At 62.2% G+C, this 55,758-nt stretch carries 57 protein-coding genes and 1 riboswitch (1 of these 58 only partly in view); of the genes, 24 read left to right on the top strand and 33 right to left on the bottom strand.

Features of this window, described 5'->3' with window-relative positions; genetic code table 11:
- Together ACOJSI_RS10655 and ACOJSI_RS10650 are read right to left on the bottom strand one after the other, a co-directional pair.
- Positions 1-38, bottom strand: the beginning of a protein-coding gene (locus tag ACOJSI_RS10655; RefSeq protein WP_420138262.1) for a threonine ammonia-lyase. Its footprint begins 934 nt before the window's first position; the window shows 38 of its 972 coding nt (coding positions 1-38); the start codon lies at positions 36-38; its stop codon lies off the left edge, out of view.
- A gap of 153 nt (positions 39-191) precedes the next feature.
- The gene (locus tag ACOJSI_RS10650; protein ID WP_420138261.1) at positions 192-956 is read right to left on the bottom strand and encodes a MipA/OmpV family protein; all 765 of its coding nucleotides are present in this window, start codon (positions 954-956) and stop codon (positions 192-194) included.
- 213 nt (positions 957-1,169) lie between these two features.
- Between ACOJSI_RS10650 and ACOJSI_RS10645 the strand changes: the two genes are divergently transcribed.
- From ACOJSI_RS10645 to ACOJSI_RS10625, 5 genes are all read left to right on the top strand, one after another.
- Positions 1,170-1,799, top strand: a complete 630-nt coding sequence (locus tag ACOJSI_RS10645) for a TetR/AcrR family transcriptional regulator (RefSeq protein ID WP_420138273.1) — start codon at positions 1,170-1,172, stop codon at positions 1,797-1,799.
- 253 nt (positions 1,800-2,052) lie between these two features.
- Positions 2,053-2,814, top strand: a complete 762-nt coding sequence (locus ACOJSI_RS10640; protein WP_420138260.1) for an alpha/beta fold hydrolase — start codon at positions 2,053-2,055, stop codon at positions 2,812-2,814.
- 360 nt (positions 2,815-3,174) lie between these two features.
- On the top strand, positions 3,175-3,999 hold the full coding sequence (locus tag ACOJSI_RS10635; protein WP_420138259.1) for an oxidoreductase: 825 nt from the start codon (positions 3,175-3,177) through the stop codon (positions 3,997-3,999).
- Positions 4,000-4,053: 54 nt separating this feature from the next.
- Complete coding sequence (locus ACOJSI_RS10630; RefSeq protein ID WP_420138258.1) at positions 4,054-4,896, top strand: alpha/beta fold hydrolase; 843 nt, start codon at positions 4,054-4,056, stop codon at positions 4,894-4,896.
- A 102-nt stretch (positions 4,897-4,998) separates the two neighbouring features.
- The gene (locus ACOJSI_RS10625) at positions 4,999-5,529 is read left to right on the top strand and encodes a VOC family protein (protein ID WP_420138257.1); all 531 of its coding nucleotides are present in this window, start codon (positions 4,999-5,001) and stop codon (positions 5,527-5,529) included.
- Between the two features lie 175 nt (positions 5,530-5,704).
- On the opposite strand, the gene ACOJSI_RS10620 is transcribed toward ACOJSI_RS10625, so the two are convergent.
- Positions 5,705-6,130 (bottom strand): EF-hand domain-containing protein, encoded by a 426-nt coding sequence (locus ACOJSI_RS10620; protein WP_420138256.1) that lies wholly within the window; start codon positions 6,128-6,130, stop codon positions 5,705-5,707.
- A gap of 63 nt (positions 6,131-6,193) precedes the next feature.
- Entirely contained in the window at positions 6,194-6,679 is a 486-nt protein-coding gene (locus ACOJSI_RS10615; protein WP_420138255.1) for a hypothetical protein, read from the bottom strand.
- A gap of 168 nt (positions 6,680-6,847) precedes the next feature.
- Here ACOJSI_RS10615 and ACOJSI_RS10610 point away from each other — a divergent pair, with 168 nt between their 5' ends.
- Positions 6,848-7,564: a response regulator gene (locus ACOJSI_RS10610; RefSeq protein WP_420138254.1), complete on the top strand. Its 717-nt coding sequence runs from the start codon at positions 6,848-6,850 to the stop codon at positions 7,562-7,564.
- The gene (locus tag ACOJSI_RS10605) at positions 7,561-8,967 is read left to right on the top strand and encodes an ATP-binding protein (protein ID WP_420138253.1); all 1,407 of its coding nucleotides are present in this window, start codon (positions 7,561-7,563) and stop codon (positions 8,965-8,967) included. Before ACOJSI_RS10610 ends, ACOJSI_RS10605 begins: the two co-directional genes overlap by 4 nt.
- A 66-nt stretch (positions 8,968-9,033) precedes the next feature.
- Here the strand turns inward: ACOJSI_RS10605 and ACOJSI_RS10600 are convergent, their stop codons facing one another.
- Entirely contained in the window at positions 9,034-9,519 is a 486-nt protein-coding gene (locus ACOJSI_RS10600) for a hypothetical protein (protein WP_420138252.1), read from the bottom strand.
- A 262-nt stretch (positions 9,520-9,781) separates the two neighbouring features.
- Here ACOJSI_RS10600 and ACOJSI_RS10595 point away from each other — a divergent pair, with 262 nt between their 5' ends.
- From ACOJSI_RS10595 to ACOJSI_RS10570, 6 genes are all read left to right on the top strand, one after another.
- Positions 9,782-10,654, top strand: a complete 873-nt coding sequence (locus ACOJSI_RS10595) for a LysR substrate-binding domain-containing protein (protein ID WP_420138251.1) — start codon at positions 9,782-9,784, stop codon at positions 10,652-10,654.
- A gap of 83 nt (positions 10,655-10,737) precedes the next feature.
- The gene (locus ACOJSI_RS10590) at positions 10,738-11,973 is read left to right on the top strand and encodes a molybdopterin-dependent oxidoreductase (protein ID WP_420138250.1); all 1,236 of its coding nucleotides are present in this window, start codon (positions 10,738-10,740) and stop codon (positions 11,971-11,973) included.
- Between the two features lie 11 nt (positions 11,974-11,984).
- Positions 11,985-12,473 carry a hypothetical protein gene (locus ACOJSI_RS10585; RefSeq protein ID WP_420138249.1) on the top strand — a complete coding sequence of 163 codons (489 nt, stop codon included), beginning with the start codon at positions 11,985-11,987 and terminating at the stop codon, positions 12,471-12,473.
- Between the two features lie 477 nt (positions 12,474-12,950).
- The gene (locus tag ACOJSI_RS10580) at positions 12,951-15,431 is read left to right on the top strand and encodes a M1 family metallopeptidase (protein WP_420138248.1); all 2,481 of its coding nucleotides are present in this window, start codon (positions 12,951-12,953) and stop codon (positions 15,429-15,431) included.
- A 471-nt stretch (positions 15,432-15,902) separates the two neighbouring features.
- A complete protein-coding gene (locus tag ACOJSI_RS10575) occupies positions 15,903-16,409 on the top strand; it encodes a cupin domain-containing protein (protein WP_420138247.1) in 507 nt (168 codons plus the stop codon).
- Between the two features lie 419 nt (positions 16,410-16,828).
- Complete coding sequence (locus tag ACOJSI_RS10570) at positions 16,829-18,679, top strand: M1 family metallopeptidase (protein ID WP_420138246.1); 1,851 nt, start codon at positions 16,829-16,831, stop codon at positions 18,677-18,679.
- 60 nt (positions 18,680-18,739) lie between these two features.
- Here the strand turns inward: ACOJSI_RS10570 and ACOJSI_RS10565 are convergent, their stop codons facing one another.
- From ACOJSI_RS10565 to ACOJSI_RS10540, 6 genes are all read right to left on the bottom strand, one after another.
- Positions 18,740-19,285, bottom strand: coding sequence for a GNAT family N-acetyltransferase (locus ACOJSI_RS10565; protein WP_420138245.1), 546 nt, complete (start codon positions 19,283-19,285; stop codon positions 18,740-18,742).
- A gap of 6 nt (positions 19,286-19,291) precedes the next feature.
- A complete protein-coding gene (ggt, locus tag ACOJSI_RS10560) occupies positions 19,292-21,007 on the bottom strand; it encodes a gamma-glutamyltransferase (protein WP_420138244.1) in 1,716 nt (571 codons plus the stop codon).
- Between the two features lie 64 nt (positions 21,008-21,071).
- Positions 21,072-23,768, bottom strand: a complete 2,697-nt coding sequence (locus tag ACOJSI_RS10555; protein WP_420138243.1) for a TonB-dependent receptor plug domain-containing protein — start codon at positions 23,766-23,768, stop codon at positions 21,072-21,074.
- 569 nt (positions 23,769-24,337) lie between these two features.
- Positions 24,338-24,835: a flavin reductase family protein gene (locus ACOJSI_RS10550; protein WP_420138242.1), complete on the bottom strand. Its 498-nt coding sequence runs from the start codon at positions 24,833-24,835 to the stop codon at positions 24,338-24,340.
- 207 nt (positions 24,836-25,042) lie between these two features.
- Positions 25,043-26,071, bottom strand: a complete 1,029-nt coding sequence (locus ACOJSI_RS10545) for a methionine synthase (RefSeq protein ID WP_420138241.1) — start codon at positions 26,069-26,071, stop codon at positions 25,043-25,045.
- 29 nt (positions 26,072-26,100) lie between these two features.
- Positions 26,101-27,087 (bottom strand): DUF1852 domain-containing protein, encoded by a 987-nt coding sequence (locus ACOJSI_RS10540; RefSeq protein WP_420138240.1) that lies wholly within the window; start codon positions 27,085-27,087, stop codon positions 26,101-26,103.
- A 120-nt stretch (positions 27,088-27,207) separates the two neighbouring features.
- A riboswitch (cobalamin riboswitch) is annotated at positions 27,208-27,425 on the bottom strand.
- Between the two features lie 394 nt (positions 27,426-27,819).
- On the opposite strand from ACOJSI_RS10540, the gene ACOJSI_RS10535 reads away from it, so the two are divergent.
- A complete protein-coding gene (locus ACOJSI_RS10535) occupies positions 27,820-28,986 on the top strand; it encodes an alpha/beta hydrolase (protein ID WP_420138239.1) in 1,167 nt (388 codons plus the stop codon).
- Here the strand turns inward: ACOJSI_RS10535 and ACOJSI_RS10530 are convergent.
- The gene (locus tag ACOJSI_RS10530; protein WP_420138238.1) at positions 28,948-29,352 is read right to left on the bottom strand and encodes a teicoplanin resistance protein VanZ; all 405 of its coding nucleotides are present in this window, start codon (positions 29,350-29,352) and stop codon (positions 28,948-28,950) included. The two genes, ACOJSI_RS10535 and ACOJSI_RS10530, sit on opposite strands and share 39 nt — an antisense overlap.
- Before the next feature lie 79 nt (positions 29,353-29,431).
- Here ACOJSI_RS10530 and ACOJSI_RS10525 point away from each other — a divergent pair, with 79 nt between their 5' ends.
- Positions 29,432-30,358 (top strand): XdhC family protein, encoded by a 927-nt coding sequence (locus tag ACOJSI_RS10525; RefSeq protein ID WP_420138237.1) that lies wholly within the window; start codon positions 29,432-29,434, stop codon positions 30,356-30,358.
- 18 nt (positions 30,359-30,376) lie between these two features.
- Here ACOJSI_RS10525 and rpmE read toward each other — a convergent pair whose 3' ends face one another.
- From rpmE to rpsB, 12 genes are all read right to left on the bottom strand, one after another.
- Positions 30,377-30,607: a 50S ribosomal protein L31 gene (rpmE, locus tag ACOJSI_RS10520; protein WP_420138236.1), complete on the bottom strand. Its 231-nt coding sequence runs from the start codon at positions 30,605-30,607 to the stop codon at positions 30,377-30,379.
- A gap of 81 nt (positions 30,608-30,688) precedes the next feature.
- The gene (gene fabZ / locus ACOJSI_RS10515; protein ID WP_420138235.1) at positions 30,689-31,162 is read right to left on the bottom strand and encodes a 3-hydroxyacyl-ACP dehydratase FabZ; all 474 of its coding nucleotides are present in this window, start codon (positions 31,160-31,162) and stop codon (positions 30,689-30,691) included.
- Entirely contained in the window at positions 31,162-31,749 is a 588-nt protein-coding gene (locus tag ACOJSI_RS10510) for an OmpH family outer membrane protein (RefSeq protein WP_420138234.1), read from the bottom strand. Before ACOJSI_RS10510 ends, fabZ begins: the two co-directional genes overlap by 1 nt.
- Positions 31,749-34,433, bottom strand: coding sequence for an outer membrane protein assembly factor BamA (gene bamA, locus ACOJSI_RS10505; protein WP_420138272.1), 2,685 nt, complete (start codon positions 34,431-34,433; stop codon positions 31,749-31,751). The genes ACOJSI_RS10510 and bamA overlap by 1 nt, the downstream gene beginning before the upstream one ends.
- A 91-nt stretch (positions 34,434-34,524) precedes the next feature.
- Entirely contained in the window at positions 34,525-35,658 is a 1,134-nt protein-coding gene (gene rseP, locus ACOJSI_RS10500) for an RIP metalloprotease RseP (RefSeq protein ID WP_420138233.1), read from the bottom strand.
- On the bottom strand, positions 35,655-36,815 hold the full coding sequence (locus ACOJSI_RS10495; protein WP_420138232.1) for a 1-deoxy-D-xylulose-5-phosphate reductoisomerase: 1,161 nt from the start codon (positions 36,813-36,815) through the stop codon (positions 35,655-35,657). Before ACOJSI_RS10495 ends, rseP begins: the two co-directional genes overlap by 4 nt.
- Entirely contained in the window at positions 36,812-37,600 is a 789-nt protein-coding gene (locus ACOJSI_RS10490) for a phosphatidate cytidylyltransferase (protein WP_420138231.1), read from the bottom strand. Before ACOJSI_RS10490 ends, ACOJSI_RS10495 begins: the two co-directional genes overlap by 4 nt.
- Positions 37,587-38,330, bottom strand: a complete 744-nt coding sequence (locus tag ACOJSI_RS10485) for an isoprenyl transferase (RefSeq protein WP_420138230.1) — start codon at positions 38,328-38,330, stop codon at positions 37,587-37,589. The genes ACOJSI_RS10490 and ACOJSI_RS10485 overlap by 14 nt, the downstream gene beginning before the upstream one ends.
- Entirely contained in the window at positions 38,327-38,884 is a 558-nt protein-coding gene (frr, locus tag ACOJSI_RS10480; RefSeq protein ID WP_420138229.1) for a ribosome recycling factor, read from the bottom strand. The genes ACOJSI_RS10485 and frr overlap by 4 nt, the downstream gene beginning before the upstream one ends.
- A 2-nt stretch (positions 38,885-38,886) precedes the next feature.
- The gene (gene pyrH / locus ACOJSI_RS10475; RefSeq protein WP_420138228.1) at positions 38,887-39,612 is read right to left on the bottom strand and encodes a UMP kinase; all 726 of its coding nucleotides are present in this window, start codon (positions 39,610-39,612) and stop codon (positions 38,887-38,889) included.
- Between the two features lie 96 nt (positions 39,613-39,708).
- The gene (gene tsf, locus ACOJSI_RS10470) at positions 39,709-40,632 is read right to left on the bottom strand and encodes a translation elongation factor Ts (protein ID WP_420138227.1); all 924 of its coding nucleotides are present in this window, start codon (positions 40,630-40,632) and stop codon (positions 39,709-39,711) included.
- A gap of 115 nt (positions 40,633-40,747) precedes the next feature.
- Positions 40,748-41,500: a 30S ribosomal protein S2 gene (rpsB, locus tag ACOJSI_RS10465; protein ID WP_420138226.1), complete on the bottom strand. Its 753-nt coding sequence runs from the start codon at positions 41,498-41,500 to the stop codon at positions 40,748-40,750.
- 78 nt (positions 41,501-41,578) lie between these two features.
- Between rpsB and ACOJSI_RS10460 the strand changes: the two genes are divergently transcribed.
- Positions 41,579-42,046, top strand: a complete 468-nt coding sequence (locus tag ACOJSI_RS10460; protein ID WP_420138225.1) for a hypothetical protein — start codon at positions 41,579-41,581, stop codon at positions 42,044-42,046.
- Here the strand turns inward: ACOJSI_RS10460 and ACOJSI_RS10455 are convergent.
- Together ACOJSI_RS10455 and ACOJSI_RS10450 are read right to left on the bottom strand one after the other, a co-directional pair.
- Positions 42,009-42,752, bottom strand: a complete 744-nt coding sequence (locus ACOJSI_RS10455) for a CDP-alcohol phosphatidyltransferase family protein (RefSeq protein ID WP_420138271.1) — start codon at positions 42,750-42,752, stop codon at positions 42,009-42,011. The two genes, ACOJSI_RS10460 and ACOJSI_RS10455, sit on opposite strands and share 38 nt — an antisense overlap.
- Positions 42,753-42,810: 58 nt before the next feature.
- Positions 42,811-43,545 carry a phosphatidylserine decarboxylase gene (locus tag ACOJSI_RS10450; protein WP_420138224.1) on the bottom strand — a complete coding sequence of 245 codons (735 nt, stop codon included), beginning with the start codon at positions 43,543-43,545 and terminating at the stop codon, positions 42,811-42,813.
- 101 nt (positions 43,546-43,646) lie between these two features.
- Here ACOJSI_RS10450 and ACOJSI_RS10445 point away from each other — a divergent pair, with 101 nt between their 5' ends.
- Complete coding sequence (locus tag ACOJSI_RS10445; protein ID WP_420138223.1) at positions 43,647-44,867, top strand: NADP-dependent isocitrate dehydrogenase; 1,221 nt, start codon at positions 43,647-43,649, stop codon at positions 44,865-44,867.
- A 171-nt stretch (positions 44,868-45,038) separates the two neighbouring features.
- Positions 45,039-46,814 (top strand): cation:proton antiporter, encoded by a 1,776-nt coding sequence (locus tag ACOJSI_RS10440; protein ID WP_420138222.1) that lies wholly within the window; start codon positions 45,039-45,041, stop codon positions 46,812-46,814.
- On the opposite strand, the gene ACOJSI_RS10435 is transcribed toward ACOJSI_RS10440, so the two are convergent.
- Together ACOJSI_RS10435 and ACOJSI_RS10430 are read right to left on the bottom strand one after the other, a co-directional pair.
- Positions 46,811-47,332, bottom strand: coding sequence for a carboxymuconolactone decarboxylase family protein (locus tag ACOJSI_RS10435; RefSeq protein WP_420138221.1), 522 nt, complete (start codon positions 47,330-47,332; stop codon positions 46,811-46,813). The genes ACOJSI_RS10440 and ACOJSI_RS10435 overlap by 4 nt on opposite strands.
- 75 nt (positions 47,333-47,407) lie before the next feature.
- On the bottom strand, positions 47,408-47,950 hold the full coding sequence (locus ACOJSI_RS10430; RefSeq protein ID WP_420138220.1) for a peroxiredoxin: 543 nt from the start codon (positions 47,948-47,950) through the stop codon (positions 47,408-47,410).
- 104 nt (positions 47,951-48,054) lie between these two features.
- Between ACOJSI_RS10430 and ACOJSI_RS10425 the strand changes: the two genes are divergently transcribed.
- Genes ACOJSI_RS10425 through ACOJSI_RS10410 form a run of 4 tightly spaced genes read left to right on the top strand, consistent with a single transcriptional unit; the run spans position 48,055 to position 51,222 of the window.
- Positions 48,055-48,963 (top strand): hydrogen peroxide-inducible genes activator, encoded by a 909-nt coding sequence (locus tag ACOJSI_RS10425; RefSeq protein ID WP_420138219.1) that lies wholly within the window; start codon positions 48,055-48,057, stop codon positions 48,961-48,963.
- A 48-nt stretch (positions 48,964-49,011) separates the two neighbouring features.
- On the top strand, positions 49,012-50,166 hold the full coding sequence (locus tag ACOJSI_RS10420) for a bifunctional 2-C-methyl-D-erythritol 4-phosphate cytidylyltransferase/2-C-methyl-D-erythritol 2,4-cyclodiphosphate synthase (RefSeq protein WP_420138218.1): 1,155 nt from the start codon (positions 49,012-49,014) through the stop codon (positions 50,164-50,166).
- The gene (locus ACOJSI_RS10415; RefSeq protein ID WP_420138217.1) at positions 50,163-50,711 is read left to right on the top strand and encodes a hypothetical protein; all 549 of its coding nucleotides are present in this window, start codon (positions 50,163-50,165) and stop codon (positions 50,709-50,711) included. The genes ACOJSI_RS10420 and ACOJSI_RS10415 overlap by 4 nt, the downstream gene beginning before the upstream one ends.
- Positions 50,701-51,222: a CinA family protein gene (locus tag ACOJSI_RS10410; RefSeq protein ID WP_420138216.1), complete on the top strand. Its 522-nt coding sequence runs from the start codon at positions 50,701-50,703 to the stop codon at positions 51,220-51,222. Before ACOJSI_RS10415 ends, ACOJSI_RS10410 begins: the two co-directional genes overlap by 11 nt.
- On the opposite strand, the gene ACOJSI_RS10405 is transcribed toward ACOJSI_RS10410, so the two are convergent.
- Together ACOJSI_RS10405 and lipA are read right to left on the bottom strand one after the other, a co-directional pair.
- A complete protein-coding gene (locus ACOJSI_RS10405; RefSeq protein WP_420138215.1) occupies positions 51,165-51,644 on the bottom strand; it encodes a type II toxin-antitoxin system RatA family toxin in 480 nt (159 codons plus the stop codon). The genes ACOJSI_RS10410 and ACOJSI_RS10405 overlap by 58 nt on opposite strands.
- The gene (gene lipA, locus ACOJSI_RS10400) at positions 51,631-52,560 is read right to left on the bottom strand and encodes a lipoyl synthase (RefSeq protein WP_420138214.1); all 930 of its coding nucleotides are present in this window, start codon (positions 52,558-52,560) and stop codon (positions 51,631-51,633) included. The genes ACOJSI_RS10405 and lipA overlap by 14 nt, the downstream gene beginning before the upstream one ends.
- Before the next feature lie 64 nt (positions 52,561-52,624).
- On the opposite strand from lipA, the gene ACOJSI_RS10395 reads away from it, so the two are divergent.
- Together ACOJSI_RS10395 and ACOJSI_RS10390 are read left to right on the top strand one after the other, a co-directional pair.
- Positions 52,625-53,263, top strand: a complete 639-nt coding sequence (locus ACOJSI_RS10395) for a carbonic anhydrase (RefSeq protein ID WP_420138213.1) — start codon at positions 52,625-52,627, stop codon at positions 53,261-53,263.
- Positions 53,264-53,338: 75 nt separating this feature from the next.
- On the top strand, positions 53,339-53,791 hold the full coding sequence (locus ACOJSI_RS10390) for a hypothetical protein (protein ID WP_420138212.1): 453 nt from the start codon (positions 53,339-53,341) through the stop codon (positions 53,789-53,791).
- A gap of 32 nt (positions 53,792-53,823) precedes the next feature.
- Here the strand turns inward: ACOJSI_RS10390 and ACOJSI_RS10385 are convergent, their stop codons facing one another.
- The 3 genes from ACOJSI_RS10385 to ACOJSI_RS10375 form a co-directional block, all read right to left on the bottom strand.
- Complete coding sequence (locus ACOJSI_RS10385) at positions 53,824-54,078, bottom strand: hypothetical protein (protein WP_420138211.1); 255 nt, start codon at positions 54,076-54,078, stop codon at positions 53,824-53,826.
- Between the two features lie 66 nt (positions 54,079-54,144).
- Positions 54,145-55,341 (bottom strand): class I SAM-dependent RNA methyltransferase, encoded by a 1,197-nt coding sequence (locus tag ACOJSI_RS10380; RefSeq protein ID WP_420138270.1) that lies wholly within the window; start codon positions 55,339-55,341, stop codon positions 54,145-54,147.
- A 2-nt stretch (positions 55,342-55,343) separates the two neighbouring features.
- Positions 55,344-55,758, bottom strand: a 415-nt coding sequence (locus ACOJSI_RS10375; protein ID WP_420138210.1) for an ADP-dependent NAD(P)H-hydrate dehydratase, incomplete at its 5' end; no start/stop codon positions are given.

The raw sequence follows: 55,758 nt of genomic DNA, 5'->3' as shown, positions 1-55,758 counted from the left end.
AGTTCAATCGGCCGCACGGCTTCCAAGCTATTGTTCACGCGACACCTCCTGTTCGTGTTTGATCTTTGAATGGGGGGAGCGGGGCATGCCCTCATGCTCGCGAGCTGGGATTGCAGCGGGCTGAGCAAGGACCGGCAAAGCTGCTTCGAGCTGCACGCGCACAGCACTTGCTTGAGGGCGGCCAATGCGGGCTAGAAACGATAGCTGACTGCAAATAACCCGGTCGGACGTGTCTTGTGATCGATCAGGGGACTGCGTTGCGCATCGCCGACAAGCATGACCGCGCTGCCGGTCGCGCTGACCATGAGCCGCTCGGTGAGTTGGTGGCTGGCGGTCAGGAACCCGCTCACGTCCTTGAAGCCGGAACCCGGACGGAATTGGCGCAGACCCGACGCTGTCGCTTCCCCGGCATCGATCCCGAAATACCTGCTATTATATTTGCGGTTCACCCAGGTCGTGCCTACGCTTGGCGTGAGGGTCAGCCGAGCGCCGACTGGGATCGGATAGGCGATCGTTGCATCGGCAATGAAGCCTCTGGTTTGACCCGATACGCCGTTCACCACGCCAATTGTCGTGGCAAGGTCTGCTACACGAAGTTTGGCGAAGGCCCGAGCACCGACACCATCGCTCAGCCGCCGCACACCTGATGGCACGTCCTTGCGGCGATAGCCCTGCATCAGGACGGCGCTGACACCGACCGTGAATTGCTCGGTGTTGATCGGTGCGATTCCGGCGCCGTTGCGCAGGTTCGCGAACAGCCAACCATGTTTGACATCGATCGCGGGCACCAAATTCACTCGCGACTTCTTGGAGCCTTGGAAGGCGGGTGCAACGTAGACGCCGGCTCCCAGAATGACATGGTTCTGTTCCTGCGCGCTGGCGGGTGCCGCCGCCCCCAACAGCGCGATCAACGTCGCCCACAAAGCATAGCCCGCGTTCCCATCAGCTTTTCGCATACCTGCTCCGGTGCATGCGGAGGCGCCTTGTGCGCCGGCATCGAGAAATGCCTACCTTCCAGTAGGTCGGCTGTCAATTTGTGTCGGGCGAGGTGGCGGCTAATGCCTCCGGTTTCGATTATATTATATCTCTCAGCAGCTTAGGAATGTTCCGTCCCGAACGCGCCGATGGAGCGCCTTGAATGAAGGCGCAATCCTCGTATCTTGACGGGCGTGGAAGGTAGTTGGGGAATGGTCATAAGCGGCGGTACGGCGAGCAAGCTGATTGAAGAGGCCAGTCAGCTCATCACCAACGTCGGCTATAACGGCTTCAGCTACGCCGATCTGGCCGAGCGACTGGGGATCCGCAAACCCAGTATCCATCACCATTTCCCGACGAAGGTTGATCTCGTCGTGGCGGTCGTAGAGCAGCAGCGCGCGCAGATTCGCGCGCAGCTTGCAGCATTGGAAGACGGCAACCCGGACGCAATGGCGCAACTGACCGCTTACGTTGATTATTGGAAGCGCTGCATCGAGGACGAATCCGCGACTTTCTGTCTCGCGGGCGTGCTAGCGGCCGAGCTGCCTGGTCTGCCGAAAGAGGTCAGCGCCTCGGTACAGGGACATTTTAACGATCTCGGAACCTGGATTGAGCGCGTGCTGACGCTCGGCACCGAACAGGGCGCTATAAAGCTTGAACTGGAACCGCAAATGTCGTCGCAATTCTTCCAGACCGCTGTCTACGGCGCGATGGTGATGGCGCGCGCCTACAAGGATCCCGGCAAGTTCAGCCTGGTGGTGGATGCGTTTCTTGCGCGCATGCGCACCGGATCCGCACGCCAACCGGAACAGCCCACTCCCTGAAGCCGGCTAGGCGAGACCGGCGCTCGTCCGTCGCACCTCCGCCGACACGAAAGCTCGCCACTGGAGCTTCCCTCGCGTGCGGCGATTGCAGCCCGCCGTCGGCAATAATTAAGAGCGCGTCATCGAAGGTAATCACGAATTTCTTCGTGTGTGACCGAACGCGTGTCCGACGCGAATGAAGCACCATGCCCTCCCATCTTCTCTTTAGGTTGATGTGAATGGCGTTTTTGCTTTGAGATAAAGGAATATTCCCATGTTCAGCCGCTTGGGCAAAAGCCTGATCATTGGCACCGCCTTTCTGTCAGCCGCCCTCACTGCGTCCGCTGTTTATTCCCAGCCCGCCCGTAACGTGATCCTGGTGCATGGCGCGCAGGCCGATGGATCCGGCTGGAGGAGCGTTTATGATCGCCTCAGAGCCAAGGGTTTCAAGGTCCAGGTCGTGCAGGAGCCGCAGACCAGCGAGGAAGCCGACGTGCAGGCCGTCAAACGCGCCGTCGCCTTGGCGGATGGGCCTGTGGTTCTGGTCGGTCACAGCTATGGCGGGCAGCTCATCACCGAAGCCGGGGAGGATCCCAAGGTCACCGCACTGGTGTATGTTTCGGCTGCCATTCCCGAAGTCGGCGAAAGCCTCGCCGACCTCTTCAAGGCCGTGCCCTCGCCCAGCGGCGATGCCATCCGGCCCGCCCCCGGCGGCTTTCTCATGATCGATCCTGCGCGCTTCCATGATGCATTCGCCGCCGACCTCCCCAAAGCCCAGACCGATTTCATGGCCGATTCCCAGGTGATGATCTCCAAAGAGGCGTTCGGCACCAAAACGAAGGTCGCCGCCTGGAAGGACAAGCCGAGCTACGGCATCCTCGGGACACGCGACCACACGATCAGTCCGACGCTGCTGCACTTCATGTACAAGCGCGCCAACGCGAAAGTTACCGAGGTCACCGGGGCCAGCCATGTCGTCTTCATTTCGCACCCGGCCGAGGTCGCGGCGGTGATCGAAAAGGCTGCGGCGAACTAACTGCCGTCAGCCTTACCGCGTTGTCTCGGCGCCCGAAACCGCGGGATTAAACCTATCAGCATCGTCGGGATGATCGCCCGCTCAAGTGGACTGGGCGCCCGCCGAACTAAATTGCCTGTCAGAAAAGGTCGCGTGGCACCGCCAATCGGCCATACTTCGCGATGTCCAGAAATATCCTTGGCTAGCTGATTTGACCAAGGCCCACACAAAACTGAACACGAATTGTTCAATCATGTCAGTGAACGAACACGTTCAATCATACTAGATACTTTATCGAGTTTCGACTGCACTCCTTCTAGCTTTCAGAGGATGCGGCAACCCGACAGATGCCCGCAAATCGATGTCGTTGGAGAAGAATCAATGAAGACTTGGCTCATTACTGGCTGCTCAAGCGGTTTCGGCAAACGGCTGGCGTTCGCGGCGGCACAGCGCGGAGATCGGGTCATCGCGACCGCGCGCGACGTCAAGACGATCGAGACGATGGCCGAGCCTTTCGATGGTCGGATGATCACACTGCCGTTGGACGTGGCCGACGCGACGGCCGCCGAGGCTGTGGTCGCAAAGGCGGTGAAGGCATTCGGTGGCTTTGACGTACTGGTAAACAATGCTGGTTACGGGCTGTTCGGCGCGATCGAGGAAGGCACGCCTGACGAATATCGGCCGATGTTTGAAGTCAACGTCTTCGGTCTGATCGAAACCACCAGAGCCGCCCTCCCCGTGTTGCGACGCTTTGGCGGGACGATCGTCAACATGTCCTCCAGCGCCGGCATCGGCGGCGGCGCGGGTGGCGGCTATTACAATGCCGCCAAGTTCGCTGTGGAAGGGATTTCCGAAGCGCTTGCCGCCGAGCTCAAGCCGTTCGGCATTCGCGTCCTCATCGTCGAGCCTGGTCCATTCCGCACCGACTTCCTTGGCCGTTCGATCGCAATAGCGGCCAAAGAGATGCCGGAATATTCCGCGGTATCACGCCGACAATATCGCGAGACCAACAACGGCCATCAGCCCGGCGATCCCGACAAAGCGATTGCGGTGATCCTGCAGGCCGTCGACGCCGCGGATGCTCCGCTCCATCTACCGCTTGGCCCGATTGCGCACGCGATCGCCGAGCGAAAGCTGACGGCCTTCCGCAACGATATCGACGCCTGGCGAGACGTCACGATCGCGACCGATTTCCATCAGCCCTGAGCGCCAGCCGCCCTTCCCGCTTGAACGTCACAGAAATTTGATTGGATCACGATCATGATTGCAGCCTTGAAGGGCTTTACGCAGCAGATGGTGCGGGCGAACGGCATCAAGATCAACGCCGTCACGGGTGGCTCTGGGCCGCCGATCCTGCTGCTGCATGGCTGGCCGGAAACATGGTGGGAATGGCACACTATCATGCCGCTGCTGGCCAACCATTTCAGCGTCGTGGCCATCGATCTGCGCGGCGCGGGCTTCTCCGACTGTCCGCAGGGCGGCTATGACAAGGCGACCATGGCGCGCGACGCGCATGACGTCATGACGGCCCTCGGCCATGAGCGCTACGCCGTGTGCGGGCATGATATCGGTGGCATGGTCGCCCTGCCCCAGGCCGCTATCTATCGGCAAGCTGTCACGCACCTAGCCGTTCTCGACGTTCCGCTTCCCGGCTGGAGCGGATGGGAGGAGGCGACTGCGCGGTTGTGGCACTTCAGCTTCCATAGCAATCGCGATCTACCCGAACGCCTGATCCAAGGCCGGGAATATGATTATATCTCTGCTTTCATGGCGGAGCGGTTCTACGATCACAGTAGCTTTAATCCGTCGACCATCGAGATTTACGCGAGAGCCATGGCGCTTCCTGGCCGCACCCGCGGCAGCATGGAATGGTATCGCACCCTGAGCGCCGATCATGCGGCTGCGCTCGAATATAAGAAGCACCCGCTCGAGATTCCGGTGCTGGGCCTCGGTGGGGATCAGCGCTTTGGCCCTCAGATGGTGCCGATGCTCAGGGAGTTTGCCGGCAATGTGACGGGTGGCTCCATCCCGCGCTGTAGCCACTATGTCGCGGACGAGCGGCCGGAGGACGTCGCGGCCGCGCTGATCGATTTCGTCAAGTAAACTGCGGCCGCGCCGTGGTGGGCCGGCCGGATCGCGACACCGCAGCGAAGCTGTGAACGCTGCCTCTTCCTTCGACTCATTAACACAGAAAGGACCATTGTCATGACCGCACCTGTCATCCGCGGCGTCAATCATATCGGCATCACCGTTCCCGACATCGAAGCCGCAAAATCATTCCTGGTGGAGGCCTTTGGCGGCCAGGTGATCTATCAATCCTTCGGCCCCCAGGATCCGCCGCGGCAAGGACCCGAATTCGAGCGGGCTGTTGACGCCTTTCCAGGAACGGTCGTTCGTGCGCAGGCAATGGTCAAGATCGGCACCGGACCCGATATCGAGCTGTTCGAGATGCACGGCCCCGAACAAGCCCGCCCGATCCGCGCGAGCGACTTCGGCATCACCCATTTCGCCCTCTACACCGACGATATCGACGCATCGATCGAGCGCTTCGAAAAGGCCGGAGGCGCTCTGCTCACGGCACCTCGTCCAATTCCCTATGCGACCGAGAAAGGTCCAAGAAACAAGGTCTGCTACTGCCGCATGCCCTGGGGCACGACAATGGAATTCATCACCACGCCGGACCGCATGCCCTACCACGATCAAACCGATCTACGCAGATGGCAGGACGAGGATTGAGCCGGGCAAGACGGGGCTCGTAAAGGGCGCCCGTGAAAGATCGGCGAAACAGTCGCCGCGGCTGTCGGCGGCGCCAGCACCAACGGGGAAGCCGCGCGCGCAGATCATGGCTTCTCCTGCTTTGAGATGGCGGCCAACCTGCCTGCTGCCCGCGGTGCTGGCACCGCGACTCACGTTAACGCTGCCTGCGCAGCTCGCCAGCTTTTGCCTCGAAGGCGGCAAGCTCGCTTTTGTCGACATTGCCGTCGTGATTGATATCAGCCCGATCGAATAGCGGCATCGGTGCCTTGGCGAGTTCGTCGCGCGTGACGCGGCCATCACCATTGGCATCTGCCTCGCTAATGAGCGCGTTGAGCCGATCAGCTGCATCAGGCCGAAAGCGGGCCAACCGCTTGAAGTCATCGCGGCTAATAGTGCCGTCATGGTTGCGATCGGCCTTGTCGAAACGGGCGCCTCGCGAAGCCTGGAACTCGGCGCGCGTGATTATGCCGTCGCCGTTCGTATCGGCATTGGCAAACGCGGCCCCGGGGGCCTGCGGCAGCTGAGACAAGGCGGGGCTGGCGGCGAGCAACGCTAACGGCAGCGTCAGAAACATCTTCATGGATAATGTCTCCAAAAGAGGGATCAGGCGTACGGGATCAAAGACAGCCTTCTGGGCAGCGGGCTAGGGGCGACGGGGAACGGTCCCGCTGACGGTGCGCGTCCCACCTTGAGGCCCGCTACGTGTGCTCGAGTAAGTCGCGGTACCGTCACCATTATTGGTGGCACTGAGCGTCCGGGCGAAGATGTTGCCATTGTTGAACGTGGTAGTACGACTACCATTGAACTGCCCAGCGCCCCAGCGCGCGTCGCGTGTGGTGGTCGCGCCGCGCCCATTGTTGAACTGCGTGCTTCGATCTGCCGAATAAAAGCCCGGGCCATATTCGCGACTGCGCTCGTGCCGGTAGCCGCGGCCGTCCGCTGTCTGCAAACCGCGCCGGATCGTCGCAGATCCCGCCTCGCGGGACGCCGTGCGCCACTGAGCGAAGCCACGTCCGCTGATATCCCTGGCCGTTACGACATGGCCGCGGCGAACCCCCGCCTCGGCTGGAACCGCCGCAACGCACAGACCGGCAGCGATCGCTCCTAGGCGCAGAACATGCTTGTACATCTCAGGCTCCTTGTACAGGCGACTTCGCGTCGCCGCTGACGCAGCTAATGGAGGCGGGGTGTAATTCCTCTGCGACCAAGCAGTGACAAAGTGTAACAGAGTGTAACAGAGTGTAACGCGGTTTCAGGACGCGTTTCCGTCGCGGACAGGCCGCGCTATCGGTGCTTCATGGAACGCAGCTGCATCGCCGTGGTCGAGGATGATCGTGAGATCCGCGCGCTCGTTGTCGATCTGCTCAATCGCGAGGGCTTCGAAGCCGTGGGCTGTCGTACCACGGCTGAGTTTGATCAGCTCAAGGATCGCCGGCGCATCGACCTCGCTGTGCTCGACGTGATGTTGCCTGGCGAAGACGGTCTCTCTTTGTGTCGGCGATTGCGCGCGACCGGTGACCTTCCAATTTTGATGGTCACCGCCAAGGCCGACGACATCGACCGGATTGTCGGGCTTGAGATCGGAGCCGATGACTATCTACCCAAGCCCTTCAATCCGCGGGAGCTCATTGCCCGCGTTCGCGCAATCCTTCGCCGGACGCGGGGGCAACACCGTATATCACCGCCACTCGGAAACGAGCGTTATGGCTTTGACGGTTGGACATTGGACGTGGGCGCGCGCGGCGTAACCGCTCCGGACGGTAGCGGCGTAGAACTGACGGCCGGCGAATTCGATCTGCTACACTGCTTTGTCAAGCACCCCCAGCGCGTGCTGAACCGCGACCAGCTGTTGGATTGGACGCGCGGCCGCAGCGCTGTCCCCTTCGACCGCGCAATTGACGTTCAGCTCAGCCGGCTACGCCGCAAGCTCGCGCTGGCCCCGGGCGGCGACATGGTCATCAAGACAGTGCGTGGCGGCGGTTATCAATTTACCGCGGTCGTGGCGCAGGCGTGACCATCGGCTCTAACCTTTCGCTACGGCTGGCGGCAATCCTGCTGATCAGCTTCATTCTCGTCCAATTGTCGATCGCGGCCGTGATCCTCAGACCATCCGGCGACGCCGGCAAATCATACGGCCTACCGAGGCCAAATGAGGTCGCAGCCATCGCCGGTTCGATCGAGCGCGCGCCATCGGGACAGCGCGAGGCTTTGCTGGAAGCGCTCGACAGCGGCCTCTATTCGCTTAGGCTTGAAAAGAGGCTTCCGGCGCGTTGGCGTTCCTCAAACGAGCTTGGGGATCTGGCCCGCCTCTATCAATCGGCCTCGCAGGGGCGGCCCGTCAGCGTTGACGGTCGGCGGCCCCGGCTGAGCCGATGGATCGGAGACGCCGCGCGGCCGGCACGCTTCCTCGCCCCGATTCGTGTCGCGATCCGGCTCCGGAACGGCGACATCCTCGTCCTGACGAGCCAGCCGTCGGACGATCTGCGGACCTATCTTCAGAGCCGTGCCATAATCGGCGCGCTCGGTGCTCTGACCCTCCTCGGCGTGCTGATGCTGGCCGTGCGCCAGACGACAGGGCCGCTCCGCGCGCTCGCACGCGGCGTCCGTCAGTTCGCCGACGATCTCGATGCGCCTGATCTGCCTGTCGCGGGGCCGCGCGAGGTTCATCAAGTCGCGACCGCCTTCAACGACATGAAAGCGCAGATCCGCACTCTCCTCGCAGAGCGGACACGGCTCCTCGGCGCCATCGCGCACGATCTGCGTACCTATCTGACGCGCCTTCGCCTACGCGCGGAATTTATCGAGGACGCGGCGCATCGCGAGCGCGCGATACGCGATCTCAGCGAGATGACGGCGCTCGTCAACGACACGCTGTTCCTGGCCGATCGCGAGAGCGCTCCGCCAGCCCGCCCCGAACATGTCTTGCTGGGTCCTGCTCTCCGCGAAATCGCTGACGCTCATGCAGAACTGGGTGACCAGGTGTTGTTGGTGCTGCCACCCGAAGATCTCACGATATCGGCCACTCCGCTTGCAATGCGACGCGTGCTCGACAACTTGATTGCAAACGGGCTGCGACATGGGACCTGCGTGACAGTGGCGGCTCATGATCGGGGCGACGCCATTGACATCATCGTCGAAGATGATGGCCCGGGCGTGCCGGACGAAGCGCTTTCACGGCTGGGACTGCCCTTCCAACGCTTGGATCCGTCGCGCAGTCGGGAGACGGGCGGCGCAGGACTGGGCCTGGCGATCGTCCGCGCTCTGGCCGCGCGCGACCGCGCCGAGATTGTCTTCGAACAACGGGTACCGAACGGCTTGCGCGCCATTTTGCGCTATCCGCGCGCCAGGATGATCGACACCGCATCCGACGGAGAAGAAGTGAATTCGGTGCGAGGCGCAGAATCGCACGTCCGCTAGGCCTTGTTCACGCGGACGAGGCGACATGGGACGTTGCTGCCGCACAGCCCCAACCCTCCTATCTTCTCATCCTGAATGCGCTGTCCGTGCGACGATGCCGATCGTCGTCGCCAGCATCACCATGCACGCCGGGAGAAAGAGCATCTGCACGACCGCCTGCCGGCCGGTGATCACATCATTGAACGTCTCGACCGGGCCGTTCAGAAAGTCAGCGAAGTTGCGCCGCAATTCGCCGGGCATGGCGGCATCAGCCACGAGGATGCCCCCGATCATAAGGCCGAAATAGATGATCATCAGCACAGTCACCATGGTCATCACCAGCGCCGCGGATGTGTCGCGGGCGAAGAAGGTCCAGAAGCTAGTCAGCAGCATGGCATAAAGCGCAACGAGCGCGATCAATGCGCCGGAATGGACACCGCGCGACGCGACACCCGGCGCCGTGCGCTCGATGACATCATAGCTATCGGCATCGTGCACCAAGGTCAGCATCGGACGTGGCGTGTCGTCGCTTTCTGGCGCGTCCGGATCGACGAAGATCGGTAGGGTTGCCATTTCGTATCTCCTCATCAGCGCAGCGCGAAATGCGCGGCGTCGTGGATACGGAGATGGGCTTGCGCCCGCCGATCGGTCCAACCGATCCTCCTTGTCGTTCCCATCCGAGAGGGCGATCGACCGCCACGGCTTCGCGATATTCTCCCTTCCCCCATGTCTCGTCAGCTTCTCAAAATGATCGGATATGCCGATCGAAACCAACCGAGCAAACGTTTGGACCGATGGCTTCCTCGGTCTTATCTCTGGATCCGGGAGACAGATCGTGACCCTTGAGCAACTGAAGATCTTTGTGGCCGTGGCCGAACGCGAACATGTTACGCGCGCCGCGGAAGCGCTGAATGTCACGCAATCCGCCGCCTCCGGAGCAATCGCCGCACTGGAAGCACGCTATGCGGTGCCGCTATTTCACCGGGTAGGGCGCGGCATCCAATTGACGGAGGCCGGCCGCGCGTTTCTGGACGAAGCCCGCGCGGTAATCGGGCGTGCCGCCCATGCCGAAACGATGCTCGCCGACTTCGCCGGACTGAAGCGCGGGACGCTGCGCATCGTCGCCAGCCAGACGATCGCCAGCTACTGGTTGCCGCCCAAGCTTGCTACCTTCCATGAGCGCCACCCGCAGATCGCCGTAGAGCTGGCGATAGACAATAGCGAAGGTGCCGCCGCGCAGGTGCTGCACGGGATAGCTGATCTCGGCTTCGTCGAGGGGACGATTGACGAACCGGCGCTGGCGCACTGGGTCGTCGGCTACGACACGATGGTTCTGGTCGGTCGCGAGCCAGTGGACGCGGTGGACGCGGCGTGGCTGCGTAGGGCGCGCTGGATTGTGCGCGAACAGGGTTCGGGCACCCGATCCAGTTTCGAGGCCGTGCTGCACGCGCGCGACTTCGATCCGGCCTTGTTGAGCGTTGCGATGACCCTGCCTTCGAATGAGGCGGTCCGCACCGCCGTGGAGGCCGGCGCGGGCGTGGCCGTTCTGTCCCGCCTGGTGGTGGAACGCGCGCTGGCGGCAGGCGATCTGGCCGAGCTTCCGATGGACTTGCCGGACCGTCCCTTCCATGCGCTCCGCCACAAGGAGCGCTATCGCACCCGCGCGGCCGACGCGTTTACCGATCTGATCAAGGAACAGGCGCGCTGAGCGGGATCAGCCCAGCCGCCCGTCCGATCACCTCCGAAAACCAGCTTTTTCCGCCAGCAACGCTGGCGACCGGAGAATTTGCCATGGACATTTTAGACGCGAAGTTGGCCAGCGAGACCAGTCGACGCCGCTTTCTCAGTCGTGCTGCGCTGGGCGGCGCCGGACTGTTGGCCGCACCCGCGCTGGCGCAGCAAATGGTCGACCTGCGTCTCCCGGGCGGCAATGCCGAGCGAACCCTCACCAGCGCCTTTCCCGGCAAGGGCAACATGATCCTCCAGCGCGTGCATCCGCCCTTGCTGGAGACGCCGATGGAGGTGTTCGATCGATCTGTCTTCACACCCAACGATCAATTCTTCGTGCGGTGGCATTGGGCCGACATCCCGACCTCAATCGATGTCGAGACCTTTCGCCTGAATGTCTTTGGGCATGTCAATCGACGCCTCTCGATCAGCCTGGCGCAGCTTTTAAAGCTCCCGCGGGTCGAGATGGCGGCGGTCAATCAATGCTCGGGCAACAGCCGTGGGCTGTTTCAGCCCCCCGTTCCGGGGGCGCAATGGCGGCATGGTGCGATGGGCAACGCCAAATGGCTGGGCGTGCGGCTGCGCGACGTGCTCGACATTGCTGGCGTGAAGGCGGGCGCGGTGCAGGTACGCTTCAATGCGCTCGATCAGCCCGTCGTCGCCGGAGCGCCGGATTTCGAGAAGTCGCTCGACATCGATCATGCGCGAGATGGCGAGGTGATGATCGCCTTCGGAATGAACGGTCAGCAATTGCCACTGCTTAACGGCTTTCCCTGCCGTTTGATCGTGCCAGGCTGGTACTCGACCTATTGGGTCAAGATGCTCAATTCGATCGAGGTACTGCCGGCCCCGGATGATCACTATTGGATGGCCAAGGCCTACCGGGTCCCGGCAACGCCCGGTGCCAACGTGATGCCGGGGCAGAAGGGTTTTCCGACGGTACCGATCAACCGCATGATCCCGCGCAGCTGGGTGACCAGCCTGCCGGAAGGGCAACAAATCGCATTCGAGCCGTCGATCCCCGTCGGCGGCATCGCATTGGGCGGCGACTGCGGCGTGGCCAAGGTCGATGTCTCCTCCGACGGCGGTCGCACCTGGTACAAGACCATACTGGGCCCGGACGAAGGCACGTACGGCTTACGCCGCTGGGACGGCCGCGTTCCGCTGCGGCGAGGCGCCAATTCCATCATGGTCCGCTGCTGGAACACCAAGCGTGTCGCGCAACCGATGAAACCGATCTGGAACCCAGGCGGGTTCATGCGCGGCAATATTGAAACGACCAATATCATCGCAGTCTGAGGAGCCCAACCATGAAGGCCTTGTCACCCGGTGCTCTGGCTGCCGGTTTCATCGGACTCACCGCCCTCGCCCTCATCGCCATTGGCCCGCCAAGGAGCCGCAAGGCGCCAGCGCCGATAGCAGAGACGCCGGCGCAGGCGCCGGCCCCGCCGTCGAGCGTGTCCGCTAGAGGTTTCACCTTGGTCTCGACAAATGTCGACTTGCCGATCGACGAGGCCACCTATCCGGACGGGCCTCATGCTGACATTATCAATGCCAATTGCACATCCTGTCACTCGGCCAGCATGGCGCTAACCCAACCCGCTCTGTCCGCCGATCAATGGAAAGCCATCGTCACCAAGATGCGCGAGACCTATCACGCACCCGTCGCAAAAACGGATATTCCTGCGATCGTTCAATATTTGACAGCGATGCCGAGCCAGAAAGCGGCAGCTACGATCGGGAAGGCCGAGGGCTCCACTCCCAAACTCGCTACGGATAGTGCGGGCATGACCGGCTGATAGGTACATAGTTGGGTGGGGCGCGAGCTTTTTGCGCGACACGGCTTTGGTTATCATGCGGCCCAGTAGTCGGATGACGACGCCAACATGGCCTAACGCGAGCCGCGCCCGCCCCGGGGCGCGCCTTAATTGTCTTCCTGGAAAAATAAGAATAGCCAACGTGAGCGTTTATCGCCGTCAGCGACCACCGTTGGTGTCACTCGTAATCCAAACACTCGCTTATCTGCACCCGTCAACTGGCACCGCGAGAGGCAACCGATATAGCAGCTACAACGCGGCTAATGTTCAGGTTGGTCGCTTCAACACCAGGGAAGCAGCGATGCACAGCGGCCAACCGTGAACCTAATACCGAAGGCAACACGTCGGGGCCTGCTCTTGGGCGCAGCGGCAGCGGGAGCGACGGGGTTCGCCGCACCATCTGGCCTTGTGCCGGCCGTCAGGGCGCGCGGTATCTCGCTTGCGTTGGCGCGGAAGCGCGTGACGCAGATTGCGAACATCCACTACGATCTTGCGCTGGACGTGACGGCTGCAGACCATGCCAGCGGAACGGTGTCGATCAGTTTCGATCGTCATCCGAACAGCGGCGATTTGATCCTCGATTTTCGCGGAACCACGCTGACCGACATCCTTGTAAATGCCCAGGCGATGACCGATCAGCGGGCCGACGGCCACCTGCTGATGCCGCAAAGGCTGCTGCGAGCCGGCGCCAATACTGTTTCCGCACGGTTTACGACGCCAATCGCGGCGAGCGGTGCCGCGATCATCCGCTTCCAAGACGAGACGGACAAGCAGACCTATCTTTACACGCTGCTCGTACCCTCGGACGCCAATCTGCTCTTTCCCTGTTTCGATCAGCCCGACTTGAAAGCAAGGTTCCGCTGGCGGGTGACCGCGCCGACCAAGTGGACGGTACTGACGAATGGCCCGGTCGAAACGAAGGAAGCATCAGGCGCTACGACCCGCTGGACCTTCGCCGAAACCCAACCAATTTCCACCTATCTCGCCGCTTTCGCAGCGGGCCCCTGGGCGCAGTGGTCGTCCGCCCCTGTCGGTCAGCGACCGATCACCCTCTACGCGCGTGCCTCACGCATGGCGGAGGTGGACGCTGACATGCAGATGGCCGCTAATCGTGCGGCGTTGAACTGGCTGGCCGAGTGGTTTGCCGTGCCGTTCCCGTTTGCAAAGCTCGATGTCCTGCTCGCCCCAGCCTTCCCATTCGGCGGCATGGAGCATGTCGGGGCTATCTTCTACAACGAGGACCGCTTCGTCTTCCGCGAGCCGCCGACATTGCCAAGGCGGCTGAGGCGCGACGGCATAATCTACCATGAGATCAGCCATCAGTGGTTTGGCGACCTCGTCACGATGCGCTGGTTTGACGATCTGTGGCTGAAGGAAGGCTTTGCGACGTATATGGGGGCGCGCATTCAGGCCGAACTGCAGCCTGACAGTAACGCCTGGACGACTTTCCTTCTGTCTACCAAGACCCTCGCCTACCAAGCCGACGCGACCAGCGGCACACAACCGCTCTGGCAGGCGCTTACCAACCTGGACGCAGCCAAGAGCAACTATGGCGCGATCGTCTATTGCAAAGCCCCTTCCGTCCTGAAGCAGCTGGCCTTTCTCGTCGGGGAGGACAGCTTCCGCCGCGGCCTTCACCTCTTTCTGGAGCGGTACGCCTACGGCAATGCGACCTGGCAGAATTTGCTCGGCGCGGTCGCCGAGGCCTCAGGGGTCGACCTTACTTTGTTTGGTCGGCAGTACATGCTCCGGGCCGGCCTGCCACGCATCGACACGCATCTTGATATCGAAAATGGCCGGATCGTTTCGCTCAGGCTTTCGCAGCGGCCTGTGCGCATCCTCACCGGCGATCCCGGCGGTGCATGGCCGATGAAGGTTCGGATCCGGCTAGGCTATCAAGGTGGCACCGATGCCATGTTCGACGTCAATTTAGATCAGGACATCACGGATATCGCGCAGGCACAGGGACTAGCCGCGCCGGACTATATCTGGGCAAATGACGGCGATCAGGGCTACGGTCTGTTCATGCCGGACGACCGCACGCTGGCATGGTCGGGCACCAATATCACTGGCGTGCACGATACGCTGCTAAGAGCCATGCTGTGGAACGGGATGTGGGATGCGGTGCGCGATCGGCGTCTTGCGCCCGAACAATATCTCTCGATCCTGCTGGAGCATTTGCCCGGCGAAACGGACGAGCAAGTCTCAAGCACCATAGTCTCTCGGGGCGCCACGGCGCTCAATCTCTATCTCCCCGCCGAACGGGCGATGGCGCTCCGTCCTGCATGGGAAACGGGCCTGATCGCACGGATGGACGATCCCAAGCTCAGCTACGGTCTGCGTAAAGACGCGGCGGATCGCCTGATCGAAACTGCAAGAACTCCGCTCGCCCTGGAGCGGCTGCGGTCGTTGCTGATTGGCCGCGTCACGCTCGCGGGCACGCCGATCCGCCAGCCCACACGCTGGACGATAATTCAGCGCCTCGTCACGGTAGGCGCGCCCGATGCGGACGCACTATTCGCGGCGGAGCAGCAACGAGACCGATCGACCGAGGCGGTTAAGGACGCATTCGTGACCCGCGCCGCGACGCCGAGCGCAGCGGTGAAGAGCGCTTATTTCGCGCGGTATTTCAACGATAGCACGCTGAACGAGTCTTGGACGCTTCAAAGCTTGAACGCGTTCAACGCGATCGAACAGGCGGCACTTACGCTGCCGTTCCTTCGCCCGGCGTTGGACCGGCTGGAATGGATCCGGCAAAATCGTCGCATCTTCTTCCTACCGACCTGGATCGAATCCTTCATCGGCGGCCAGGCGAGCCCGGCAGCGCTCGCCGCCGTAGACGCCTTCCTTGCCAGCCAGCCCGATTTGCCGATCGACGTGCGGCGCAAGATCCTGCTTTCGCGCGATGAACTCGCATTGACCATCGCGATCCGGAAGTAGAAACCGTGTTGGAATCGGTAAGTCGCTGATAGCAAGCAAGCTGCCAGATCTGACCCAATTGTCCTCCGATGAAGCGGCCGCCAACCTGCTGGATGGTTGGGCTAAGCGTCCTCGTTGCAAGAGGCGATTGGCCGTTGACGCATACCGATAGGGGATCGAGTCCCAGTATTCTCGACGGCTGCAAGACAGTGTTCCTGCATTCAGCGCGGGGGACGCAAATGCGAACTGTGGGCGTGACGGGTGCGCTCGACTGGCCACGCCCAGCTTACCTTTACTGATCGCTCGAGACAGCTTTGAATTTCACTCAAAGTTCTGTGAATTCTTAAGAGAACAGACACAGCCATAAGCCGCTACATAGAGGATCGAGAGCGACAGCAAGGTCTCGAAAGACGGTTTCGCAAACTTGGCGTGCGGTGCCGACGACGTGTGTCCCGCGCATGCCTCTCGCTGTTCGAAAAGAAAGGTTCTGGCATGTCTCCCAAAACGACCTTCAACGCCACTCCGGCGGAATACCGCTTCCTAGGCGTGGACATGAGGATCTTGCTGACCGGTGAAGAGACCGGCGGGCAGTTCACCATGATCCATGGGACGATGCCGCCAGGGGGAGACGGTGGGTTGCACGTTCATGCACGGGAAGACGAAAGCATGACCATGCTTGAAGGCGCGCTCGAGGTTACCATTGGCAACATGACTTTCCGATTGGAGGCAGGCCAGTCCTATTTCGCGCCGCGTGGCATCCCACATCGGCTTCGAAACACAGGATCAACCCCCGCGCGCAGTCTTCTCGTCACTACCCCGGGCGGCTTCGACGCGTTCGTCCGAGAAGCGGGCACACCGCTTCCCCTGGCTTCCGACCGCCCAGAACAGCCGCCGACTGCGGAGCAGATGCAGGCACTCATGCAACTGGCCGCACGCCACGGGATCACCGTGCTCGAGCCTCCATCGCCTCAGAGCCCGGCTAGCGCTCTTCCGATTTAGCTGCGGGCTGCGCTCCGACAATTGCAAGCAGGAGCAACGCCCATGGGAGTACGGCGCGACCGCCGTCTCGTGCTCCACGCCGCTCCTTTAGGAGGTAATTGAGCCAGACAGCCACGCTGTCCGATCAATCCTTTTGTGGCCTAGACCGACCGGCAGGGAGAAGCCGCGGCCGCCGGATCTTCCCTGCTCCCGCGACTTGTGGGAACTATGCCGCTCACCATCCGCCTCGATCGATCGTGTCCCTTGCCGATCCGCCAAGGTGCGGTAACGTGAATGACACTTTCCCAAGAGGGCAACCTATGCCGATCGCGCGACTGGCCTGCACCCTGGCGATGATGGCGTCGTCAACCGCTGTTTTGTGCCAGTCCTCAGGCTATGACCCTGTTGAGACCTTCGCCCCGCTCGACCTGCCTACTCCCGTGAGCACCACGCGCGGGCCGAGCGGCGTTCCGGGGCCTGCTTATTGGCAGAACCGGGCTGACTACGACATTCGCGCAACGCTTGATCCGAATACCAAATCGATCCGCGGCGAGGAGGTCATCACCTACGCCAACAACAGTCCTGACACTTTGGGCGTGCTGTGGCTCCAACTCGACCAAAACGTCTACCGCGCTGATTCCCGCAGTAAGGCGGCAGAAGGTATGGCGGGTCGGCCGGGGAGGTTCGACGGCCAGACGCAGGGTATCATCATCGATCGGGTCGAGGTGCTGGACGGTGATAGTGCCCAGATTGCGGCCTATCTCGTCACCGATACGCGAATGCAGGTGCGGCTGACACATGGGCTGCCCGGCCACAGCGCGGCCAAGCTGCGTGTCCGATGGCATTATCAAATTCCCGGCACGTTCGGCGGCCGAACAGCCTGGGGCAATGCCAAGGCAGGTGAGATTTACGACATCGCGCAATGGTATCCGCGCATGGCGGTCTATGACGACCAGCGCGGCTGGGACACGGCGCCCTATCTGGCGCAGGAATTCTACCTGGATTACGGCAATTTCGATTATGCGATCACGGCGCCCGCCAACATGATCGTCGCCGGCTCCGGAGAACTGCAAAATCCGGCAGAGGTGCTGACAGCCATCCAACGCGAACGGCTCGCTCGCGCGAAATCCAGCGATGCAACCATCGCTATCATAAGCCCTTCGGAGGCCGGCACGGCCGCAATCCGCCCTAAGCAAGATGGCACGCTCACCTGGCGTTTCCGCATGGAGAATAGCCGCGACGTCGCTTTCACGGCGTCCCCCATATTCGCCTGGGATGCCGCGCGCGTGAACCTTCCGAATGGCAAAAGCGCGCTGGCGATGTCGGTCTATCCGGCGGAGTCCCAAGGGCGCGACCGTTGGGGGCGATCAACGGAATATCTGAAGCACGCGCTCGAAGAATTCTCTCGGCGCTGGTATCCCTATCCTTGGCCCGTCGCGGTCAACGTCGCCGGGCCAGCCAGCGGCATGGAATATCCGGGTATTATCTTTGATGGCATCGATGACGCCGGTAAGGACCTTTTCTGGATCACCGCCCATGAAATCGGGCACAGCTGGTTCCCGATGATCGTCGGTTTCGACGAGCGACGCAATGCCTGGATGGACGAGGGCTTCAACACCTTCATCGACGTTTATGAAAGCGACGCCTTCAATCGGGGCGAATATGGCCCGAAGCGCGACAGCGAATATACTCCGGGTGGCGGTAATCCGGTCGACGAGATCCTGCCGGTCCTTGCCGATCCGGCCGCGCCACCGATCCTCTCCCGATCCGACACCGTGGTCGAGAAATACCGCCACCCCGTGACCTATTTCAAATCCGCGCTCGGCTTGGTGCTGTTACGCGAACGGATCCTCGGGCCAGAGCGGTTCGATCCGGCGTTCCGGCACTTCATCGCCGTCTGGGCCTACAAGCACCCGACGCCTTCTGACTTCTTCCGCGCGATGGAGAGCGAAGCGGGTGAAGATCTCTCCTGGTGGTGGCGCGGCTGGTATTTCAACAACTGGCAGATGGACTTGGCTATTTCCAAACTCGGCTATGTCGATAATGACGCTAGCCATGGTGCGCTGGTGACCGTCGAAGCCCGCGACAAGCTGATCATGCCGACGACGTTGAGGCTCGAATTCAGGGACGGCTCCCGTCGTGACATCGCCCTCCCCGTGGAAACATGGATCCGGCAGAAAGCGACCACGTTCTTCGTGGATAGCAAAATACCGATCGCCTCGGCGACGATCGATCCGGATCATCAACTTCCAGACCGGGATCGATCGAACAACCGCGCCACGCCGCGGTAGCCGGCCAATCGACTGCCAGGTCCGCGCGATCCGGAGCCTCGGGAAGCGCTCGCCCGAAGCTCAATCCTGCGCCAGCGACTTGCCCATGCGGATCAGGGGCACGCGGATGCCGTTGATCGCGGCGGAGGAGATATGTTCGATCGGCTCGTACCCGCAGGCGCGATAGAGCGGCTCGCCCGACAAGGTCGCCATCATCTCCGCCCGGCGGAAGCCGTAGTCTCTGGCGGCGTTCTCACAAAGGTCCATCACCAGCCGCCCGACGCCCTGCCGCGCGAAAGCCGGATCGGTGTACATTGCCCTGATGCGTGCAGCATCCCGCGCCGGATCAAGGGCCACTGGCGCACGCGCAACCACGCTGTCGTCGCCGCCATATAAGGTGGCGCGAAAGCTCCACCCTCCGCATCCCGCAAGGGCGCCGCTCCGCTCGACGATGAAATAGGTCTGGTCTTGGATGAGCTGGGTATCCAGGCCCATAACCTGGTGGCTCGCCGACACCTGCTCCGGGGTCAGGAAGTCGGTCTGCAACCGTGCTATCGCCCGCGCCATCAGCGTCCGCAGCGCGTCCAGATCTTCAAGCTGTGCCAGTCGATGGGTGAAGTCGCTCATCCGCGCTCAATAGCCCTTGGCATTGCCCGTGCGAATGCGGGGATCGATCGAGCCGTAAAGACGGTTAGCGCCGATCGGCTTGCCATCGGCGGAAGGCGCGCCCATCAGGATAGCCGCGATCTGGTTGCCGTAGGGCATCTCTTCCAGCTTATGACCCTTCGCTTCCAGGACGGCCTTTGTATCCGCGGTGAACGCAAAGCTTTCATAGCCAACCTGATCGGGCAGCCATTGTTCATGAATGCGGGGGGCGTCGATCGCTTCCTGCAGCGTCATGCCGAAGTCGATCACATTCATGATCACCTGCAGCGTGGCACTGGGAATGCGGCTGCCGCCTGGCGTCCCGACCACCATGGCGAGCTTGCCGGCACGTGTGACGATCGTCGGCGTCATCGAGCTCAACGGGCGTTTGCCGGAGGCAATCGCGTTGTTGGTACCCTCGACCAAGCCGAACATGTTCGGTACGCCGGGCTTTGCGGAAAAATCGTCCATCTCGTCGTTGAGCAGGATGCCGGTGCCTGGTGCCGTCAACCGCGCTCCGAACCAGTCGTTCAGCGTATAGGTGACCGAGACCGCATTCCCCTGCGCATCGACGACGGAATAGTGGGTCGTGCTCTGCCCTTCGTGCCCACCCCCGACGCCGGCTAGGTTCGCCGAAGGTGTCGCGCGATCCGGATCGATCCCCGCCCGCAATGTTGCGGCATAAGCCTTGTCGACGAAGCGGCTGACGTCCGCCTTCACAAACGCCGGATCGCCCAGATTCAGGTTCCGGTCGTGATAGGCGCGACGAAACGCCTCGATCAGATAATGCGTCCCTTGCGCGCTGTGGAAGCCCAACTGGCGGATCGGATAACCCTCGACGATGTTGAGCGTCTCGCACAGAACAACGCCGCCTGAGCTTGGCGGAGGGGCCGAGATCATGTGCCACCCCCGATAATCGCATTCCAGCGGCTTGCGCTCGCGTGCCTTGTAGGCAGCGAAGTCCGCCGCGGCCATGATCCCGCCATGCGTATGCGACGCCGCTACGATGGCGGCTGCGATAGGGCCCTGGTAGAAAGCGCCCGCTCCGTCTTGGGCAATCCGCTCGAGGCTGCTGGCGAGATCCGCCTGCACTAGCCGCTCGCCCGGCTGCCAGGCTTGGCCGGCGTGCGTGAAAATGGCGGCGCTTGGTGCGTCCTTGCGGAAATCGTTCAACCCCTCAGCAAGAAAGTCGGCATCGGCCTGATCGAGGAGAAAGCCCTCCCGGGCGAGCTGGATGGCTGGCGCCATCAGAGTGGCGCGCATCTTCGTGCCGTAGGCCTCGCGCGCCAGTTCCAGCCCGGCGACGGTTCCCGGGATCGCCACCGCCTTGTAGCCACGGGTTGAAAGCCCCGGAATCACATTGCCCTGTGCATCCTGGTAAAGCGTTGCGGTTGCGCCGGTTGGCGCAGTCTCGCGAAAATCGATGAACGTCGCCCGGCCGTCATGGAAACGGATCGTCATGAAGCCGCCGCCGCCGATATTGCCCGCCTCCGGAAAGGTAACCGCCAGCGCATAACCGACCGCGACCGCTGCATCGATCGCGTTGCCACCCTGCTTCAGAATGTCGAGCCCGGCTTCGGTCGCGAGATGGTGGGCGGATACGATCATGCCGTGCTCGGCCGCCACCGGCATGGGCGACGCGGCGCTCGCCGGCACCGCCGCTACGATCAGCAACGCCATGGAGGCTACCGTCAGGCTGCGCATGCCCCTCCCCTCGTAAATTGGGGGGCAAGAGCCCCCCCAAAAGGTTGATCATGATCGTGTCGGATCAGAATTTCACCCGCAAGCGGACATAATAGAAGCCACCATTGATCCCGAAGGGGCCGCCATTGCGCGGATATACCTGGCCATCCGCCGTGCTGTTGGTCAGCGCATAGATCGGATTGTACGTGCTTGCCCGGATCTTCGTTGGGTATGTGTCGAACAGGTTGCTGGCGCCCAGTGTCAGCGTGTAATGTTCGGCGAAGGTGTAGCTTATGTCGAGGTCGGTCGTCCATTTGGCGCCGAACTTCTGCCCTACCGTAGTGTTGCCGGCCGCGTCCTTGACCGTTGGATAGTCGACAGCGTTGACCCACCAGCCCCAGTAGTTTTCGCGCACGTTGAAGGTGAAGCCACCGCTCGACCACGCTGCCGATACATTCCCGCGATGGTTTGGCGCGAGATGCTTGATGTTGATGATCTGGGCGGTGCTGATTACGTTGGGATCGGTGCTCAACACAGTGCTCTTGTTATAGTTATAGGCGAGCGTCATGTTGAGAGAACCGCCAGCGAGAGGGGTTCGATAGGATCCGACCACGTCGACGCCCTGCGTACGCGTGTCGAGGCCGTTGGTAAAATAGCTCACATTGCCGCCGACGCCGACTGCGGCCAGCCCCGGGTTGGCCGCGACGTCCGCTGCACTGACGGCGAATGGCTGCGAGATGAAGATCCGGTTCTTCACCTTGATGTTGTAATAATCGATTGCCAGTGAGGCGCCGCTGGTCGGCGTCAACACGGTACCCACGCCAAAATTGGTCGACTTTTCCGGCTTCAGCGGCTTCGCGCCATAATATTGGGCGATCGGATTATCGACCGGATAGGTGCCGGTCTGCACCTGGTTCCCGCTGATGAAGTTGGTCGTCAGGATCGAAACGTGGGATTGGCCTGGCGAAGGCGCGTGGAAGCCGGTGCCGACGGTCCCGCGCAGCGAGAACCAAGGCGTCGCCTTCCAGATGGCGTTGATCTTGCCGACATCGGCATTACCGAAATTGCTGTAATGTTCGTGCCGCCCCGCGATCCCGACGGTCAGCGTCTGGGTGATGTCGGTCTCAGCACCGCCATAGAGGCCCCAGCTCTTCTGGCTCCATGAACCTGCCGCCTGCGGGCTCGTGCCGCCATAGCCGCTCGCCGCAGGCGATTGTGCGGACGAGGTGCCAGTCTGGGTAAAGACGCCGCTACCCGGAGAGGTTTCGGTATAGAGCGGCACCGACGTGGCGAACGGGCCGGCAGCATAGGATTGCTCGTCTCCCGTAGTCGCCTTGTAGGTTTCCCGGCGATATTCGGCACCACCCGAAAGCGTGATCGGGCTCGCGAAGCCGACTTCCAGCGGATAGGTCAGATCCAGATTGGCGTTGGCCTCCTTCTGGATCAGATCGCCGAACTCGAAGCTCGTCTGGGTCGCGGGCCCGTAGGACGGGCTCAGCGAACCGTACATCGACAGCGACAGCACGTTGCGGCTGAGCGAGCCCGACAGGTCATAGGTCAGCCCGTTCTCGAACTTGCCCTTGTAGCCCACCGTTCCGTACGCCTGCTTCGTTACGCCGACGAAGCGGGGCGTGAAGCCCGCGGGATAGAGGTTGGCGGCGCTGAACGTCTGCCCATTTGCAAGGAAGCCGCCTGTCGGGCAGGTCGGGTTGCCGGTCGGGCACGGCGTCAGATAGACGGGATTGTACGATCCGTTGCGGCCGTTGGTGGTGGTGGTGGTCGTCGTGCCGTCGTCAATGACCAAGCCCGGCACGGTGATCGGCGGCCGATAATTGAAGCTTTGGTCGGTGTGCGAGCGCGCGATGTTAAGGACAGCGTACAGCTCGCTGTCGGGCGTGACGTCGAACCCTGCATTACCCAGGATCTTGTAACCGTGCGTCGGTGACGAACCCCATATCTGAGCCGGGCCGGGATAATTGGGGATTTGGTCCGCCAGGCTGGGATTGAGCGTGGCGAACGTTGCCGCCGTCGGCCTCGTCTTGCCACGGCTCGTGCCCAGATCGTCATTATATTCCGCAGCGACGTTGATGAAGCCACGCTCGCCCAGCTTGACGCCTACGTCACCGGCGACCTGACGACTGTCACCGTCATTCTTATAATATTGCCCCCAGCGGCCCTGCAGCTCGAACCCCGCATCGCGGCGCAGCCCGTAATTGAGCACACCTGCGATCGCATCGGAGCCATATTGCGCGGTGGCACCGTCACGCAGAACTTGCAGATTATTGATGGCGATCGCCGGGATGGCCGAAAGATCGGCCGCCTGTGCACCATAAGACAGGCCTGTGTCGCCGCCGGAATAGACCTGCACCAACGCGGAGCGATTATAACGCTTCCCGTTGAGCATCACGAGCACCTCGTCGCCGGGAAGGCCGCGCAATGACGGCGAGCGCACGAAGCTGGAGGCGTCGGCGATCGTATTCTGCGCGACGAAGAATGAGGGAACGATGTTCTTGAGGGAGTCGAGGATATTCGCCGACGGCTGAGTCTGAAGATCGGCGGAGCTGATCACATCAACGGGAGACGCGGAATTGGTTAGCGTGCGATCGGTGCGGCGGGTGCCAATTACCACAACCTCTTCGGATCGATCCGCTGTCTGACTGGCCGCTGATACCGTAGTGATTTCCTGCGCATATACGGGTTCAGACCCAGCACTGCAAATAATGAATGATGTTCCTGCGAGAAGAATAGTACGCGTAATTCGCTGTTTAAGAATCCTCTTCATACGAGTCCCCCGAGCTGAATTAGCCCGCCCGACATCCTGTCCCTAATGACTAGGTGCAATTTTGATTCTTATGCGTGAAAGGTTACGCCGCGCCTAAAAGCTGTCAATTGACAGAAAGATCCATTCGCATTTTTTGCAAACATAGGTCGCACAGCCATCACCCGCGTCGGTTTTTACCTCTTGGGCTTACCGACGACTGTGTTTTTTCTGCAAAGGTCAAAGCTTTTTTGGGCCGCTGCGCAAACTGTTACGGAAGTGTTGCATTCTGGTATCGGTAGGGCCGATTCGGGCTTAGCTGGTTCGGCATATCGGATTTGATGCGGACAAGCGTATCGCCCGGATTGGCACCGGATCATTCCAAGCGATACTTTGGATTGCGCCATTCATGCCAAGCACCGCGGCTCTGGAGAAGCGGAGAGAATTGCCGCTTTTGCACCGGCTGCGTGGGCTGCCCGCCGATCTGATCCGCATCCGGCGGCCAGCGCGTGAACGGCCGATGTCGCAGCCCGTCAGAACCGCGAAGCGCAAGCAGCACCGATTGACGTCGTCACGCCTGTGGGGCGGATGGGCTACACTATGGGCGTTAGCGTGTGAAAGGCACTGGAGTGAAAGACGAGCGGCATGATCCCCTGAGCTGTTGCCGCGCGATGAAGACGCAAGAGGATGATGTCATGATCGCCGGCGGTGATTTCCCGCTCGATCGAACATTCCAGCCAAGCCCCCGCATTCGCCAGAAACAGAGCGCCGTGAGGCGTCACTTCATAGTCCAGCCCCGAAAAGCGATTGCCGCTCTTCTGTCCCAGCTGCCGCGCCGCCGGAGCATGGCTGTCACCTAGGAACGAGATCCCGATGTACGGGAAGGCACGCAGCTGCTGCCAGGTCGCAGAGCCGTGCTTGATGCAGACCGATACCAAGGGCGGCGTTATCGAAATAGCAACGAATGCACTTGCGGTCATGCCGATCGGTTGCCCCTGATCCATGACGCACAGCGCGGTGACGCCGGTCGGGAATCGGCCGAACAGATGCCGCAAATCTGCATCGTCACAGATGTGACTCAAAACGTTCATCGGGAATATCCAGGCTGCGCGTTACGGACGATGGCAAGGAAGATCACGGCTCGTCCGCGAAAAGTTCGGCTGACAGGTCTGGCAGGCGCGTCGAGACATGACTGATATCGGCTCTCGCCACCCTGCCGCAGCCGTCGCTTCGACAAGACCGATGGCCGCGACCAGGCTCCGCGCCGATCTTGCAGACCCAACCCGCTGGATTGGAGCTCAGGCTGTCAGCTCCTTTCGGACGATCTCCGCACCCGCGCCCAACGCCTTCAGCTTGCCCCTCGCTACATCACGAGAGAGAGGCGCCATGCCGCAATTCGTGGCGGGATAAAGTTTGTCGGCATCGACGAACCGCAGCGCATTGCGCAGGGTATCAGCAACCTGTTCAGGGGTCTCGATCGTGTCGGTTGCCACGTCGATCGCACCAACCATCACCTTCTTGCCCCGAATGAGTTCGATCAAATCCATCGGGACGCGAGAATTCTGGCATTCCAGCGAGATGATGTCGATCTTCGACTTCAGCAGATTGGGGAAAGTCTCCTCATACTGGCGCCACTCGGAGCCTAGCGTCTTCTTCCAATCGGTGTTCGCTTTGATGCCGTAACCGTAGCAGATGTGCACAGCGGTTTCCGCCTTCAGCCCTTCGGCGGCCTTTTCCAATGTGGCGATCCCCCAATCGTTGGCCTCATCGAAGAAGACGTTGAACGCAGGCTCGTCGAATTGGATGATGTCGACGCCGACGGCCTCCAACTCCCTCGCTTCATCGTTCAGGATCCTGGCAAATTCCCAGGCCAGCTTCTCGCGGCTCCGATAATAATCGTCGTAGAGCGTATCGATCATCGTCATCGGACCCGGCAGCGTCCACTTGATAGGCTGATCGGTCTGCCCGCGCAGGAACCTCGCATCTTCGACAAAGACCGGCTGGGGGCGCGCGACGGGGCCGACGACGGTCGGTACGCTGGCATCATAGCGATTGCGGATCCTGACGACCTCGCGCTTCGCGAAGTCGACCCCGCTCAAATGCTCGATGAAGGTCGTGACGAAATGCTGGCGCGTCTGTTCGCCATCGCCGACTATGTCGATGCCCGCCTGGCGCTGATCATCCACCGCCAGTCGCAGCGCATCCTGCTTGCCCGCAATCAGTTCCTCGCCTTCCAGCTTCCACGGCGACCACAGCGTCTCGGGCTGCGCAAGCCAGGAGGGTTTCGGGAGACTGCCCGCGGTCGTCGTCGGCAACAATGTCGTCATGATGGATTACCTTGTAGCGTTTGGGGTGATCAGAGGCCGCAGGTCGCGGACCACTGCTCCAGCATCGCGCGGTGCGGTTTTATGAAATGTTCTTCGGCGAACTTCCCCTGTTCGACGGCAAGCCTGCTGCGCTCCTCGCGATCGTAGACGATGCGGGTCAGGGAATAGTCCTGATACCTCAGGCTCGGTTGATAATGTTCAGCCGCTACCGAATTGGCGTTGTAGATTTCCGGGCGGTAAATCTTCTGGAAGGTCTCCATCGTACTGATGGTGCTGGCAAGTTCGATATTGGTGTAGTCGCTGACCAGATCGCCAATGTGGTAGAACGCCAGCGGAGCAACGCTGTGCGGCGGCATGAAATACCGCACCTTCATCCCCATCTTTCCGAAATATTCGTCGGTGGGAGAGAATTTGTCGTTCTTATACTCGACCCCGAGGATAGGGTGCGCGTTCGCGGTCCGATGGTAGACCTCCTTGCTCGATACGCTTAGACAAATGACCGGGGGTTTGCTGAAATTATCCTGGTAAGCCTTCGATCTGAGGAAGTGCTTGAACAGATTTCCGTGAAGATCGCCGAACTGGGCCGGTGCGCTGCCATTTCCGTTCTGCCTGAGATGATCCGGCAGTACGACGCTGAAATCATAATCGCGTACGTAGGATGAGAAATTATTTCCGACGACGCCTTCGATGCGTTCGCCCGTCTGTTTGTCGATAACGATTGTCTGGAGGATTTCGATCAGCGGAAACGCATCGCCGCTCTCGTTCCCGCCGATACTCAGCGCGGCCGAGATGATCTTGAGTTCCACGGCGTAACGATCCCCCGCCGGATTGTCCCAGTGCATCAGCGAATTGAAGCGATGATCGATCATCACCAACGTATTCCGTAAATTTTCTCGACGGCTTTCTCCGCGTGCGAGATTCGCGAAGTTGGTGGTGATCCGCGTGTTGTCGGCAGGACGATATTCCTCGTCGAACGGGATGCTGCTTATCGTGAATGTGAAGCCGCTATTCGTCATGACTCACCTGCTTTGCAGGACAAGGGCCGAGGAAGAGCGCGCAGGGCGTAAGCAGGCCTGGATGGCCCGAGCCACAAGCCTTGCGTCAAGCGCGATCCACCGGAGGAACCCCCGTCCGAGGAACGTTATCGCGTCGGAGGCAGGTCTCCTGGCTCACGGGTCAACGCGGTGGCTCCGGCCTTCCCGGACTTCGAAAAGCCCAGTGACACGAATGGAACCGCCGCTCACCGCTCACAGTTGCGGGGGCAGCGCCGGATTCTGCCCAAAGGGCACCACCGGCTTCCCATCTTAGCCTCATTCCATGACTGGAGTGAGGAACCTCGACATACGGATTCAACACGATCGCCGGGTGCCTGTCAATCCAGATATAAAGATATCTTTATATCGTTATACAGCCGGCGATGAATTCAGTGTGCGTTGCGCGTTGCAGAGCCGACACCTCACAAAGGACGCCCTACCTGGGTGATGCCGCCGTTATAGTACGCTTTTCCGTCGCTCGGCAGGCTCGCATGGAGCCGAGGCTCTCGACGATCTACAGCTGAGTTGGATTGTCGAAGTGACGGCGGCTGCGATCTTCCTTGCTAGCTACGCGCAGACCAATTACCTCCCATCAGGTCGATCTGGCCGCGCGGGACGCCTGCTGCGGGACGATGGAGGCAGGGCCATCTGGTAGCCTGCCGAAAATATTTCGGACGGGATCGTTCCGAAGGCCCGCTCTCATTGGAGTTCTGTTTGACCCACATCCTCTATCGCTCTCCGGCGCTAGAGGTACGGCACGTCCCTGCCGGCGATGGACGCCGGCAGGTGGTGACCTTTGACTCCTATCATGAGCAGCCCGGGGTCGACCGTCCCGGCTTCGGCGAGGCCTTCTTCGCGGGGGAGAACGTTGGCGCCATCCACATCCTATCGCATAGTAATGACTGGTTTCAACATACTGACATACCAGAGGTTCTTTCGATCATCCGCGACGTTTGTGGCAAGTCCGATCGCCTGCTTACCTATGGATCCAGTATGGGCGGTTATGCGGCCCTCCGCTTTGCCTCCGCCCTTGGCGCGGGAGCCGCGCTGGCATTGTCGCCGCAATATTCCGTGGATCCGCGCAAAGCGCCCTTCGAAACGCGCTGGGCATCGGATCGCCGGCGCATCCGCTTTATCGACAGCCTTGAAGGCGCGATCCAGCCAGTCCCGTTGATGGTGGTCGCCTATGATCCCAGCCTGCCCGAGGATCGGGAGCATGTGCATTGTCTAGCCCGCGAGATATCCGAGCTGCAGACCCTCCCGCTGCCGTTTGCCGGCCACCCCGTCGGCCCTTTCTTGCAGGACGTCGAATTGCTGCGCGCCACGGTGCTCGACGTGCTCGAGGGACGCTTCGATGCCGAACGTTACCGGCTTTCCGCGCGTAGCCAGGCACGGCATTCGCCCCATTGGCTCGCCAATCTGGCTGAGCGCCACCCGCGCGCGACCGGCGGCCGCGACATTGCCCTTGCGCGTCGTGCTGTTGCGCTGGCGCCGGACCGCCCGAACCTTCACGACATACTCGCCCGCCGGCTTGCCGCGGCAGGCCATTATGCCGAGGCGGTGGAGGCCCATCACAAGGCCATCGCGATTGAACCGATCGTCGATTATTTGTGGGGGCTGAGTAAAACCCTGGTTGCCAGCGGTGACGTTGCGGCGGCGCTGATCGTAGCGGAGCGCATGCGCGCGCTTGCACCGAGTGTGGCTGGCTACCATGCTTGGGCCGCCAAACTCTACGAGGCGCAGGGCGACATCCTATCTGCGCTGGCCGCCATCGAAGAGGCCGTTCGACATGATCGCACCAACTTGCGGTACCGATCGATGGCACTCGGCCTCCGATCGAAGTTACAATTCAGGCGTCTGCGCGCGCTGATCCGGCGCTAGCTCGCTCGCCTCGCGGTGCCGCTTCGCCAGCCACGCAATCGGCCACGCCAGGACGAGCCCGACGACGATGGCGAACACGTCCGCAAACCAGTCGTCCCACTCCGCATCGCGGTGGATGAACGGCACCGCCTGGCTGAGTTCGATGAAGGCGCCGAATGCAGCCAGCAACGCGAACAGGGGCAAAACGGCCAATTTCGGGTAAGCCGCACGGGCCAGAAAAGTGATCGTGAAGAAGGCCAGCATATGATTCAGCTTGTCCCACGCGGCGATGTGCGGCGCCTCCGCGCTGGGCAGGATCGCAGACACATAGGCGATGATGACGGCGAGCCAGAAGGCGAACACGAACATGCGTCGTAGTGCGGACATTTTGGCGCCATGCCCTTTCCCGACGCCGGCGTAAACCCAGGCAATTGCTCGGCCTGTCGAGCAGGTGCAAAGGACACACATGAAGCAAACGAATGAGCTCGATCGCCTGATTTCTGCAGCCCGAAGCTGGGCGCCGGCGAAGATGGCGCTCGCGACAGTCACCGCCACCTGGGGCTCGGCGCCGCGACCGCGCGGCAGCCACATGCTCGTTCACGAAGACGGGCGATTTGAAGGGTCGGTGTCCGGTGGATGCGTCGAAGGCGAAGTGCTGCACGCGGCCGCGGAAACGATCGCCGACCGCCGGACTCGTCATCTGGAATATGGCGTCGCCGATGATAGTGCCTGGGCGGTAGGATTGCCGTGCGGTGGCCATATCGAGGTTTTGGTGCAACCCGTAGGAGCGGACGGTTTTCGCCCTGAACTGATCGACGCCATGGCCGAGGCGCGCGCCACCGGAACCACGCTGCAACTGACAACGGACCTGGCAAGCGGCGATACACGCATCGGGGATGACGCCGGTGAGGGACGCTTCGTCAATCGCTACGCCCCGCCCCGCCGCCTGCTGATCGTGGGCGCGGTGCAGATTGCCCAATCCCTGGCGTCGATCGCGCGTGATCTTGATATCGTGCCCACGCTGATCGATCCGCGCGGACGTTTTCTCACGGAGGAGCGTTTCCCGGGCGCTACCCTGGACGATCGCTGGCCGGACGAAGCCATCGCGGCGCAGCGTCCTGACGAGGCGACGGCGATCATCACCCTCAGCCACGATCCCAAGATCGATGATCCGGCGTTGATAGCGGGGCTTCGTTCGCCAGCGGGCTATATCGCAGCGCTTGGCTCACGCCGCAGTCATGCCAAGCGCATCGAGCGCCTGATGGCCGCCGGCTTCAGTGAAACGGATTTGCAGCGCATCGACGCGCCGGCTGGCCTCGCCATCGGCGCGCACGGTCCGGCCGAGATCGCTTTGTCGATCGCTGCTGGTATGATCCAGGCGTTCCGACGCTAGCCGGAACGCCCGAACAGCTTACTTCTTGCCGATCGAGAGACCGCCAAAGCGCTTGTTGAAGCGCGCCACCTGGCCGCCCTGGTCGAGCAGCTGCGTCTTACCGCCGGTCCAAGCGGGGTGCACGGTCGGATCGATGTCCAGCTGCAGCGTATCGCCTTCCTTGCCCCAGGTGGAGCGCGATTCGAATACGGTGCCGTTCGTCATCTGAACCTTGATGACATGATAATCGGGATGGATATTCTTCTTCATATGACAATGTCCTGAAATGGCTGGTTTCCGACCAGCCGGAGGAAGCGCGCCCTTAACGGCTGCGCGCACAAAATGAAAGGGTTAAGCGGCCTTGGGCGGATCGGCGATCATTGCCGTGAAATTCGCCTGCGCAACCAGCTTGCCTTCGATCAGGGCACGACCGGCGAATTTGCACACCGTCGCCCGCTTTTGGACGAACTCGACCTCCAGCCGCAGCAGGACGCCTGGCTCTACCGGCGCGCGGAACTTCGCCTCGTCGATCGCCATAAAATAGACGAGCTTACCCGACCCTGCGAGCCCCAGGCTCTCGACCGCGAGAACGCCGGCTGCCTGCGCCAGCGCCTCGACGATCAAGACGCCCGGCATGATTGGCCGGCCTGGAAAATGGCCTTGGAAAAAGCCTTCGTTGATCGTCACAGCCTTGATCGCGGCGATACGCTCGTCAACGACGAGTTCCTCGACGCGATCAACCAACAGCATCGGATAACGGTGCGGCAGCGCCGCCATGACGCGCCCGATATCGAGCGGGCCGAGCACTGCTGCCGCGTCCGTCATTAACGACCCGCGCCAGCCGCGGGTGCGGCCTGCTGCTGCGGAAGCGTGATGCTGGGGTTCGGGAACGACGCATCGAGGCGCTGGATCACCAGAGCCGTCACGTCGCCCGACGGATCGGCTGCGAGAACCGAGCCCTTGGGTACGACCACATCCGCTTTACGCTCGACGCGGATCTGCTCGGCGATCGGCCCGACCTTGTCGACGATCTGCGACTGGACATAGCGTCCGACCGTCTGAACTTCCTGATCCAGCTGGTTCAAGGCTTCCTGCGCAGCCTGCGCGCGCTCACCCGCCTGGTTGGCGGCAGTCACAGCCGCCTGGGCCGGCTGCACGCCGGGCTTGGCCGCGGCACGGATCGCGTTAACCTGCGTCTGATAGCTCTGCGCAGCCGTCGTGAAGGCGGTGTTCCGCTGCTGCAGCTGCGTGTCATACTTAGCGTGAAGCTGCGTATTGCCACTCTTCGCGGCGGCGGAATCGCTGAACACACGGCCGAAATCAACCGTCAGCACGGTGCCCGCGGCGAACGCGGGGGCAGAAGCGGCGGCGAACAACGCCGCGGCCGCTGACAGCTTGAGCAAGGTCTTCATCAGAATTGGGTCCCTACGTTGAAAGTAAACAACTTCGTATCGTCGCCCTTACGCTTGACCAGGGCCTTGGCCACGTCGATTCGGAACGGACCGAACGGCGAGTTCCAGTTTACGCCGATACCCACCGATACGCGCGGCTTCCACGTGTCGCCAAGGAACAATTCTTTGAACGCGGAAGTTCTGTCCCCGTTGGGCGTAAGGCCGGCCGGGCAAGCAGTACCCGGAGCAACGGTCTGCGAAGGCAGGGTGATAGTATCCGTCGTGTTGGCGTCGACGCATGTGCGCTGATTATTGGCGTCGAGCGTCTCGCGGAATTGACCCGTCGGGCCCGTATCGATGAGATTGGGCTTAGTCACGCCGAATACCGAGCCGATATTCGCGAAGATCGACGGCCGGATGCCCAGTTCCTTGACCGCATTGCCCATGGGCAACTGCGCTTCGAGCCTGCCGAAGTAATAAGCCCGCCCGCCGAGCGCATCGTCCTGCACTTGATTGCGAGCCGTATTCAACGTGCCGTCGCTATTATAGGGCGCGCGAATAACGCGCGGTCCCAAGCCGCGAATATCGAAGCCGGCAAATTCCGGCTGCCCCAGATAGAAACGGTCGGTCAGACGGATCTTGTCGATGCCCAGGCCCTTCCGGCCTTCGAGCGAATAGACATAACCGGCCTCGGCGTTGGCCGAGAGCGTAAAGCCGATGACGTTCCAATATTTATGGCCTTCAGCCTTTGTGCGGATGTAGCGTACGCTGCCGCCCAGCCCGGCGAGATCCTGGCTGATGTAAAAGCGCTCACCCGACGTAGGATGGACGCGATCATTCAAATTGTCGAAAACGAGGCTGTAGCCCAACGACGACGTCAATCGTTTCCCAACCGCGTCGCAAAGATAACGTCCAGCGCGGAACGGGTCGCACTGCAGCGGCGCATTGGGGTCGAGCGTACCATCTGCGCTATAGCGCGAATAGAAAGTCGACTTGTCGAGCGAAACGTCGTCATTGCTCAGGCCATAACGCAGCGCGACCGTCCAGAACTCGGTCAGCGGGACGCCGGCCCGCACCTGGAAGCCGAGGGTGGATTCGTTGTAAGTCGTATTACGATCATTCTGATTGTAGCTGAACGAGTTATAGTCGCGCCGGAAGACGTCGACGCCCAGCGCAATATTATGATCGAACAAATAAGGCTCGGTGAAACCCAAGTTCACCGACTTCGAATAGATCGAATAGTCGACGCCGGCGCGAACTTCCTGGCCCTTGCCCATCAGGTTCGACTGCGCGATCTGCGCGCTGACGATGAACTTCTCGAGGCTCGAATAGCCGGCCGACACCTGCAGCGATCCGGTCGATTTCTCTTCCAGGTTGGTCTCCAGGACGACGCGATCGGGCGCGCTGCCCTGCTTCTGTTCAATCTCCAGCTTGTCCTGGAAGAAGCCCAGACTCTGAATGCGATCGCGCGAACGCTTCACACGGAAACCGTTGAAAGCATCACCTTCCGCCAAACGGAATTCGCGCCGCACCACCTTATCGCGGGTGATCGTATTCCCGTTGATGTTCACCGCTTCCACATAAACGCGCGGAGCATCCGCGAGCTGGAAGGTGATCGTCATCGTCTTCGCGTCTTTGTCGCGATCGAACTTCGGGCTCACGTCGGCAAAGGCGTAGCCAAGGATGCCGGCCGTCTCGGTCAACGCGTCGACCGTATCTTCTACCGTCTTGGCGTTATACCACTGCCCCGCCTTGATCTTGACGAGATATTGCAGCGCCTCCGGCCGCAGATCACGGATCGCGCTCTCCACCTTGGGCGCACCGAATTTGTAGCGATCCCCCTCGTCCACCACGTAGGTGATGATGAAGTCGCGCTTGTCCGGGGTCAGTTCGGCGACCGCCGACACGACGTGGAAGTCGGCATAACCCTGCGTCAGGTAGAATTGCCGCATCTTCTGCTGATCATATGCCAGACGATCGGGGTCGTAGCTGGTGCCGCTCGAGAAGATGTGGAGCAGGCTGGCCGTCTTCGTCGCCATTTCGGCGCGCAGACGGCTGTCCTTGAAATGCTCGTTGCCGATGATGTTGATGCTGCGCACGCGCGATTTCGCGCCTTCGTGAATTTCAAACACGACGTCGACGCGGTTCTGATCGAGCAGCACCATCTTCGGCTCGACGGTCGCGGCATAGCGCCCCTGGCGCTTGTACAGTTCGATGATGCGCGCCACGTCCGCGCGCGCCTTGGATCGGGTAAAGATCTGGCGCGGCGCGAGCTTGATCTCCGGACGGATCTTGTCTTCCTTGATCCGCTTATTGCCCTCCAGCACGATCCGATTGATCACCGGATTCTCGCGCACCTGCAGGACGATATTGCCGGTGTCCGCACCCGCAATCTGCACGTCCGCGAACAATTCGGACGCATACAGATCCTTCAGCGCCTGATCGAGCGTCTCGCGGGTGAACGGATCGCCCGGCCGCAACTTGATGTAGGAACGGACCGTGTCCGGCTCCAACCGCTGGTTGCCCGTCACGTTGATCGAATGGATGATGCCGGAACCCGGCTGCGGCGCCGACGCTGCGGGGGCGGCCGGCGGCGCTGTCACGGGCGCAGGTGCCTGCGCGAAGGCCGGCACGCCCGCAAGCATCGTGCCTATCAATAGTGCACTTGCCAGCCGGCCAGATGTACGTCGCCCGTCGCTGGTCATGAATTCCGTCACGCAACCCCGCCCTTCAACCAAGATGTGCTTTGAGCCAGGGCCCTCGGCCGGCGCTGCCCGTCGCCCTGCCCTATCCCGATCAGCCGATCAAGCCGGCAAGCTTCCGCCAGAGGCCGAACGAGCCGAGATCGTTGATGGTTACGAACAGCATGAATCCGAGTAACAAAGCAAGCCCTGAACGAAACGCCCACTCCTGCGTTTGCGCCGGCAGAGGCCGGCGTCGCACGCCTTCGATGATGTAAAAGAGGAGATGCCCGCCATCGAGGAGCGGGATTGGCAGAAGATTGATGAAGCCGAGATTAATCGAAACGAAGGCCATGAAGCGAATGAAGGGCAGCCAGCCGAACGTCGCGACCTGACCCGAAAATTGCGCGATCTTCAGCGGTCCGCCGAGCTCCTTTGCGGACCGTTCGCCGCCCAGAATCTGCCCGATCACGTCCGTCATCGTCCGCAGAATGTTGCCCGTTTCCCGCAACGACGCACCAAGAGTGCCGAGCACCCCTTCGCGCTTCTGCACCGAACGCCCCGACGCGACGCCCAACAATCCCACGTCGCCCTCGTTGCCGGCTCCGTCCGAAAAATGCCTGCGCTGTGGCGTCACCGGGACGGTCAGGGTCCGGCCATCACGCTGGATTTCCAGATCGATACGCTGGCCGGGACGCAGGGCGACCATTTGCGCCATGTCTTCGAAGTTGGAGACCGGCCTGCGGGCCACGCTGACGATATGGTCGCCGGGGCGCAGGCCGGCGGCGGCGGCGGCTGTTCCCGGAACGACCTGCGCGATCGTTGCCGGCGTCTGCGGCACCCCGCTGATCCCGAAATATAGTGTGAAGATCGCGATTGCGGCGATGAAGTTGGTCACCGGGCCCGCCAGCACGACCAGAAAGCGCTGCCACACGGGCTTGGCCTGCAGGGTTTGCGCTCGCTGTTCGGGCGGCAGTGCCAGCCATGCCGGATCCGGCGTGCTCGCCGGCCCCATGTCACCCGCGAATTTGACGTAGCCGCCAATCGGCAGCGCCGACACTTTCCACCGTGTGCCGCGCTTGTCCGTCCAGCCGAACAATTCGCGGCCCATGCCGATCGAAAACATCTCCGCCTTCACGCCAAAGACGCGACCCGCCAGATAATGGCCCAGCTCATGCACGAAAATGAGCGGGCCGATCGCGGCAATGAAACAGAGGATGGTGATCGCTAGCGTCAGCACGTGGCTCATGCAGCCTTTCGCTCTAGGGCATTTTCCGTGACGCGCCGTGCCTCGGCGTCAATTTGAAGGGCCTCGTCGATCGTGGCAGGCGCAGTCGGCGCATAGCGCGACAGAACTGTCTCAACGATGAAGGCGATGTCGAGGAATCCAATCCGTCCGGAAAGGAAGGCCGCGACCGCAACCTCATTGGCCGCGTTGAGCACGCCCGGACGCGCCCCGCCTTCCCGCAGCGCCTGAAAGGCCAGCGCGAGCGCCGGGAAGCGTACCAGATCGGGCGCCTCGAAATCCAGCCGGCCGACCTGCGCCAGGTCCAACGGCGTGCAAGGCGTTGCCATCCGTTTCGGCCAGGCAAGCGTATAGGCGATCGGCGTGCGCATGTCCGCCGGCCCGAGTTGCGCCAGCACCGAGCCATCGAAATATTCGACCAGCGAATGGACTACGGATTGCGGGTGGACAAGAACGGACAGGCGCTCATGGCCGACCGGGAAGAGGTGATAGGCCTCGATCAGCTCGAGCCCCTTGTTCATCAGCGTCGCCGAATCCACGGAGATCTTCGCACCCATCGACCAGTTGGGATGCTTCACCGCCTGCGCCGGCGTCACCCGCGCCATGTCTTCCCGGGTGAAATTGCGAAAAGGACCGCCACTGGCCGTCAGGATCACCCGGCGCACACGCGCCGGATCCTCATGCGGGAAGCATTGGAAGACGGCATTATGCTCTGAATCGACCGGCAGCAGCGTGGCGCCGGCATCGTGGGCAGCCTGCATCATCAGGCCGCCTGCCAGAACGAGCGATTCCTTGTTTGCTAAGGCGACGGTTCGCCCCCGGCGCAGAGCCGCCATGACGGGGCTCAGCCCCGCCGTCCCGACAATCGCGCCCATGGTCCAATCCGCAGGTAGTTCAGCCGCCGAAATGATCGCTTCTTGCCCCGCCGCCGCCTCGACACCGCTGCCGTCCAGCGCCTCTTTCAACGCACCGTAGAGGCTGGCGTCGCCGATCACAGCCCTTTGCGCCTGCGTCCGCCGCGCCGCCGCTGCCAGCCCCTGGACATCCTGTTGGGCGGTCAACGCCACTACCTCGAAGCGATCCTTCTCGCGCTCGATCAGATCCAGCGTGGATCGGCCGATGGAGCCGGTGGCTCCCAGAATCGTGATGCTACGCGTCATCGCATATTGCCGTTCGCGACCAACGCGGCGGCCAGAATCACCACCGGCAGCATACCGTCGATCCGATCCAGCAGGCCACCATGGCCGGGCAGAATCCTGCCTGAATCCTTCACGCCGGCGCGCCGCTTCATGGCACTTTCCCACAGATCGCCAAGTTGTGCGATGACGGCCAGCGGGGCCGCCAGCCACAGCGTCGGTGATGGCAAATTGCCGAATATCGCGATAGCGCCGCCGACAATAGCTGCGGCGATCATCCCGCCTACCAGGCCCGCCCATGTCTTGTTGGGGCTGATCGAGGGGGCCAGTTTGGCACCGCCGATCCCCCGTCCGGCGAAATAGGCGCCGATATCGGTCGCCCACACGATCGTCAGCGCCCACAGGCTGAGCAGGAAGCCGTTCTCCTGTGCCCGCAGATAAAGGATCGCGATCGCCGCCGTGCCGATATACGCGCTGCCAACAGCCACGCCGCTCGCGCGTGGCAGCAATGCCAGCAGCAAAGCCGCGATGCCCAGCAACGCCACCGTGGATCGATCCAGGCCCCACAACAGGGGCAAAGCGTAAATCAGGCCGGCGAGAAGAACCAGCAGCGCTAGGACAAGCCGTATCCGGCTTGCTTTCACCAACCCGCCCCATTCGATCAGCGCGATCACGGCACCGACCGAAAGCATAGCCCACAGCACATAGCCGCCAAGCGCAAGGACCAGGATGGCCACCGCCGCCAATATTCCACCGATCATAACACGCAGGCGCAGATCGGAGGGTGGGCGGCCGTCAGCGTCCGCCATAACGTCGCTCCCGCCGTGCGAATGCGGCGATCGCGCTCTCCAGGGCGGCCTGGTCAAAGTCAGGCCATAACGTATCGACGAACAGCAGTTCGGCATAGGCCGACTGCCACAACAAAAAGTTTGATAGCCGCTCCTCACCCGAAGTCCGGATCACCAGGTCCAGCGGCGGCAGAACTGCCGTATCCAGACGCTGCTCGATCGTCGCTGCGCTGATCGTCGCGGGATCGATGCGGCCGGACTGGGCATCGACGGCGATCGCGCGCACCACCCGTGCCAGTTCATCCTGGCTGCCGTAATTCAGTGCTAACGCCACCGTCAGCCCGCTATTTCCCGCCAGGCGCGACCGGGCCGCGTCCAAATCGGCAACGATGTCCGGCTCGAACGCGCGCCAATCCCCGATCAGCTCCAACCGGACATTGTTGCGATCCAGCTCGGCGACTTCCCGCCGGAGATAAAAGCGCAGGAGCCCCATGAGATCGGCAATCTCTGTAGCCGGTCGCCGCCAGTTTTCGGACGAGAAGGCATAGAGCGTAAGCGCTTCGATGCCGAGTTCGCCAGCCGCACGGATCGTCTTGCGGACTGCTTCCATACCCGCACGATGGCCGGCAACGCGCGGCAACAACCGGCGCTTAGCCCAGCGTCCGTTGCCATCCATAATGATCGCCACATGGCGTAGGGCAGCCGAGCCGCCCCCGCCTGCCGGCACTGGCGAGGCCGACGCCGGGCTCACTTACCCAGGATTTCCTTTTCCTTGGCACTGGCTGCGGCATCGATCTCGGCAACCGTCGCGTCGGTCAGCTTCTGAACGTCGCCCTCAGCGCGCTTGCGCTCGTCCTCGCTGATTTCGCCCTTCTTTTCGTCCGTCTTCAAAGCATCCATGCCGTCGCGTCGCACGTTGCGAACCGCGATCCTGGCCTTCTCGGCATATTGGCTCGCCAGCTTGGCAAGCTCCTTGCGGCGTTCCTCCGTCAGATCCGGAATCGGAATGCGCAGATTTTGCCCGTCGACGATCGGGTTGAGACCCAGACCGGCCGAACGGATGGCCTTGTCGACGGGGCCGACGTTGGATTTATCCCATACCTGTACCGCCAGCATCCGCGGCTCCGGCGTCGTGACTGTACCAACCTGGTTCAGCGGCATGTGGCTGCCATAGACCTCAACCGTCACCGGATCGAGCAAGCTGGTCGAGGCACGCCCAGTGCGCAGCCCCTGCAGATCGTGCTTCAGCGATTCGACGGCGCCATTCATGCGGCGCTCGAGATCGGCCTTGTCATAAGCGGCCATATTTACTCCCCTGAATTACGAACGATCGTCGCGGTGCCGCTGCCGGCAAGCACGTGGGCCAGATTGCCTTGCTCGCGGATATTGAACACGACGATCGGAATAGCATTGTCGCGGCATAACGCCACAGCGCTGGCGTCCATCACTCTCAGGTTATCCGACAGGACCTTGTCGAAGGTCACCGTTTCGTAACGCTTGGCCGTTGGGACCTTCTTCGGATCCGCATCGTACACACCGTCGACGGACGTGCCCTTGAACAGGGCATCGCACTTCATTTCAGCCGCCCGCAGCGCTGCGCCCGTGTCGGTGGTGAAGAACGGGCTGCCGACCCCCGCGGCGAAAATGACCACCCTGCCCTTTTCCAGGTGACGCTCGGCGCGTCGGCGGATGAAGGGTTCGCAGACCGAGGCCATCGGAATAGCCGATTGAACGCGAGTTTCGACGCCGATCTGCTCCAGCGCATTCTGAACGGCGAGCGCGTTCATCACAGTTGCGAGCATGCCCATATAATCGGCGGTCGCGCGTTCAATTCCCTTGGCAGCAGCCGACAGACCGCGGAAGATATTACCGCCACCGACGACCACGCACAATTCGAAGCCAGCTTCGCGCGCGGCAGCGATTTCGCCCGCGACACGCGATGTCATGGCTGGGTCGATGGCAAGACCGCCATCCCCCATCAGCACCTCACCGGAAAGCTTGAGGAGGATGCGTTTAAACGGCGGCTGCGGCATGCGCTTACGAGACCCGATCTACATGGAAACGGCGCACACCTTAAAGGCGCGCGCCGCTCCTGAAAACCCTTGCGAAGCGAAGGGCTGTTAAGTGGTTCAAATACCCGCAGCTGCCGCCACTTCGGCGGCAAAATCGCTGGTTTCCTTCTCGATACCTTCACCAAGCTGGAAGCGGACATAGTCGGTCAACGCGATCGAACCGCCCGCATCCTTGGCGGCCTGCGTGATGACATCTGCAATCTTCGTCTTGTTATCCATGACGAACAGCTGCGACGTCAGTGCATTTTCCTTACGGAACTTGGCGATCGCACCCTCCACCATCTTCTCGATGATGTTCTGCGGCTTGCCCGAACCGGCGGCCTTTTCCATCGCGATCGCGCGCTCACGCTCGACGAGAGCCTCGTCGAGGCCCTCTTCGTGCAGCGCCAGCGGGCTGGCTGCTGCGATGTGCATCGCAAGCTGCTTGCCAAGCGCCTCGATCTTGTCGACCGGAGCCGAACCCTCGAGCGCGACCAGCACACCGATCTTGCCGATGCCGGCACCGGCAGCGTTGTGGACGTAGGACACGACGGCGCCTTCGTTGACCGACAGCACGCGCACGCGGCGCAGCTGCTGGTTCTCGCCGATCGTCGCGACGTTGGCCGTCAGCTTTTCCTGAACCGTGCCACCGCCGGGATAAGCGGCGTTCGCCAGGGCTTCGATATCGTCACCCGTCGTGAGCGCCAGCTGCGAAACCGTACGGACAAAGTCCTGAAACTGCTCGTTCTTCGCGACGAAATCGGTCTCGGAATTCACCTCGACAGCGGCACCCTTCTTGCCTTCGACGGCAACGCCGACCAGGCCTTCAGCGGCGGTGCGCCCGGACTTCTTAGCGGCGGTGGCGAGCCCCTTGGTGCGCAGCCAATCGATCGCGGCTTCCATGTCGCCGCCATTTTCCGTCAGCGCCTTCTTGCAATCCATCATGCCGGCGCCCGAGCGTTCACGCAGGTCCTTCACGGCAGCAGCGGTGATCTCCGCCATAGTCATGTCCTTTCGATACAGAAACGTCGCCCCGGCTGAACCCGAGGCCGCTGCGATCTGGCAGAGCCGCAATGCACCAGCGACCCCGGCCTACGCCGGGGCGACGAAATAAATGTTACGCCAGCGCTTCTTCGGCGGGCGGCGCTTCGGCAGCACCGAAATCTTCGCCCGCAGCGACGCGGCCCTGCGTGTTGCCGCGGGTCGCAGCCTCCGCAATGGCATCGCAATACAGACGGATCGCGCGCGAGGCATCGTCATTCGCCGGGATCGGGAAGGCGATGCCGTCGGGGCTGACGTTCGAATCGAGGATCGCCACGACCGGGATGCCGAGCGTGTTGGCTTCCTTGATCGCCAGCTCTTCCTTGTTGGCGTCGATCACGAACATCACGTCCGGGATACCGCCCATGTCGCGGATGCCGCCGAGCGACTGCTCGAGCTTGTCGCGCTCGCGGGTGAGCTGCAGCACTTCCTTCTTGGTCAGGCCGTGCGTGTCGCCCGAAAGCTGCTCTTCCAGGCTCTTGAAGCGCTTGATCGAACCCGAGATCGTCTTCCAGTTGGTGAGCATGCCGCCCAGCCAGCGGTGATTGACGAAATGCTGGCCCGACTGGCGCGCCGCTTCCGCGATCGGCTCCTGCGCCTGACGCTTGGTGCCGACGAACAGCACCTTGCCGCCAGCGGCAACGGTGGAGCTGATGAAGTCGAGCGCGCGCGCAAAGAGCGGCACGGTCTGTGACAGGTCGATGATGTGAACACCGTTGCGATCGCCGAAAATGTACGGCTTCATCTTCGGATTCCAGCGATGCGTCTGGTGACCGAAATGCGCGCCTGCGTCGAGCAACTGCTGCATGGTAACGGCACGTGCCGCCATGGTAATTCTCCTAACCCGGTTGAACCTCTGCAGGGCAGGAACCGCGGCACAACCGCAGCACCGGTATGGAAGCCCCACATGTGGAATGCGGCGCAGTTAGGATGTGGCGCGGCAGAAAGCAAGACTTTCAAGGCAGCGCGCTCCGGCGCGATCGGCATCCGCGGCATTGTCACCTCGAATGCAACCATCGACGGAACGGCACGGCCTGCCGCGATACGAAGACTTGACGAACGAACAAAACAAGAACATATGGAACGGGCTGACAACAAGCCAGTTACCGCACCAAAGCTTGGAACGCGGGGCCGGGCCGGAGATTGTGTGATGCTTCAAAGTGTTGCGACGCTGAGTTCAGTTCTGATCATGTCCGCCATGATCGCCGTCATTGTCGCGATCCTCGCGGATGATTGGCAGGCAGTGACCACAGCATTGGGCCTCAAACCAACTGCCACGCCAGCTCCCCTGCCTGCTGCCATGCGCTCTGCCGGACGGCGCGCGCGGGTGGTTCGAATCAGATCGCAGTCTGCTCCGCTGCGCGCCGCCGCTTGACGCGGGCATAGCTGCGCACGGCCAAGGGAAGCAGGATCGCGTATAGGATGATCAGGCTGCCCAACGTTGCCCAAGGCGCGGTGAATATGGCGGTACCGACCAGACATATCAGAAGCAGCGCCGGCAGGCGGAACTCGCGGCGGAGGCGGAAAGAGCTCCAGCCATAGGTCGGCAGATCCGAGATCATCAGGAAGGCGACGAACAAGGTCCATGGCGCGACGACATAGCTTCGCGCGAACACATCCTGGACACGCGGGAGATCCGCGTCGCCCAGGGCCAGCCATAAAATCACCGGTAGCAACGCCATGGCCGCACCCGCCGGCGCAGGTACGCCGGTCAGAAAGCCTGCTGATTTACGTGGTTGCCACTCGCTGTCGATTTGCGCGTTGAACCGGGCCAGTCGCAAGGCGCAGCAGACCGCGTGCGCCAGTGCGATCACCCAGCCATATTTGGGAACATATTGCAGTGTCCACAGATAGAGGATGATCCCCGGCGACACGCCAAATGCGATGACGTCCGAGAGCGAATCGAGCTCGGCACCGAACCGGCTTTCCGCCTTCAACAGGCGTGCTACCCGACCATCCAGCCCATCGAGGATGCCGGCCACCATGATCGCGCCGATTGCTTTCTCCCACTCACCCGCAATGGCGAAGCGCACCCCGGTCAGCCCGAAGCATAAAGCGAGCGCCGTCACCGCATTGGGCATTACCGCCCGTAGCGGAATGCCGCGCCGCGTTCCCCGTGGCTGGATCAACCGCCGCGCCTCATTGCACGATGCCGGTCACGCGTTCGGTATCACCGATCCGCGCGAGGATGGTTTCCCCGGCGATCGAGCGCTGCCCAAGGGTGACCTTTGGAGCAGTTCCCGCCGGTAAATAGACGTCGACCCTGCTGCCGAACCGAATAAGCCCGACGCGTTGGCCGGTAGCGACCATATCGCCCGATTTAACGAACGGCACGATCCGACGTGCCACGAGCCCGGCGATCTGCGTGAATCCGATCAGCGTCCCATCCGCGCCCGTCATCAGGAAATGCTGACGCTCATTCTCTTCGCTCGCCTTGTCCAGGCTGGCGTTCAGGAATTTGCCGGCGATGTAGACGACGCGTGTGATCCGCCCCGAGATCGGAGCCCGATTGATATGCACATCGAACACGCTCATGAAGATCGACACGCGCATGCACGGCCCGGGCGGCAAGCCCCCTTCTCCGCCAAGTTCGACCGGGGGCTCGACCTGCTGGATCATGGTGATCAGCCCGTCCGCCGGCGCGACGATCAGGCCTGGCCCCTGTGGTACGCTGCGGATCGGATCGCGAAAAAAGGCCAGGACCCAGATCGTGATGCCCACCATCGGCCACGCCAGAATCGGCGCGTGCACCAGGAACAGCGCGGCGGTGATGACCGCCGCGATCACGGCGAATTTGCGGCCTTCGGGGTGAACGGAAGGCCAGCGCCACTGGGCGCTCGGCGTCGTATCGGGCCTGGTTTCAAGCGAGCTCATAGTTCCGCTTACTAGGCGTCGCCTTTCGCCCTGACAATCTTGTGCGCGTCCCGCCCCCGCCCTAGGAGGCACCCCAAACTTCATATTACGGGAACAGTTTCATGGCGAAGATCAAGGTGAAGACCCCCGTCGTCGAAATCGACGGCGACGAGATGACGCGGATCATCTGGGAATGGATCCGCGAGCGCCTGATCAAGCCCTATCTGGATATCGATCTGGAATATTATGACCTGAGCATCGAGAATCGCGATGCGACCAACGACCAGGTGACGATCGACAGCGCCCATGCGATCCAGAAATATGGCGTCGGCGTGAAGTGCGCGACGATTACACCCGACGAAGCACGCGTCGAGGAATTCAACCTCAAGAAGATGTGGAAGTCGCCCAACGGCACGATCCGCAACATCCTCGGCGGCGTCGTCTTCCGCGAACCGATCGTCATCCAGAATGTGCCGCGCCTGATCCCCGGCTGGACCAAGCCGATCGTCGTCGGCCGCCATGCGTTCGGCGATCAGTATAAGGCAACGGACTTCCGCGTGCCCGGCAAGGGCAAGCTCACCATGAAATGGCAGGGCGAAGACGGCCAGGTCATCGAGGAAGAGGTCTTCGATTTCCCGGCCGCTGGCGTTGCTATGGGCATGTACAATCTGGACGAGTCCATCCGCGACTTCGCGCGCGCCAGTATGAATTACGGCTTGGGCCGCCGCTGGCCAGTCTATCTCTCCACCAAGAATACCATCCTGAAAGCTTATGACGGACGCTTCAAGGACATATTCGCAGAGGTTTTCGAGAGCGAATTCAAGGATTCGTTCAAGGATGCTGGCATCGTCTACGAACATCGCCTTATCGACGACATGGTCGCGAGCGCGCTGAAATGGCACGGCGAGTTCGTCTGGGCCTGCAAAAATTACGACGGCGACGTTCAGTCGGATCAGGTTGCCCAGGGCTTCGGTTCGCTGGGCCTCATGACCTCCGTTCTGATGACGCCCGACGGCAAGACCGTCGAGGCCGAAGCGGCGCACGGTACAGTCACCCGCCACTTCCGCCAGCATCAGCAGGGCAAGGCGACGTCGACCAACCCAATCGCATCCATCTTCGCCTGGACCGGCGGCCTCAAATTCCGCGGCAAGTTCGACGATACGCCCGATGTCACGCGCTTCGCGGAAGAGTTGGAGAAGGTCTGCGTGGAAACGGTCGAGGGCGGCGCCATGACCAAGGATCTGGCGCTGCTCGTCGGCCCGGATCAGGCCTGGATGACGACCGAGCAGTTCTTCGAAGCAGTCCGCGTCAACCTCGAGCAGAAGATGGCCAGCTGGGCCTGATCTAACGGGCCGGGCAGCACGCTCGGCCCGGCTTTATGGGGGGAGCACGTACTGCGTGCTCCCATCGCAAGGCGCGGTCACGCGCCGAGTTCAGTGCGGCCCGGACGCCATCATGTCTGTGCGACCATCATTGACTGGCGTTTAGAGACGATCCGGGCGAAGGTCGGCGCCATGACTCTGCCAATCGATTCAGCGGGATTCAGCGACGCGCTCGTCATTCTGGGCGCTGCCGGCATCGTCATTCCGGCCTTCGCACGCTTTCGTATCAATCCGGTAATCGGGTTCATCCTCGTGGGCATCGCCGTCGGCCCGACCGGGCTCGGACGCTTTGTTCCGAACGCACCGTGGCTCTTCTATGCCACGATCAGCGATCCCCATGCGATCGAGCCCTTTGCCGAGCTCGGCATCGTCATGCTTCTTTTTTCCATCGGGCTGGAGCTTTCGTTCCGAAGGCTCTGGAAAATGAGGAAAGCTGTGTTCGGCCTGGGTGCTGCCGAACTGGTCGGCTGCGCCGTGCTGCTGGCGCTCGGGTTTATCGCTTTCGGCCAAGGAACCGTCACTGCCTTCGGGCTTGGTGTCGCATTGGCATTGTCCTCGACCGCGCTGGTTTTGCCGATCGCGGGCACCAGCGGCCCGGTCGGGCAGCGCGCCTTTGCGATGCTGCTATTCGAAGATCTCGCGCTGGTGCCCATCATCTTCGCGCTCGGCGCACTCGCGCCCCATGGCGGTAGCGCCTGGCCCGAACTTCTGCGCACCCTGCTGGTCGGCGGCGGAACCATTGCGGCGATGCTTCTGCTCGGCCGGATCGCCCTGCCCCGCTTGTTCGCACAGGCGGCGCGCACCAAGAGCCCGGAGCTCTTTCTGGCTGTAAGCCTGCTGGTCGTCATTCTTGCGAGCGTCGCGACCGCCGCGGCAGGACTGTCGCCGATCGTCGGCGCGCTGATCGCCGGCCTCCTGATCGCCGAGACAGACTATCACGAAGAGGTCGAAGGAATAACGGCGCCGTTCAAAGGGCTGGCGCTCGGCATCTTCCTATTGAGCGTCGGCATGTCTCTGGATCTCTCGGTCGTGGCCGATCGCTGGGTTGAGCTGTTGCTGGCCCTCACCGGCGTTGTGACAGTCAAGGCCGTAATCACAGGTCTGCTGCTACGCGTCGGTGGCGCTCGGCGGGGTGTCAGTCTGGAAACGGGGTTGCTGATGGCGGCGCCCGCCGAGACAACCTTGATCGTGCTGGGTACGGCTGCGGCTGGAGGCCTGATCGGCCCCCAAACCGCCACTTTCTGGGAGATCGTGACGGCGCTCGGGCTGACCATCACCCCGGTCTTGGCCCAGGTGGGACGCGCGCTGTCCAAACGGGTGGAGCGCCGCAGCAATGAGGAGCCGCTGCCTGCGGTGGATGAAGGCCAGCCACGCGTCCTTATCATCGGCTTTGGCCGGGTCGGCCGGCTGGTGGCGCAGATGCTGGATGCCCACAAGCGCCCCTATCTCGCGATCGACGCGGATGCCGATCTTGTCGCGGCCTCGCGCGAACGGGGCTACCATGCCTCGTTCGGGGACATTGTTCGTCCGGGCATGATCGAGCGCTTGGGCGTGGCGAAAGCCAGTGCGATCGTCCTGACGATGGACGATCCGGTGCAGGTGATCCGGCTCACCAAGCTGCTTCGTGCGCAATTTCCGGACCTTACCATCGTTGCGCGGGCGCGGGATCCCAAACAGGCCGCCCAGCTGTATCGCGCCGGCGCGACCGATGCGGTCCCGGAAACCGTGGAATCTTCGCTGCAACTATCTGAGGCCGTGCTGGTCGATCTGGGGCTGGCCATGGGGCCGGTGATTGCGTCGATCCACGACAAGCGCGCCCAGTTGCGCGCCAAGATCATGGAAATGGCCGATATGTCCCGCGAGCCGCCGCTAAGACGGCGGCAGCTCGCGCCAGACACACAGGGTTAGACGCGGGTTGCGTGTACCGTCGCGGCGGCGGTCATGACGGATCCAATCCGCGCAGCAGCCTGGATCACGTCGGCAGCAATGCCATGGCTTTTCAGGACCTTTTCATGGCTGTCGATACACGTGCCGCAGCCATTTTGGGCCGATACAGCCAGGCTGAACAGCTCGAAATCGGCCTTATCGATGCCAGGGTTCCCTATCACGTTCATGCGCAGCTTTGCCGGAAGCGTCGCATATTCCTTGTTCGTGGCCAGGTGTGTGAAGCGATAATAGACGTTGTTCATGGCCATGATCGCCGCAGCGGCACGGGCCGCATTAGCCGCTTCTGCCGACAATTTAGGGGCGCATTCGGCTTCCGCCGCCTCGACCAACGGCCTGTAGCCGGACCCGTGGGCCGTCGTCAGCAAAAGCCCATATTTACGTTGGTCGCCGAGCGTCTGATCACTGGCCAGCGAGTTTAGGTTCAGGCGGATGTCCTTGGCATAATCGGGCAAGGCCTCCGCAAATTCACGAAGCGACATGACTTTTCTCCTGCTGCAGGCATGAAAAGGGCGCGAGCGGCGGTAGCCACCCGCGCCCTTCGCTATTGCTGATGATCAGGCGGCCGGCTTCAGAACCTGTTCACCCTGCTGCCAGTTGCAGGGGCAGAGTTCGTCCGTCTGCAGCGCGTCGAGCACGCGGATCGCCTCGGCCGGGTTGCGGCCCTGGTTCAGGCCGTTGACCGTCACATGCTGGATCACATTGTGCGGATCGACGATGAAGGTCGCACGATAGGCGACGCCCTCGTCGGGTGCGACGATGCCGAGCGCGTTCGCCAGGTCCTTCTTATTATCCGCGATCCAAGGAAAGTCGCAATTGGCGAGACGCTCGTCCGACTTGCGCCATGCGAAGTGCACGAAATCCGTATCAGTCGAGGCACCGATCAGCACGGCATCACGATCGGCGAAATCGTTCTTGAGCTCGCCATAGCCGATGATCTCGGTGGGGCAGATAAAAGTGAAATCCTTCGGCCAAAAGAACACGATCTTCCACTTGCCGCCGGTATCGCCGGTATCGATCGTCTCACCGTTGGGGAGAGCGGACACGCCCTGCTGCACGGGCAGCTTCAGAGCAGGAAATTTGTCGCCGACAGTCAGCATCGATATTCTCCGGATTGGGTGGGAAACGCACCGGCTCTGCAGGGCGGGTGGCAATCGCAAACTTAATTGATTATTTATGGGATATTGATCGATTGGAGCGATGAATGGCGGTCTATCTCCCCACTCTCAAGCAGCTGCAATATCTGGTCGCGCTGCGGGACACAGGCCATTTCGGCCGCGCCGCCGAAGCATGTTTCGTCACGCAATCGACGCTGTCCGCCGGGCTGCGAGAGCTTGAATCACTTTTAGGTGTTATGCTCGTCGAACGCACGCGCCGGGTGGTTCGCTTTACCCCGCTAGGTCTTCGTATCGCCGACAAGGGCGAGCGGGTGCTGCGCGAGGCCGAGGAGCTGTCCGCGCTGGCCCGGGCTGCCAGCAAGCCATTGGCTGGCGAGCTGCGCATGGGCGTGATCCCCACAATCGCGCCCTTCTTGCTGCCGCGGATCATGGGCAAGCTGCGCGATCAGTGGCCGGAGTTGAAACTCTATCTTCGCGAGGAGCCGTCGGCAGCCGCCTGCGAATCGCTTCACCGCGGCCATGTCGATTGCGTGCTCCTCGCCTTGCCCTACGCTTGTGGCGATATCGATCACGCCGACCTGTTCGAAGATCGCCTGTTCGTTGCCTACCCCGGCGCCGATGGGGCTGGCCTGCCCGACATGATGCGAGCTGAGGCCATAGACGAAAGCCGGCTCCTGCTACTGGAAGACGGGCATTGCCTGAAGGATCATGCACTGGCCGCATGCAATCGTCCGGAGTTACGAGCCGGGGCCGCCATGATGGGCACGTCGCTCCACACCCTGGTGCAGATGGTCGACAATGGGCTGGGGGTAACGATGCTGCCTGAAATGGCGCTGGAGGCCGGCATTCTCGATCATACCGGCGTGGTGGCCCGCCCGCTGGACGCGGATCACCCCTCCCGCCGGATTGCGCTGGTCTGGCGTAAGGGGTCGCCGCGCGACAAGGAGTTCCGCTTGTTCGCGCAAGCTCTGCAGACCGCCCATGCGGCGGCATGACCTACGCCGATATGTTCTTAGCGCCTTTGACACGCTAGGCGGCGACCGATGCATGAGCCTGTCACCGCCTTGATCGTCGCGGCCGGGAGCGGATCGCGCTCTGGCCAGACCCTGCCCAAGCAATTTCTGTCGATCGGCGGAAAGGCCGTGCTGGCGCACGCCGTCGATGCGCTCGCCGCCCACCCGGCCATTTCCGAGATCATCGTCGTGATCGGCGCCGGGCAGGAAGCGCTATTGCGCACTGCGATTGGCGACAGAAAGCTTGGGTCAGTCGTGATTGGGGGCGCCACCCGCCGCGACTCCGTCCTGAACGGCCTGACTGCCACGACCGGCCGCCGCGTCCTGATCCATGATGCGGCGCGCCCGTTCCTTCCGGCTGCCGTGACCGATCGGTTGCTTGCGGCGCTGGACCATGCCCCAGGGGCCGTTCCGATCCTTCCCGTCGCCGATACGCTGGCCCATGCCGGTGACAGTCTCGGCGCCACCGTTCCGCGCGACGGGGTCGCCCGCGTACAAACGCCGCAAGCCTTCCGGACCGAAGCCATCCGCCAGGCTCATGCCGCCTGGGACGCGGCCCGCGAAGCCACCGATGATGCCCAGGTCGCACGCGCGGCCGGCTTCACAATCTCGACCGTCGAAGGATCGCCCTTGCTCGACAAGCTGACCTATCCGTCCGATTTCGTGGCGGCCGAGCGCCGCCTGGCTGCCGATCTGGTATCCCGCACCGCCCTCGGCTTCGACGTTCACAGCTTCGCAGAGGGCGACGGCATCTGGCTGGGCGGCATCCGCATCCCGCACCATCGGGCGCTGGCGGGCCATTCCGATGCGGATGTCGCGCTCCACGCATTGACGGACGCCCTGCTGGGCACAATCGGCGATGGCGACATCGGAACCCACTTTCCGCCAACCGATCCGCAATGGCGCGGCGCGGCCTCTCACCGCTTCCTCACCTACGCTGCAGACAAGATTGCAGAACGGGGCGGACGGATCGATCATGTCGACTTAACCATTGTGTGCGAGGAGCCCAAGGTCGGCCCGCATCGCGACGCGATTCGGGCGCGGATCGCCGAACTGTTGGGGCTCCAGGAGGCGAAGATCAGTATCAAGGCGACCACGACCGAGCGTTTGGGCTTTACGGGCCGCCGTGAAGGCATTGCGGCCCAGGCAGCTGCAACGGTGCGCCTGCCGGAGGGTAATATATGAATGTATATAAGCGCATCGGACTGACGCTGATGGTTGCGACGATGCCGTCTGTCGCGCTGGCGCAGGCGCCGGATTGCCTGCCCCAGCCCCAGGCCGCCGCTTTGGTCACTTTCGCCCTACCGACATTGGTGGAAAAACTGGGCAATCGCTGCAGCGAAGTGCTCGCTCCGAATGCCTATATCGTTGCCAATGCCGCGGACTTGGCCGACCGTTACCGTCCGGACAGCGCCGCCGCCTGGCCGCAGGCGCGCCGGGCCATCAACGTCATCTTCCAGAAATTTCTCGGCCAGCCCATGCCGCCCGATATGAACTCCGACGCGATCCGCCTGCTGGCGGAACCCGCGCTGGGCGGCTTCCTCGCCAAGCAGGTCAACCGCAACGATTGCTTCGTCGCGAACGAAGCGATCCAGGGCGCCCGCGCGGTCTCCGGAGCCGATCTCGGCCGTTTGGCCGTGCTCGCTCTGTCGGTCGCCGAGCGTAAGGGCAAAGGACTGACCGAGGTACTGAAGATCTGTAAGCTGGAGCCGCGCGACAGTGAGCGATAACCTTCTTCCGCCTGAACTGGTCGACCTGGCGCGCCGGGTGATCGATGAGAATCGCGCGGCCGGACGGCGCATATCGGTCGCCGAAAGTTGCACGGGGGGCCTGGTCAGCGCCGCCCTGACCGAGATACCGGGCTCGTCCGACGTGTTTGATGCCGGCTTCGTAACCTATTCGGACGCGGCCAAGACGCGTTTGCTCGGCGTCGCCGGCGACGTGATCGAGACTTTTGGCGCCGTCAGCCTCGCTACCGCCTGGGCGATGGCGCACGGGGCAGTCGCGAAATCGGGCAGCGACGTCGCGGTCGCCATCACCGGCATTGCCGGCCCGGGCGGGGGTACCGATCGGAAGCCGATCGGAACGGTCGTCTTCGCCTTGGCGAAAGCCGGCGACGATCCGGAAGACGCCATCACCGATCAGAAGGATTTCGGCGACAAAGGCCGGGGCGGTATCCGCCTTCAGGCGGCGCTATGCGCGCTCGGGCTGCTGTTACCGACGGGGCCGGTCGTCCCATAGAGTTTAGCGGCCCGCGCCTCGAACGCGCTCACCATCTTGCGGAAAGCCATGCCGAACATCTGGCCGGCCAGCGCTTCGAAGATGCGATTGCGAAATTCGAAATCGACGCAAAATCCCACCAGCGTACCGCCCTCCCCATCCGGTTCGAACGTCCAATGGTTGGTGAGATATTTCAGCGGGCCATCGAGATAATCCACGTGGATTCGCATCGGCCGCTGTTTGGATACGCGCGAGGTGAAACGCTCCTTCAGCGCCCGAAAGCCGACGATCAGGTCAGCAACCATCTCGTCCGGACCGTCGGAACGCACGCGTACCGCCGCCACCCAGGGCAGGAATTCGTCATAGCGGCCAACATCCGCCACCAGATCGAACATCTGCTCCGGCGTATAGGGTAGCCGGCGGGTCTCTTTATGCCGGGGCACGGTTGGTCTTGAGCTGCGCTTCACGCGCGGCCCGCATCCGTTCGAAATCGTCACCCGCATGGTAGCTTGAACGCGTCAGCGGTGTGGCGGCAACCTGCAGGAACCCCTTGGCGCGTGCGATGGAGCCATAGGCCGCGAAGGCTTGCGGGGTGACAAATTCCGCGACTTTGGCATGCTTCGGGGTGGGTTGTAGATATTGGCCCATGGTCAGGAAATCGATCTGCGCCGAACGCATATCGTCCATTACCTGATGCACTTCCAGCCGCTCTTCACCCAGCCCGACCATAACGCCCGACTTGGTAAAGATGGACGGATCCAATCGCTTCACCTGCTCCAGCAAGCGCAGCGAGGCATAATAACGTGCGCCCGGCCGGATGGTCGGATACAGCCTCGGCACGGTCTCCAGATTGTGATTATAGACGTCGGGGCGTGCCGCCACGATCGCCTCTAACGCGCTGTCGGCCTTGTTCCGGAAATCGGGCGTCAGGATCTCGATCGTCGTGCTCGGCGTCGTGCGGCGAAGCGCCTCGATCACCTTCACGAACTGCCCCGCGCCGCCATCCTTCAGATCATCGCGATCTACCGAAGTCACGACGATGTGAGTGAGGCCCAATTCCGCCGCCGCATCGGCAACATGCTGCGGCTCCAGCGCGTCCACCGCGCGCGGCATGCCAGTCTTGACGTTGCAGAAGGCACAGGCGCGCGTGCACACGTCGCCGAGGATCATCACGGTCGCGTGCTTCTTGGTCCAGCATTCGCCGATATTGGGGCACGCTGCCTCTTCGCAGACGGTTGCCAGGTTCAGGCGGCGCATCAACTGGCGCGTCTCGTTGAAGCCATGGCTGGTAGGCGCTTTGACGCGGATCCAGTCCGGCTTGCGTTCACGCTGAGGGCGGATCGGCAGCGGCTCGTTCATGGGGTGCCAGATAGCGTCGCACGCGCGCACTTGCCACCCCCCACCATCCCGCTAAGCGGGATCTATGGATGAATTTGAACGTCTTCTGTCTGGCTATCGCCGCTTTCGGGATCAGGATTGGTCGCAGCAGCGGGCGCGATGGGCGGAATTGGCGGAAGGCCAGCAGCCAAAGACGATGGTTATTGCCTGCTCGGACAGCCGCGTTGACCCGACCCGCATATTCGATAGCGCGCCGGGCACGCTGTTCGTGGTTCGCAACATTGCCAACCTGGTACCGCCGTTCGAAACGACGAAAGGCCACCATGGCGTCTCTGCCGCGCTGGAATTTGCGGTGACGCAGCTCAACGTCGCGGAGGTTGTTGTGCTGGGGCACGGCGCCTGTGGCGGTGTCGCAGCCGCGCTCAACCACGCATTCGAAGGCGAGCCGCCTGGCCGCGGCGGGTTCATTTCCGACTGGGTGTCGCTGCTCGACGATGTGCGAGACCGGATCGTGTCCGAATGCGGCCATGGCCCCGATGCCGCGCACGCGCTGGAACATGAATGCGTGAAGGTCAGCCTGGCCAATCTGCGTACGTTCCCGTTCGTTCCCGAACGCGAACGCGCCGGAACGCTCAAACTCCGCGGCGCCTATTTCGCGATTGCGGAAGGCGTTCTCCATGTCCTGGATGAAGACAGCGGCACATTCGCTCCGGCCAATGCCTAACGCAAATTAGGACCAGCTCGGAACGTCCTCTTTTTGCTGGCGTTCAAGGCCGCATCCCCCATCAAGGAGCGCTCTATGCTGGCCAAACCTATGTTCGGGCTGTTGCTTGCGGCAACGGCCGTTTCGTCCACCTTCGCCCAGACTTCTGCGACCGGCACGACCGGGCGTACGCCGGCAGAGGAATATCAGCGTGGGTACAGTACGCCGCCCATGCCCAATCAGGCTGCCATCAATGCCGCGGGTGCTCCCGTCACAGCTGCCTTGAACAACCAGGGTGCTGCGGTGAGCCAGGCAGACAACACCGCCATCGCGGCAGACCAGGCCCAATATGAAGCCGATCGCGCTGCTTATATGGACGCGCTCGTCAAGCATGATCGGGCGGTGAACCGCACCGATGCGCGCTATGTGCGTCAGCAAAATGCCTATGCCGACGCCATGCGGGTGTGGCGCGCCCAGGCCTATGCCTGCAAGCACGGCAATTCGCGCGCGTGCAAGGCCCCCACGCCCAATCCGGCGGATTTCTACTGAGCCTTCAGGGGAGCGGCGTGCCGCTCCCCTTTTTACAGGCGATCGCCTTCCGGCAGGGCAGCGAGAATCATCTTCTCCCAGACTTCGGGATCGCCGGCCGCGGCCATCCGCGCATCCGGCTCCCGCAATGTCCGCAACACGGCCATGGCGTCATCGATATGGTCGGACCAGGTCGCGTCGACCTCGCTGCCGGCCGATCGGCTGCTTCCGTCGGCATTGGCGCTGAGCCTCTGCCCCGCGAGCACACGCGCGATCCGTTCGACTACGTCACCTTTTGAAACGTTCATCTGGCATCCTCCTTTCCCTCTCAACCGCCGAATGGAGCCGCGGTTTCAGGGCAGGGAAGGCCATGGTCAGTTTCGGCGACTGAAGGCTGCGGCCAGCTCGACATGGGTTGACCAGCGAAACTGGCCGACGGGCTGAACCCAGTCGATCTGCCATCCGCCTTCGATCAGGCTCCGAGCGTCGCGGGCGAAGGTGGCGGGGTTGCACGACACGTAGGCGATCCGCTTGGCAGGCGCGCGCGCCAGATCAGGGATCTGCTCCTTGGCGCCAGCCCGCGGCGGATCGAGCACCACCGCCTCGAACCGCGCCAGCTCTGTCGGCGATAAGGGCCGCCGGAACAGGTCGCGATGCTCGACCGCCAGTTGACGCCCGCTATGATTTGCCGCGATCTGCAACGCCAACGCCGGATCGCGCGCGCCTTCTACCGCCAACACCTTCGCCTTGCGCGCCAGCGGCACGGCAAAGGTCCCCACCCCTGCGAACAGATCCGCGATGCTGGCGCAGTCGCCAACCGCTTCCTGAACCGCGCGGGTCAATGCTGTGCTGCCATCAACTGTCGCCTGCAGGAATGGTTTGATCGGCAGGCCCACCGCCACGCCATCCAAGGTTATGGTGACCGGCTCTGGCTCCCACCGCGGCTCGCTGCCATAGCCTTCGTCCACCGCGAACCGGGCAAGCTTGTGCGTCTGGGCGAAGTCGATCAGCGCTTCATGTGCCGCCAGTCCCTCGACTGTGACATTATCCAGCGCGACATCCACGCCCTGATCCGTCAACGCCACGAAAACGGTCGCCCGGGTGCGCGGCTTCAGCAATGTGCCAAGCAGGGCCCGGATCGGTTCGACGAGGGCGAACAATTCCGGCAGCAGGATATGGCATTCGCGCATATCCACGATGTGATGGCTCACCTCCTCGTTGAAGCCGAGCACGACGCGTTTACCGATACGCTCGGCGCTCAAGGACGCCCGGCGCCGGGTGCGTGGTGGGGAAAGATGCGGCGGCCTGATATCCGGCACGGCTAGCTTCTGCGACGTGAGCGCGCCACTCACGCGATCGATCAGATATTCAGAATAGGTTGCATCGTCAACATGTTGCAGCTGGCAACCGCCACAGCGTGGAAAGTGACGGCAGGGTGGCTCGACGTGATGCGGGCCGGGAATGATGTCCGCCGCATTGGAGACCATGTCGCCCGGTGCGGCGAGCGCGACAGTGCGCCCATCCGCGGTAATGCCGTCGCCTCTCGCGGCCAGACGAATGACTTCGGACAGAATCACAGGCACGCTTTCAACGCTGCGGGCAGACCGCGGATCAGATCGTCGGCGATCAAGCCGGCGCCGGCCTTGCGCGCCGCCTCGGAGTGCAGCCACACGCCAGCGCACGCCGCATTGAACCCTTCATGCCCGCCGGCCAGCAGCGCGCCGATGATGCCGGCAAGTACATCGCCCGTTCCCGCGCTTGCAAGCCATGGAGGCGCGAGCTGCGCAATCGCCGTCCGTCCGTCCGGATGCGCGACGATGCTGTCGGCTCCCTTAAGCAGCACGACTGCGCCGGACGTCGCGGCGGCCGCCCGCGCCTGGCTGAGCCGGTCTTCCTTACTGTCGCCGAACAGGCGCACGAACTCTCCCCAATGCGGCGTCAGCACATGTCCAGCGAGGCGGTCATGCCGGCGCCTCCCGATCAACGTC

This window comes from Sphingomonas sp. (assembly GCF_048595155.1).
Lineage (GTDB): Bacteria > Pseudomonadota > Alphaproteobacteria > Sphingomonadales > Sphingomonadaceae > Sphingomonas_I.
The sequence above is the reverse complement of the archived record's forward strand: the minus strand, read 5'-3'. Positions and strand labels throughout refer to the sequence as shown.

What these genes read in the sequence shown, in the direction of transcription:
- ACOJSI_RS10650 (WP_420138261.1), bottom strand. Translation starts at nt 956, where the DNA reads ATGCGAAAAGCTGATGGGAACGCGGGCTATGCTTTGTGGGCGACGTTG.
- ACOJSI_RS10640 (WP_420138260.1), top strand. Translation starts at nt 2,053, where the DNA reads ATGTTCAGCCGCTTGGGCAAAAGCCTGATCATTGGCACCGCCTTTCTG.
- ACOJSI_RS10635 (WP_420138259.1), top strand. Translation starts at nt 3,175, where the DNA reads ATGAAGACTTGGCTCATTACTGGCTGCTCAAGCGGTTTCGGCAAACGG.
- ACOJSI_RS10630 (WP_420138258.1), top strand. Translation starts at nt 4,054, where the DNA reads ATGATTGCAGCCTTGAAGGGCTTTACGCAGCAGATGGTGCGGGCGAAC.
- ACOJSI_RS10625 (WP_420138257.1), top strand. Translation starts at nt 4,999, where the DNA reads ATGACCGCACCTGTCATCCGCGGCGTCAATCATATCGGCATCACCGTT.
- ACOJSI_RS10620 (WP_420138256.1), bottom strand. Translation starts at nt 6,130, where the DNA reads ATGAAGATGTTTCTGACGCTGCCGTTAGCGTTGCTCGCCGCCAGCCCC.
- ACOJSI_RS10615 (WP_420138255.1), bottom strand. Translation starts at nt 6,679, where the DNA reads ATGTACAAGCATGTTCTGCGCCTAGGAGCGATCGCTGCCGGTCTGTGC.
- ACOJSI_RS10610 (WP_420138254.1), top strand. Translation starts at nt 6,848, where the DNA reads ATGGAACGCAGCTGCATCGCCGTGGTCGAGGATGATCGTGAGATCCGC.
- ACOJSI_RS10600 (WP_420138252.1), bottom strand. Translation starts at nt 9,519, where the DNA reads ATGGCAACCCTACCGATCTTCGTCGATCCGGACGCGCCAGAAAGCGAC.
- ACOJSI_RS10590 (WP_420138250.1), top strand. Translation starts at nt 10,738, where the DNA reads ATGGACATTTTAGACGCGAAGTTGGCCAGCGAGACCAGTCGACGCCGC.
- ACOJSI_RS10585 (WP_420138249.1), top strand. Translation starts at nt 11,985, where the DNA reads ATGAAGGCCTTGTCACCCGGTGCTCTGGCTGCCGGTTTCATCGGACTC.
- ACOJSI_RS10575 (WP_420138247.1), top strand. Translation starts at nt 15,903, where the DNA reads ATGTCTCCCAAAACGACCTTCAACGCCACTCCGGCGGAATACCGCTTC.
- ACOJSI_RS10565 (WP_420138245.1), bottom strand. Translation starts at nt 19,285, where the DNA reads ATGAGCGACTTCACCCATCGACTGGCACAGCTTGAAGATCTGGACGCG.
- ggt (WP_420138244.1), bottom strand. Translation starts at nt 21,007, where the DNA reads ATGCGCAGCCTGACGGTAGCCTCCATGGCGTTGCTGATCGTAGCGGCG.
- ACOJSI_RS10555 (WP_420138243.1), bottom strand. Translation starts at nt 23,768, where the DNA reads ATGAAGAGGATTCTTAAACAGCGAATTACGCGTACTATTCTTCTCGCA.
- ACOJSI_RS10550 (WP_420138242.1), bottom strand. Translation starts at nt 24,835, where the DNA reads ATGAACGTTTTGAGTCACATCTGTGACGATGCAGATTTGCGGCATCTG.
- ACOJSI_RS10545 (WP_420138241.1), bottom strand. Translation starts at nt 26,071, where the DNA reads ATGACGACATTGTTGCCGACGACGACCGCGGGCAGTCTCCCGAAACCC.
- ACOJSI_RS10540 (WP_420138240.1), bottom strand. Translation starts at nt 27,087, where the DNA reads ATGACGAATAGCGGCTTCACATTCACGATAAGCAGCATCCCGTTCGAC.
- ACOJSI_RS10530 (WP_420138238.1), bottom strand. Translation starts at nt 29,352, where the DNA reads ATGTCCGCACTACGACGCATGTTCGTGTTCGCCTTCTGGCTCGCCGTC.
- ACOJSI_RS10525 (WP_420138237.1), top strand. Translation starts at nt 29,432, where the DNA reads ATGAAGCAAACGAATGAGCTCGATCGCCTGATTTCTGCAGCCCGAAGC.
- rpmE (WP_420138236.1), bottom strand. Translation starts at nt 30,607, where the DNA reads ATGAAGAAGAATATCCATCCCGATTATCATGTCATCAAGGTTCAGATG.
- fabZ (WP_420138235.1), bottom strand. Translation starts at nt 31,162, where the DNA reads ATGACGGACGCGGCAGCAGTGCTCGGCCCGCTCGATATCGGGCGCGTC.
- ACOJSI_RS10510 (WP_420138234.1), bottom strand. Translation starts at nt 31,749, where the DNA reads ATGAAGACCTTGCTCAAGCTGTCAGCGGCCGCGGCGTTGTTCGCCGCC.
- bamA (WP_420138272.1), bottom strand. Translation starts at nt 34,433, where the DNA reads ATGACCAGCGACGGGCGACGTACATCTGGCCGGCTGGCAAGTGCACTA.
- rseP (WP_420138233.1), bottom strand. Translation starts at nt 35,658, where the DNA reads ATGAGCCACGTGCTGACGCTAGCGATCACCATCCTCTGTTTCATTGCC.
- ACOJSI_RS10495 (WP_420138232.1), bottom strand. Translation starts at nt 36,815, where the DNA reads ATGACGCGTAGCATCACGATTCTGGGAGCCACCGGCTCCATCGGCCGA.
- ACOJSI_RS10490 (WP_420138231.1), bottom strand. Translation starts at nt 37,600, where the DNA reads ATGGCGGACGCTGACGGCCGCCCACCCTCCGATCTGCGCCTGCGTGTT.
- frr (WP_420138229.1), bottom strand. Translation starts at nt 38,884, where the DNA reads ATGGCCGCTTATGACAAGGCCGATCTCGAGCGCCGCATGAATGGCGCC.
- pyrH (WP_420138228.1), bottom strand. Translation starts at nt 39,612, where the DNA reads ATGCCGCAGCCGCCGTTTAAACGCATCCTCCTCAAGCTTTCCGGTGAG.
- tsf (WP_420138227.1), bottom strand. Translation starts at nt 40,632, where the DNA reads ATGGCGGAGATCACCGCTGCTGCCGTGAAGGACCTGCGTGAACGCTCG.
- rpsB (WP_420138226.1), bottom strand. Translation starts at nt 41,500, where the DNA reads ATGGCGGCACGTGCCGTTACCATGCAGCAGTTGCTCGACGCAGGCGCG.
- ACOJSI_RS10460 (WP_420138225.1), top strand. Translation starts at nt 41,579, where the DNA reads ATGTGGAATGCGGCGCAGTTAGGATGTGGCGCGGCAGAAAGCAAGACT.
- ACOJSI_RS10455 (WP_420138271.1), bottom strand. Translation starts at nt 42,752, where the DNA reads ATGCCCAATGCGGTGACGGCGCTCGCTTTATGCTTCGGGCTGACCGGG.
- ACOJSI_RS10450 (WP_420138224.1), bottom strand. Translation starts at nt 43,545, where the DNA reads ATGAGCTCGCTTGAAACCAGGCCCGATACGACGCCGAGCGCCCAGTGG.
- ACOJSI_RS10445 (WP_420138223.1), top strand. Translation starts at nt 43,647, where the DNA reads ATGGCGAAGATCAAGGTGAAGACCCCCGTCGTCGAAATCGACGGCGAC.
- ACOJSI_RS10440 (WP_420138222.1), top strand. Translation starts at nt 45,039, where the DNA reads ATGACTCTGCCAATCGATTCAGCGGGATTCAGCGACGCGCTCGTCATT.
- ACOJSI_RS10435 (WP_420138221.1), bottom strand. Translation starts at nt 47,332, where the DNA reads ATGTCGCTTCGTGAATTTGCGGAGGCCTTGCCCGATTATGCCAAGGAC.
- ACOJSI_RS10430 (WP_420138220.1), bottom strand. Translation starts at nt 47,950, where the DNA reads ATGCTGACTGTCGGCGACAAATTTCCTGCTCTGAAGCTGCCCGTGCAG.
- ACOJSI_RS10425 (WP_420138219.1), top strand. Translation starts at nt 48,055, where the DNA reads ATGGCGGTCTATCTCCCCACTCTCAAGCAGCTGCAATATCTGGTCGCG.
- ACOJSI_RS10420 (WP_420138218.1), top strand. Translation starts at nt 49,012, where the DNA reads ATGCATGAGCCTGTCACCGCCTTGATCGTCGCGGCCGGGAGCGGATCG.
- ACOJSI_RS10415 (WP_420138217.1), top strand. Translation starts at nt 50,163, where the DNA reads ATGAATGTATATAAGCGCATCGGACTGACGCTGATGGTTGCGACGATG.
- lipA (WP_420138214.1), bottom strand. Translation starts at nt 52,560, where the DNA reads ATGAACGAGCCGCTGCCGATCCGCCCTCAGCGTGAACGCAAGCCGGAC.
- ACOJSI_RS10395 (WP_420138213.1), top strand. Translation starts at nt 52,625, where the DNA reads ATGGATGAATTTGAACGTCTTCTGTCTGGCTATCGCCGCTTTCGGGAT.
- ACOJSI_RS10390 (WP_420138212.1), top strand. Translation starts at nt 53,339, where the DNA reads ATGCTGGCCAAACCTATGTTCGGGCTGTTGCTTGCGGCAACGGCCGTT.
- ACOJSI_RS10385 (WP_420138211.1), bottom strand. Translation starts at nt 54,078, where the DNA reads ATGAACGTTTCAAAAGGTGACGTAGTCGAACGGATCGCGCGTGTGCTC.